This window comes from Sphaerisporangium album, assembly GCF_003323745.1.
GTDB classification, from domain to species: domain Bacteria; phylum Actinomycetota; class Actinomycetes; order Streptosporangiales; family Streptosporangiaceae; genus Sphaerisporangium; species Sphaerisporangium album.
The window spans coordinates 225,594-283,264 of sequence record NZ_QOIL01000006.1; the positions used below are offsets into that span (position 1 = coordinate 225,594).

General features: G+C 71.8%; 42 protein-coding genes (2 of these 42 cut by a window edge). 14 read left to right on the forward strand and 28 right to left on the reverse strand.

Features of this window, described 5'->3' with window-relative positions:
* From rho to thrC, 3 genes are all read right to left on the reverse strand, one after another.
* A protein-coding gene (rho, locus tag DQ384_RS13125) for a transcription termination factor Rho (protein WP_114029036.1) crosses the window boundary here: on the reverse strand, positions 1-606 show its 5' portion. The gene continues 1,422 nt to the left of window position 1, outside the view; the window shows 606 of its 2,028 coding nt (coding positions 1-606); its start codon is at positions 604-606; its stop codon lies beyond the left edge, outside the window.
* A 451-nt stretch (positions 607-1,057) separates the two neighbouring features.
* A complete protein-coding gene (gene thrB / locus DQ384_RS13130) occupies positions 1,058-1,993 on the reverse strand; it encodes a homoserine kinase (RefSeq protein WP_114029037.1) in 936 nt (311 codons plus the stop codon).
* A gap of 642 nt (positions 1,994-2,635) precedes the next feature.
* Entirely contained in the window at positions 2,636-3,694 is a 1,059-nt protein-coding gene (gene thrC, locus DQ384_RS13135) for a threonine synthase (protein ID WP_114029038.1), read from the reverse strand.
* Between the two features lie 313 nt (positions 3,695-4,007).
* Here thrC and DQ384_RS42155 point away from each other — a divergent pair, with 313 nt between their 5' ends.
* Both DQ384_RS42155 and DQ384_RS13145 read left to right on the forward strand, forming a co-directional pair.
* Entirely contained in the window at positions 4,008-5,219 is a 1,212-nt protein-coding gene (locus DQ384_RS42155; protein WP_220182913.1) for a class I SAM-dependent methyltransferase, read from the forward strand.
* A 351-nt stretch (positions 5,220-5,570) separates the two neighbouring features.
* The gene (locus DQ384_RS13145) at positions 5,571-7,187 is read left to right on the forward strand and encodes a glycosyltransferase family 2 protein (RefSeq protein WP_245966437.1); all 1,617 of its coding nucleotides are present in this window, start codon (positions 5,571-5,573) and stop codon (positions 7,185-7,187) included.
* A gap of 33 nt (positions 7,188-7,220) precedes the next feature.
* On the opposite strand, the gene DQ384_RS13150 is transcribed toward DQ384_RS13145, so the two are convergent.
* From DQ384_RS13150 to DQ384_RS13175, 7 genes are all read right to left on the reverse strand, one after another.
* The gene (locus DQ384_RS13150) at positions 7,221-8,885 is read right to left on the reverse strand and encodes a glycosyltransferase family 2 protein (RefSeq protein WP_114029040.1); all 1,665 of its coding nucleotides are present in this window, start codon (positions 8,883-8,885) and stop codon (positions 7,221-7,223) included.
* Complete coding sequence (locus DQ384_RS13155) at positions 8,882-9,991, reverse strand: glycosyltransferase family 2 protein (protein WP_181871178.1); 1,110 nt, start codon at positions 9,989-9,991, stop codon at positions 8,882-8,884. Before DQ384_RS13155 ends, DQ384_RS13150 begins: the two co-directional genes overlap by 4 nt.
* Positions 9,992-10,218: 227 nt before the next feature.
* Complete coding sequence (locus tag DQ384_RS13160; RefSeq protein WP_114029215.1) at positions 10,219-11,505, reverse strand: homoserine dehydrogenase; 1,287 nt, start codon at positions 11,503-11,505, stop codon at positions 10,219-10,221.
* 92 nt (positions 11,506-11,597) lie between these two features.
* Complete coding sequence (gene lysA, locus DQ384_RS13165; protein ID WP_114029042.1) at positions 11,598-12,980, reverse strand: diaminopimelate decarboxylase; 1,383 nt, start codon at positions 12,978-12,980, stop codon at positions 11,598-11,600.
* A 127-nt stretch (positions 12,981-13,107) separates the two neighbouring features.
* Positions 13,108-14,061 (reverse strand): hypothetical protein, encoded by a 954-nt coding sequence (locus tag DQ384_RS13170; RefSeq protein WP_245966438.1) that lies wholly within the window; start codon positions 14,059-14,061, stop codon positions 13,108-13,110.
* A 10-nt stretch (positions 14,062-14,071) separates the two neighbouring features.
* Positions 14,072-14,194 (reverse strand): hypothetical protein, encoded by a 123-nt coding sequence (locus DQ384_RS43620; RefSeq protein WP_281274047.1) that lies wholly within the window; start codon positions 14,192-14,194, stop codon positions 14,072-14,074.
* A gap of 72 nt (positions 14,195-14,266) precedes the next feature.
* Positions 14,267-15,169, reverse strand: a complete 903-nt coding sequence (locus DQ384_RS13175; protein ID WP_245966439.1) for a helix-turn-helix domain-containing protein — start codon at positions 15,167-15,169, stop codon at positions 14,267-14,269.
* Positions 15,170-15,460: 291 nt separating this feature from the next.
* Between DQ384_RS13175 and DQ384_RS13180 the strand changes: the two genes are divergently transcribed.
* A complete protein-coding gene (locus DQ384_RS13180) occupies positions 15,461-15,832 on the forward strand; it encodes a glutaredoxin domain-containing protein (RefSeq protein ID WP_245966440.1) in 372 nt (123 codons plus the stop codon).
* A 4-nt stretch (positions 15,833-15,836) separates the two neighbouring features.
* Here DQ384_RS13180 and DQ384_RS13185 read toward each other — a convergent pair whose 3' ends face one another.
* The 4 genes from DQ384_RS13185 to DQ384_RS13200 form a co-directional block, all read right to left on the reverse strand.
* On the reverse strand, positions 15,837-16,481 hold the full coding sequence (locus DQ384_RS13185) for a phosphotransferase (protein WP_245966441.1): 645 nt from the start codon (positions 16,479-16,481) through the stop codon (positions 15,837-15,839).
* A 192-nt stretch (positions 16,482-16,673) separates the two neighbouring features.
* A complete protein-coding gene (locus DQ384_RS13190; protein WP_114029219.1) occupies positions 16,674-17,210 on the reverse strand; it encodes an AAA family ATPase in 537 nt (178 codons plus the stop codon).
* Positions 17,211-17,335: 125 nt separating this feature from the next.
* Positions 17,336-18,475, reverse strand: a complete 1,140-nt coding sequence (locus DQ384_RS13195) for an AAA family ATPase (RefSeq protein WP_114029044.1) — start codon at positions 18,473-18,475, stop codon at positions 17,336-17,338.
* A gap of 81 nt (positions 18,476-18,556) precedes the next feature.
* The gene (locus tag DQ384_RS13200) at positions 18,557-21,079 is read right to left on the reverse strand and encodes a glycosyltransferase (RefSeq protein WP_147268760.1); all 2,523 of its coding nucleotides are present in this window, start codon (positions 21,077-21,079) and stop codon (positions 18,557-18,559) included.
* A gap of 242 nt (positions 21,080-21,321) precedes the next feature.
* Between DQ384_RS13200 and DQ384_RS13205 the strand changes: the two genes are divergently transcribed.
* Both DQ384_RS13205 and treS read left to right on the forward strand, forming a co-directional pair.
* A complete protein-coding gene (locus DQ384_RS13205) occupies positions 21,322-23,052 on the forward strand; it encodes an asparagine synthetase B family protein (protein ID WP_114029046.1) in 1,731 nt (576 codons plus the stop codon).
* A 284-nt stretch (positions 23,053-23,336) separates the two neighbouring features.
* Positions 23,337-25,025, forward strand: a complete 1,689-nt coding sequence (treS, locus tag DQ384_RS13210; RefSeq protein WP_114029047.1) for a maltose alpha-D-glucosyltransferase — start codon at positions 23,337-23,339, stop codon at positions 25,023-25,025.
* A 51-nt stretch (positions 25,026-25,076) separates the two neighbouring features.
* Here the strand turns inward: treS and DQ384_RS13215 are convergent, their stop codons facing one another.
* The 3 genes from DQ384_RS13215 to DQ384_RS13225 form a co-directional block, all read right to left on the reverse strand.
* Entirely contained in the window at positions 25,077-27,350 is a 2,274-nt protein-coding gene (locus DQ384_RS13215; protein WP_245966442.1) for an ABC transporter permease, read from the reverse strand.
* Between the two features lie 66 nt (positions 27,351-27,416).
* The gene (locus DQ384_RS13220; protein WP_114029048.1) at positions 27,417-28,184 is read right to left on the reverse strand and encodes an ABC transporter ATP-binding protein; all 768 of its coding nucleotides are present in this window, start codon (positions 28,182-28,184) and stop codon (positions 27,417-27,419) included.
* Between the two features lie 38 nt (positions 28,185-28,222).
* Positions 28,223-28,729 (reverse strand): PadR family transcriptional regulator, encoded by a 507-nt coding sequence (locus DQ384_RS13225; protein WP_114029049.1) that lies wholly within the window; start codon positions 28,727-28,729, stop codon positions 28,223-28,225.
* Positions 28,730-28,860: 131 nt separating this feature from the next.
* On the opposite strand from DQ384_RS13225, the gene DQ384_RS13230 reads away from it, so the two are divergent.
* The 5 genes from DQ384_RS13230 to DQ384_RS13250 all read left to right on the forward strand — a co-directional run bounded on the left by DQ384_RS13230 (position 28,861) and on the right by DQ384_RS13250 (position 34,926).
* Positions 28,861-30,120, forward strand: coding sequence for an ABC transporter substrate-binding protein (locus DQ384_RS13230; RefSeq protein WP_245966443.1), 1,260 nt, complete (start codon positions 28,861-28,863; stop codon positions 30,118-30,120).
* A gap of 99 nt (positions 30,121-30,219) precedes the next feature.
* Positions 30,220-31,551: an ABC transporter substrate-binding protein gene (locus DQ384_RS13235; RefSeq protein WP_114029051.1), complete on the forward strand. Its 1,332-nt coding sequence runs from the start codon at positions 30,220-30,222 to the stop codon at positions 31,549-31,551.
* A gap of 11 nt (positions 31,552-31,562) precedes the next feature.
* Positions 31,563-33,086, forward strand: coding sequence for a carbohydrate ABC transporter permease (locus DQ384_RS13240; RefSeq protein WP_245966444.1), 1,524 nt, complete (start codon positions 31,563-31,565; stop codon positions 33,084-33,086).
* Positions 33,083-33,979 (forward strand): carbohydrate ABC transporter permease, encoded by an 897-nt coding sequence (locus DQ384_RS13245; protein ID WP_114029052.1) that lies wholly within the window; start codon positions 33,083-33,085, stop codon positions 33,977-33,979. The genes DQ384_RS13240 and DQ384_RS13245 overlap by 4 nt, the downstream gene beginning before the upstream one ends.
* 269 nt (positions 33,980-34,248) lie before the next feature.
* The gene (locus DQ384_RS13250) at positions 34,249-34,926 is read left to right on the forward strand and encodes a uracil-DNA glycosylase (protein WP_114029053.1); all 678 of its coding nucleotides are present in this window, start codon (positions 34,249-34,251) and stop codon (positions 34,924-34,926) included.
* Positions 34,927-35,062: 136 nt separating this feature from the next.
* Here the strand turns inward: DQ384_RS13250 and pgm are convergent, their stop codons facing one another.
* Positions 35,063-36,712 carry a phosphoglucomutase (alpha-D-glucose-1,6-bisphosphate-dependent) gene (pgm, locus tag DQ384_RS13255; RefSeq protein ID WP_114029054.1) on the reverse strand — a complete coding sequence of 550 codons (1,650 nt, stop codon included), beginning with the start codon at positions 36,710-36,712 and terminating at the stop codon, positions 35,063-35,065.
* A 227-nt stretch (positions 36,713-36,939) separates the two neighbouring features.
* Between pgm and DQ384_RS13260 the strand changes: the two genes are divergently transcribed.
* The gene (locus tag DQ384_RS13260) at positions 36,940-37,704 is read left to right on the forward strand and encodes an SAM-dependent methyltransferase (RefSeq protein WP_181871179.1); all 765 of its coding nucleotides are present in this window, start codon (positions 36,940-36,942) and stop codon (positions 37,702-37,704) included.
* 47 nt (positions 37,705-37,751) lie between these two features.
* Here DQ384_RS13260 and DQ384_RS13265 read toward each other — a convergent pair whose 3' ends face one another.
* The 3 genes from DQ384_RS13265 to DQ384_RS13275 all read right to left on the reverse strand — a co-directional run bounded on the left by DQ384_RS13265 (position 37,752) and on the right by DQ384_RS13275 (position 41,001).
* Positions 37,752-39,014, reverse strand: coding sequence for an MFS transporter (locus tag DQ384_RS13265; protein WP_114029056.1), 1,263 nt, complete (start codon positions 39,012-39,014; stop codon positions 37,752-37,754).
* 361 nt (positions 39,015-39,375) lie between these two features.
* Positions 39,376-39,711, reverse strand: coding sequence for an MTH1187 family thiamine-binding protein (locus DQ384_RS13270; RefSeq protein WP_114029057.1), 336 nt, complete (start codon positions 39,709-39,711; stop codon positions 39,376-39,378).
* Entirely contained in the window at positions 39,712-41,001 is a 1,290-nt protein-coding gene (locus DQ384_RS13275) for a cryptochrome/photolyase family protein (RefSeq protein ID WP_114029222.1), read from the reverse strand. It lies immediately after the preceding gene.
* A 164-nt stretch (positions 41,002-41,165) separates the two neighbouring features.
* Between DQ384_RS13275 and DQ384_RS13280 the strand changes: the two genes are divergently transcribed.
* Complete coding sequence (locus DQ384_RS13280) at positions 41,166-42,284, forward strand: MerR family transcriptional regulator (RefSeq protein ID WP_114029223.1); 1,119 nt, start codon at positions 41,166-41,168, stop codon at positions 42,282-42,284.
* 203 nt (positions 42,285-42,487) lie between these two features.
* On the forward strand, positions 42,488-43,012 hold the full coding sequence (locus DQ384_RS13285) for an RNA polymerase sigma factor (protein ID WP_114029058.1): 525 nt from the start codon (positions 42,488-42,490) through the stop codon (positions 43,010-43,012).
* A 104-nt stretch (positions 43,013-43,116) separates the two neighbouring features.
* Here DQ384_RS13285 and treZ read toward each other — a convergent pair whose 3' ends face one another.
* From treZ to DQ384_RS13320, 7 genes are all read right to left on the reverse strand, one after another.
* Positions 43,117-44,841, reverse strand: a complete 1,725-nt coding sequence (treZ, locus tag DQ384_RS13290; protein WP_114029059.1) for a malto-oligosyltrehalose trehalohydrolase — start codon at positions 44,839-44,841, stop codon at positions 43,117-43,119.
* A 34-nt stretch (positions 44,842-44,875) separates the two neighbouring features.
* The gene (gene treY / locus DQ384_RS13295; protein ID WP_245966446.1) at positions 44,876-47,128 is read right to left on the reverse strand and encodes a malto-oligosyltrehalose synthase; all 2,253 of its coding nucleotides are present in this window, start codon (positions 47,126-47,128) and stop codon (positions 44,876-44,878) included.
* A 37-nt stretch (positions 47,129-47,165) separates the two neighbouring features.
* Positions 47,166-49,271 carry a glycogen debranching protein GlgX gene (glgX, locus tag DQ384_RS13300; RefSeq protein ID WP_181871180.1) on the reverse strand — a complete coding sequence of 702 codons (2,106 nt, stop codon included), beginning with the start codon at positions 49,269-49,271 and terminating at the stop codon, positions 47,166-47,168.
* 250 nt (positions 49,272-49,521) lie between these two features.
* Entirely contained in the window at positions 49,522-52,824 is a 3,303-nt protein-coding gene (locus DQ384_RS13305; RefSeq protein WP_114029060.1) for an ATP-binding protein, read from the reverse strand.
* A 163-nt stretch (positions 52,825-52,987) separates the two neighbouring features.
* A complete protein-coding gene (locus tag DQ384_RS13310) occupies positions 52,988-54,652 on the reverse strand; it encodes a glycosyl hydrolase family 8 (RefSeq protein ID WP_181871181.1) in 1,665 nt (554 codons plus the stop codon).
* Positions 54,653-55,003: 351 nt separating this feature from the next.
* Positions 55,004-56,227 carry an acyltransferase family protein gene (locus DQ384_RS13315; RefSeq protein ID WP_181871182.1) on the reverse strand — a complete coding sequence of 408 codons (1,224 nt, stop codon included), beginning with the start codon at positions 56,225-56,227 and terminating at the stop codon, positions 55,004-55,006.
* 303 nt (positions 56,228-56,530) lie between these two features.
* On the reverse strand, positions 56,531-56,839 hold the full coding sequence (locus DQ384_RS13320) for a hypothetical protein (RefSeq protein ID WP_114029062.1): 309 nt from the start codon (positions 56,837-56,839) through the stop codon (positions 56,531-56,533).
* 485 nt (positions 56,840-57,324) lie between these two features.
* On the opposite strand from DQ384_RS13320, the gene DQ384_RS13325 reads away from it, so the two are divergent.
* Positions 57,325-57,671, forward strand: partial view of a helix-turn-helix domain-containing protein gene (locus tag DQ384_RS13325; RefSeq protein WP_114029063.1) — the 5' end (the start) only. It continues 502 nt past the right edge of the window; the window shows 347 of its 849 coding nt (coding positions 1-347); it begins with the start codon at positions 57,325-57,327; its stop codon lies beyond the right edge, outside the window.

Sequence of the window (57,671 nt, forward strand, 5' to 3'; positions counted from 1 at the left end):
CTCGGGACGGCTGTTGTCGTTGCGGTTGTCGGGACGGTTGTCCCCGCGCTCGCGCCGGTCGCCGCGGTCACCGCGGCCACGGCGCTCGCCCCGCTCGCGGCGGGACTCGGTGCGCTCGGGACGCGCCTCGGACTGCGCGACCGGGCCGGCGTCGGCGGACGCGGCGACGGGAGCGATCGGCTCGGCGGGCTGCGGCGCCTCGGCGGCCGGGGCGCGCTCCTCGCGAACCTCGGCTACGGCCTCGGCGGGAGCCGGACGGGAACGTTCCCGGCGGGTACGGGCGGGGCGCTCGGCCGGTGGCTCGGCGGCGGCCGCGGGCGCGGCGGCGGGAGCCGGGGCAGCGGCGGCGGTCTCGGCGGTGGCAGAGGCACCGTCGGCGGTGACGCCCTGCTTCTCCTGGATGGCGGCGATGAGCTGGCTCTTGCGCATCCGCCCGGTCCCGCTGATGCCCAGGCTCGACGCGAGAGCCTGCAACTCGGGCAGCACCATGGCCGCGAGGCCGGTGCCGGAGCGACGGCGCGGCCTGGCCGCGGCGCGGGTGGGGGTGTCGCCGGCGACCGGCGCTGCGCCGGGGGCGTCGGAGAGGAGTTCGGTGGTGTCGCTCAACTAAAAGGTCCTTCCCAGGGGTCGGGCGTCGGCCACGATCAGCCAGGCGTCCCGGTGGTGCGACCCGGCGGGACAGACCGGGTCGGGCTGGACGAACTTCCAAGGTGTCGGAATGCCGGTGCGTCGAACCGGCACGAGGCCGTCACCGCAGAGATTCGCGAGCCGTTGGGGGCCCGGGGGTCGCCCCCCGGCTGGTTACCGCCGACCAGATGTCGATGCCAGTCGAACGCGCATGTCCCCGATTACGCCGCTTCTCGACACGCCAACCGGATGTGGACCAACCGGAGGCGATGAATTCGGGAAGCCCGCTGTGCGGCCTGCGTCTTGCGACGCGAGGCGCGATCCAGCGATGTATGGCTGACAAGCACGCACCCGCAACGGGGGCATCTGGTGCGGCTATCAGCCTAACATCACCAGCGCACACTGCTATTCCCTGAAGGTCGAAGATGCATCAGCGTGTCTCGGGAATTTGAACGGTCGCGCCAGAGCGGTCGACGTCCAATGGCTGGATGTGCCAGTCATTACCCACTTCCGACGCGATCAAATCATGCGTATCCGTCGTTCCGAACGCGAGAACCGTCGGACCGGCCCCCGATACGACCGCGGGTACCCCGGCCGCGCGCAGACGTTTTACCAGATCGGCCGTGCCCGGCATCGCAGGCGCGCGGTAGGCCTGGTGCAAACGATCTTCTGTGGCGGCCAGCAGAACCTCGCTCTCGGGTCGCTGGGTGAGCGCCGCGATGAGCAGGGCGGCGCGTCCGGCGTTCGCCGCGGCGTCGGCGTGCGGAACATCCTTCGGCAGGAGCCCGCGCGCCGTCTCCGTGGAGAGCCGGGTTCTCGGCACTAACACCACAGGTCGGACGCCCCCGTGCGGGCTCAGTTTCAGCTTACGCGGCGTTCCGGACAACTCCGTCCACGCGATGGTGAGACCTCCGGACAGGCAGGGCGCCACGTTGTCGGGATGCCCCTCCATCTCCGTGGCCAGCGCGAACACCTCGTCGTCCGTCATCTCGGGGGCGGCGAGCGCGCGGGCGGCGAGGATGCCCGCGCAGATGGCGGCCGAGGACGAGCCCAGGCCGCGCGCGTGCGGAATGCGGTTCAGGCATCGCAGCCGTATGCCCCTGGGCTGGGGCACGCCGGCGCGGGCGAACGTCGCGCGCATCGCGCGGACGATCAGATGGCCGTCGCCGAGGTCGAGTTCCCCCTCCCCCTCGCCTTGGACCTCCACCTCGACCCCGTGCGCGGCCGGCGACCCCTGCACGTCGTCGTGCAGGGCGGCCTCGATCTCGTCGTACAGGGTGAGCGCGAGCCCGAGCGAGTCGAAACCCGGCCCGAGATTGGCGCTGGTGGCGGGCACCCGGACGACGACGGGGCTGCTCGTTGCCATGCATTCCTCGGATTCGTTCTGCGTTGTGCTCGAAAGGCGATCTCGGTGGCGCCGAGTGCCGTCTGGAAAGATTCACGAACGCCGGTCCCCGGCCGTTCCCGGGCGCGCCCAGTAGTTTCGCGGGCGCACCTGGTGGTGTACCCGCTCATCGGGCGGGCTCAGGGGGGCCGCGACCGACTTGTGGGGCTTGCCCCGTGAGCCGCCGGGGTGACGGAGGCCGATCTCCCGGTGAGTTCCGGCGTGTCCCGGGGTGCGCGGACCCGCCACCGGGGCACGGCCGGCGCCCGAGTCCCGGGTGACGCCCTTGAGGATTACGGGTGGCCGGGTGAAGGCTCTGGGGTGATCGCGACGGTTTCTCCGGCCGGTCCGGGCCGCGCTCCCCGCGTCCCCCGCGACCGTCTCCGCCGCCCCGTGAACCTTACCGGTCCGCCCCGAACCCTTCCGGGTGTCGACCGACATAATGCCGGGTCACGACGGGTTCGTCCAGGGGGTGCGGGGCGGGGGGAACCATCCGGAATCGCCCGCCGCGACGGGCGGGGCCATCCCGGAGGGCGGCGCCGCCCTCGGCCGCCTCGCCGGGACCCTCCGGACGGCGGCTTCACACGCGGCCGCCGTCCCCTCGGCCACGCCGGGCCGGACGTCTCAGGCCAGTTCGAGCGCGCCGGCGGCGGCGAACGCGTCGACCGGGATGGTCAGCGGGGTGGGCGCGCCGGAGATCGCCCAGTCCGGGTCCTTGAGCCCGTTGCCGGTTACCGTGCAGACCACGCGCTCGCCGTGCCGCAGCAGGCCCTGCTCGTGCGCCTGCAGCAGGCCCGCCACGCTCGCGGCCGAGGCCAGCTCGACGAACACGCCTTCCTCCTGCGCGAGGAGCTTGTACGCGGCGGCGATCTGCCGGTCGGTGACGGCCTGGATGTCGCCCCCGGAGTCGTCGCGGGCCGCCTCGGCGAGCTTCCACGACGCGGGGTTGCCGATGCGGATCGCCGTCGCGATCGTGTGCGGGTGGGTGACTGGGGCGCCCTGGACGATGGGCGCGGCGCCGCTGGCCTGGAAGCCGAGCATGCGGGGCGTGCGCGTCGCCACGCCGTCCGCGGCGTACTCGCGGTAGCCCATCCAGTAGGCCGAGATGTTGCCGGCGTTGCCGACGGGGATGCAGTGGACGTCCGGCGCGTCGCCGAGGGCGTCGACGATCTCGAACGCGGCGGTCTTCTGGCCCTGGAGGCGGTGAGGGTTCACCGAGTTGACCAGCGCGATGGGATAGTTCTCCGCGAGCTTCCTGGTCATCTCCAGGCAGTCGTCGAACGAGCCGTCGACCTGCAGGAGCTTGGCGCCGTGCACGAGGGCCTGCGCCAGCTTGCCCATGGCGATCTTGCCCCGGGGCACCAGGACGGCGCACGTCAGCCCGGCGCGCACGGCGTAGGCCGCGGCGGAGGCGCTGGTGTTGCCGGTGGAGGCGCAGATCACCGCCTTGGCGCCCTCCTCCACCGCCTTGCTGATGGCCACGGTCATGCCGCGGTCCTTGAAGCTGCCGGTGGGGTTCAGGCCCTCGACCTTGAGGTAGACCTCGCAGCCGGTCAGGTCGGAGACACGCCGGGCGGGAACCAGCGGCGTGCCTCCCTCGTGCAGCGTGACCACGGGCGTCGTCGCGGTCACGGGAAGCCTGTCACGGTATTCCTCGATAAGGCCACGCCATGCCCTGAACATCGTCGCTCCTCCCGCGCCCGGCCCGGCCTTTCGCCGGGGCCGCGGCGGCGCGTAACCATGGGGCCGCTACCAGCGGTATCAGGCCTTGAGTCTACGGGGACGGCCGGCCCGGCCGCTCCGTTGTCCACAGGCTGGACCGGCCTTTTCGGCCCGTCCACAGCGTGCCGGACGATTCGCCGGGCGCCCTTGTGTGAAGGGCCGCCGCGAAATCCTCACCACATCATCGTGGAAGGAATGAGAACCTCACTGTCTCTTTATCATCTCTTACCCCACAATTGGGGAAACGTCTGCAAGCTCCGAGGAGATCCGTCGCGTGCCCGACGAACACGACACCGCCGGCACGTACACGCGAGCCACCCAACCCCCGGACGACGTCCACCGTGCCCCCGCGCGACCCCAGCAGACCCCGGGCACCGGGCACCACCACCGCCCACGAGCCTTGGCGATACCGGACGACGGCCACCACGACCGCCCACGAGCCCCCGAGATACCGAACGACGGCCACCACGACCGTCTCCACTGGATGCTGGAGCACCTGCCCTCCGGCCGTCCCGGACGCCCGATCGCCGTCCTCGACCTCGGCTGCGGGCCCGGCGACCTCTCCCTGCTGCTGGCCGAGCGCGGCGACCAGGTCACCGGGCTCGACACCGACCCCTCCGCCATCGCGGACGCGGACGGGATGCGCGGCCGGGCCGCGGCCGACGTGACGTCCCGCATGACCTTCGCCGTCGCCGACGGGCACGACCTCGCCGACGTGCCGGACCACGCGTTCGACGCCGGGGTCGCGGGCGGCCTGCTCCACGAGGCCGCCGACCCGGTGCGCGTGCTGACCGAACTGCACCGGACGCTCCGCCCCGGCGCGACCCTCGTCCTCACCGTCCCCTACGGCGTCCACCACCCCGCCTCAGCGCCCCCCGCCCGGACCGCCGGCCCGGGCTCCGGCCGGGTGTTCTACCACGGAAGCCTCCGCCACCTGGTGGAACCGCTCTTCGAGATCCGCGAGCTGACCATCCTGCGGCGTCACCTCGCCGGCGTCGCGGTGCGCCGGGACGAACCACGCGGCACGCCCGGATACGCCATGAGCCGCGCGGAGAGCGCCTTCCTCCACAGGGAACGCCTCCTGCACGACGAGATCGCCGAACTGCGGGTCCACTGCGCGGACCTGGCCGGCCGGGAAGCGGAACTGACCGCTCGGGAAGCCGAGCTGGCCGGCTCCCGCGAGGAGCTTGTACGCGTCAACGCCGAGCTGCGCGCGGAGGCCGTCCGGCTCAGGCGCCGGGTCAAGCTGCTCGAAGACCGCCTCAAGGAGTACCGCGAGGCCATCGCCCGCGTCCGCCGCTCCCGGGCCTGGCGCGTGATCACCGCCTACCGCCGCGTCCGCCACCCCGGCCGCCGCCCCACCGGAGACCCCTCCCCCACCCCGGCCCCCCTTCCGGGCGGGACCGTCCCCGCTGCGATCCCCGGCACGGTGGCGGGCTCATCCCCAGGCGGCGGTCCCGGACGCCTTCCAGCCGGGCCGGCATAGGCCCGCCACGTCCGCGCCCACCGCACCGGGCCCGACACGGGTGCGACCGGGCCGGCCCACGCCCTGCCGGCGGACACGCCGCCGATCGTGCTGCTTGGAGGGGCCTGCCGGTGAACCTGCCGATCAGCAGCAGGACGGAGGCGCTCCGCCTCGCGGGAGTCCGCCTCCGGTTCCATACCGTCGACGTACCGTGTGATCCAGGAAGCAGGGCCGGTCCTTCCCGCGCGCATCCTCGCGGGCGTTCGGGGTTTCGCAGGCCTCCGCCCGCATACGGGCTCTCACCATGCTCACAGGTTTCGGGGGTAGGGTCGTCAGGCGGTGGCGAAGCGTAGCGACGAAGGAGCGATCATCGTGTCCGTCTCCCCGCGGACGAGCCCGGTGCGGCCCGGTCACGCCCAGGGAAACCCCACGACGCCCAGTCCCGGCGACCGGCCCAGGATCCGCCACAACGACTACTCCCCGCTGGTCCCGCCCCCGCTCGGCCGGTGGAGTCCCGAGCTCCGCGTGAGCGTGGTGGTCCCGGCCCACGGCGGGCAGCACCGGCTCGACCTGACGCTCGCCGCGCTGGCGGCGCAGACGTACCCGGCCGGCCTCATGGAGGTCATCGTCGTCGACGACGGCAGCGACCCGCCGCTGCGCCTGCCGGAGAAGCGTCCGGAGAACACGCGCCTGGTGACCGCCGCGCCCGGCGGCTGGGGCATCGCGCACGCGCTCAACACCGGGGCACACCTCGCCGAAGGCGAGATCATCCAACGCCTGGACGCCGACATGGTGATCTCCCGCGAGCACATCGAGGCGCTGATGCGCTGGCACCACCTCACCGACTACGTGGTCACGATCGGCGCCAAGGTCTTCGTCGAGGAGCCCGCCCTTACGGCGGCGCAGGTCAACACGGCCGTCGGCCAGGGGGGGCTGGACTCGCTGTTCGACATGGCGGCGGCGGTCCCGAGCAGCACGGAGGCGACGATCCGGCGGCTGGACGGGCTGCGGGCCAGCAAGAACCCTTACCACGTCTGCACCGGGCCCACGGTCTCGCTGCGCCGCGCCCTGTTCCACGAGGTCGGCGGCCTGGACCCCTCGGTGCCCAGGGGCGAGGACACCGAGTTCGCCTACCGGCTGGCGATGACCGGGGCGGTGTTCGTCCCGGACATGGAGGCGCGGGCCGTCCACCTCGGCATCCCGGCGCAGCGGGTCGACACCGAGGCGACCGTGCGCGTGGTCGCCCCCTACCTCGCCCACCGTGTTCCCCTGCGCCGTGACCTGCGCAAGGAGCGCGGCAGGCGCTGGCTGGTCCCGTACGCCGAGGTCGTGCTGGACGTGCGGGGACGCGCCGAACCCGAGGTACGGGCGGCCGTCGGCGCGGCGCTCGGCGGCAGCCTGCCCGACGTCGCGGTCACGCTGCTCGGCCCGTGGTCCGCGCTGCCCGAGGGCCGTCGCCGCGTGCTGGACGATCCGGACTTCGAGGCGCGGCTGATTCACGAGCAGTTCCGGCACGACGACGCCGTCCGGCTCGCCGACGAGCCGACGCCCGACCCCGCGCCCGTCCCGTTCCGGTACACCGGGTCCGTGGACGTGCCGCTGGGGCGCCGCTCGCTGGAGCTCATGATCAAGTCGCTGAACGACACCCGCGCCGGGCTTCTCGTGGTCGAGTTCCCCGGCGGCGGCACGGCCCGCCTGGAACGCACGGAGGCGACCAACCGCGCCCGCCTCCTCGCCGCCCCCGGCGAGGACCTCACCGACGTGATCGCCCAAACCCACGGCGTCCGCCGGGCCCCGTCATCCGACTTCTGGCCCCCGGACAAGCCGAAGGCCAAGCCCGCCCCCGCCACTCCCGAGCCGGCCGCCCCCGCCCACGACCGTCCCTCGGCCACCCGCAACCCCGCCGAGCGCCCAACCCCCCGCCCCACCCCCCAAGGCACACCGGAAAAGCTGGTAAAACGCCTACGAACGGCCCTCCGCGGCCGCTGAGGGGTTTCGCCGTCGGACGGTCTCGCTCGCGCGTCAGAGGTCGGTTTGCTGGTCGTTCGCCGGCTTGGGAGGGGTGGTTCGCTTGGGTGAGATGCGCTTCATGACCGTGCGGAGGCGGCTGGTTTTCAGGGTCGCGACCTCCTTGCGCAAACCGCCGACCTCGCGGCGGAGGTCGACGGCGGACTTGCGCCAGCGGCCGGCCTCCTCGCGCCACTTGGTCACCTGGCCGCGCAGCCGTTCGGCCTCCTTGGTGAGCTTGGCGATCTCGGCCTCGGCGTCCAGGCGGGCGCGGTAGGTCATCCGGCGGCCCTTGACGGGGGTGGCCTCCGAAGCGGGAAGGAACCCGAGGGTCTCGCCGTCGATCCACAAGGTGCCGTACACCTCGTCGACCAGGTCATCGACCGCCCCTTCCGAGTCGGCCCCGCCGACCAGGGCGGCGCGGGCGAAGGCCGAGCGGCGTTCCAGGCGGGCCGTGGTCACGCCGTCCGGGGCCTCGTCCAGCAGCACGCTGACCAGCCCGTGGTCGCCGTCGACCGCCAGGTCGAGCAGCCGGGCGAGCGTGTCCTCCCCCGGAACCCAGCCCGCCGGGAGCCGCAGCCGGTACGGTGCGAGACGTTCGGCCTCGCCGGATGTGAGCCGGACCCGTGTGTCATGGGCGTAGTGCCCGCGCAGGAGGGTGAGGTCGAGACGCGGGTCGGTGAGCGGAGCCCTGCGCTCGGGCGTAAGCGCGTCCCAGGGGCCGTCGAGCAGCACCGACACGTCCGGGACGGTGCCGGCGAGCACGGCGTCCACGGTGGCGCGCGTCTCGTCGTACCCCCCGGCCTCCACCACGACGTCGAGGTACGGGACCTTCCACTGACGAGTGGGATGCCCGCGCAGCCAGCGGTAGTGCGGGACGCGGTCCCCGATCAAGGCCTGGCTGACCCGGTCGATGCGCTCTTTGTCCCGCATGCGCATGGACGGCCCGAGGTGGTACCCCACGGCGAGCGGCTCGGGGACGAACACCGCCCCCGCCTGGGCGAGGCGGTACCCCATCTCGGTGTCCTGGCCGAGGACCAGATCGACGTCCATGGGCCCGGCGGCGTCGATCAGCCGCCGGTTGACCGAGGTGGCGCCGCCGACGTGCAGGCTGAAGGCCCGGCTCGGCGCCCGGGTGAGGCCATCGGTGCGTTGGACCAGGTCGACCAGCCATTCGTGCGGCTCCGCGGGCTCGAAGAGCTCGGCGAGGTCCTTGCCCCCGGCGACGGCCTCGGGCGCGGGCGGCGCGGCCGTGGTGAAGCGCAGGTAGCTCGTGACGACGAGGTAGGGCGCGAGGTGGTGCCAGCGCATGTGGGCCTCGACCTCGTGCCGGTCGGCGACCACGTCCGAGTCGAGCCAGTGGACGACGTCGCCGGTCGCGACGGCGAGCCCGGCGTTGCGCGCGTCGGCCCGGCCGGGCGTGTCGCAGACGATCAGGCGCGTGGCGGCCGGGCGGATCGGCGGCAGGCGCAGGGCCGGGCTGCTGCCGTTGTCCACGACGACGACCTCGAGAAGCTCCTCGGGGTAGGTCTGCCCGGCGAGGGCGGCGAGGGCCAGGTCGAGCTTGTGCTGCCCGTTGTGGGCGGGGACGACCACGCTGACCCGCAGGGACGGTGTCCAGGCGCCGAGGGCGGGCGGGTCGAGCACGGTGTAGTCGTTGCCGCGGACGCGCGCGATCATGATGCTTCCAGGATGTGGCTGGGCCGGAAGCCGCGCCACTGGTTGGCCGAGACGCGCAGGAAGTGGGCGAGAGGGAGCTGCCAAGTGTGCCCGGCGGCGAGCGAGCGGCGCAGGACGTAGCCGAGGCCCTGCGTGCGGTAGATGCGGGCGCCGGCGGCGTGGGCGGTTTTGAGGAATTGCGCGTCCACGCCCCGCGCCACCCCCTCGAACCCGCCTATCTCCTGAAATCTCGCCCGAGCGAGGAAGATCGTACCGCCGGCCACATGGTCCGACCACACCTCACTGGTGTAGTCCGTACGGCGGACCGTGACCTCCAGCGGCTCCAGGTAGAAGAACTCCGCCGTCGTGCCCACGATGTCTGCCTGGCTGTAGGCGCGCGCCATGAGCAGGTCGGACAGGTGCTCCGGCGAGTACCAGTCGTCATCGTCCCACTTGGCGATCTCGTCGCCGCCCGCCCGCGCCGCCGCCCGGTTGAGCACCTCGCCGAACGGCGTGGCGACGTCCGCCTCGACGACGGTCACCGGCAGCGGGAACGACTCCAGGGCGCCCCGCACGCCCGGATGCGAGGCCGGGACGCCGTGCAGGCCGAGGAGGACCTCGACCTCGACGTGCCGCTGGCGGGCGATCTGCGCGAGCGCCGTCCCGAGCAGCTCCGGGCGCTTGCTGGACATCACCACGCTGACCTTCGGCGCCGTACGGCCGACCGGCGCCCGCAGCGCATGGCGGCGCAGGCGCAGGCTGTGCTCCTCACGGCGAAGATCGCTCACCGACCGCACCGACGGGTCGCGCGGGCCCGGCGCCCACGCGGAAAGGAGCGCCGCCAGCTCCGGCTCGGCCTCCTTGTACCAGGCCGGCACCTCGTCCGCGTACACCGGCACCCCCGCCGCCGCCAGGCCCGAGATCGTCTCCCGCACCCCAGCGCGGCCCTCCGGCCAGCGCACGCGCAGCCCGTCGAGCGGCCGCAGGCCCACGACGGCCGCCGCCGTCACCGGAAGATCGGCCGGCTCCCCGTCGAACACCGGACGCCCGTCGCGGAAGGCCAGCTCACCGGGGCCGCCGGTCGGCGTGCGCGTGAACCCGAGCGGTGTCGGGTCGCCCTCTGCCACTGCGCTCCCTTCGACGATCGCCCTCCGCCGGGGGGCGGGGGTGGACGACGCGAGGCCCCGGCCCCGACGGGCAGGCGGTCTCGTCCGGAGAAAATGCTCTCATCAGCGAGGGACACCGCGAGCCGTACAGCCGGCCGTACGGGCACGCTCTGGGCGAACCCACGGCCGGACGGCGAACCGCCGGCCCGACGGGCACGCGCGGCGCACCCCCGGCCGGGCGGCCGAGGTCAGGAGGACTCCTCGCCCTCGACGCGCATCACGCTCGTCACGTCCCGGACGATGTCCAGCTCGCGCAGCCCGGCGATCGTCGCCGACAGCGCCGCGTCGCTGGCCCGGTGGGTGACCAGAACGAGCTGCGCGTCGTCGCCGCGGCCCTCCTGGCGGACGATCTGGATGGAGACGTCGTGCTTGGCGAACATCTCGGCGACCGTTGCCAGCACGCCGGGCTTGTCCGCGACGTCCAGCGAGACGTGGTAGCGGGTCACCGTCTCGCCCATCGGGTGGACCACCAGGTCGGCGTACGTCGACTCCTGGGGCCCGTGGGTGCCCGCGATGCGGTTGCGCGCCACGGCGACGATGTCGCCCAGCACGGCCGACGCCGTGGGCGCGCCGCCGGCTCCCTTGCCGTAGAACATGAGCTGGCCCGCCGACTCGGCCTCCACGAACACGGCGTTGTACGCCTCGCGGACACCGGCCAGCGGGTGCGTCCTCGGGATCATCGCCGGGTGGACCCGGACGCCGACCGAGCGGCCGTCGTCGGACCGGGCGCAGATGGCGAGCAGCTTGATGACGTACCCCATGGCCTTGGCGCTGGAGACGTCGGTCGCGGTGATCTCGGTGATGCCCTCGCGGTGGACGTCGGCGGCGGTCACGCGCGTGTGGAAGGCGAGCCCGGCCAGGATGGCGGCCTTGGCCGCGGCGTCGAAGCCCTCCACGTCGGCCGTCGGGTCGGCCTCGGCGTACCCCAGGGCCTGGGCCTCCTCCAGGGCGTCGCTGAACGACGCCCCCGTGGAGTCCATCTTGTCCAGGATGTAGTTGGTGGTGCCGTTCACGATGCCGAGCACGCGGTGCACCCGATCGCCCGCCATGGACTCGCGCAGGGGGCGCAGCAGGGGGATCGCCCCCGCCACGCTGGCCTCGTAGTACAGGTCGCCGCCGTGCTTCTTGGCCGAGCCGTGGACGGTGGCGCCGTCCTCGGCCAGCAGCGCCTTGTTGGCCGTGACGATCGACTTGCCCGCGGAGATCGCCGACAGGATGAGCGAACGCGCCGGTTCGATGCCGCCGATCACCTCCACCACGATGTCGACGTCCTCACGCGTGACCAGGGACTCGGCGTCGGTGGTCAGCAGGGCCGGGTCCACGTCGCTGTCGCGCTTACGGCCGAGGCGCCTGACGGCCACCCCGGCGAGTTCCAGCGGCGCGCCGACGCGGGCGGCCAGGTCGTCGGCCTGCTCCTGCAACAGCCGCACCACCTGCGACCCGACGACGCCACAGCCGAGCAGCGCGACCTTCAGCGGTTTTCCCGGCTCGCCCGGCCTCTCGTGCCGTCCGCGCTGCGGCGCCAGATCGTCCCGCGCGCCGACCTCCCGCACCCCTTCGACCGTTTTCACGCTTGCCCCCTCAGCAGGTCGTCCTCGGTTTCGCGGCGCACGATCACGCGGGACACGCCGTCCCGTACGGCGACCACGGCGGGCTTGGGCAGGTAGTTGTAGTTGTGCGCCAGCGACCGGCAGTAGGCGCCCGTCGCCGGGACCGCCAGCAGGTCGCCCGCGGCGAGGTCGTCCGGCAGCCAGGTGTCGCGGACGACGATGTCGCCGCTCTCGCAGTGCTTGCCGACCACGCGGGACAGGACCGGCCGGGCGTCGCTGGAGCGGGACGCCAGTACGCAGGTGTACTCGGCGCCGTACAGCGCGGTGCGGAGGTTGTCGCTCATGCCGCCGTCCACGCTGACGTAGGAACGGATGCCCTCGACGTCCTTGATCGTGCCGACCTCGTAGACGGTCACGCCGCCGGGCCCGGCGATGGCCCGCCCCGGCTCGACGGTGAGCCTCGGAACGGGGAGGCCGGCGTCCTCGCACACGCGCCTGATGATCTCGCGCAGGCTGTCGGCGACCACCTTGATGTCCGGCGCGTCGTCGCCGTCGACGTAGGCGATGCCGTACCCGCCGCCCAGGTCCAGCTCGGGCAGGACGACGCCGTGCTCGTCCTTGATCTGCGTCAGCAGCACCGCCAGACGCCGCGCGGCGACCTCGAAGCCCGCCGTGTCGAAGATCTGCGAGCCGATGTGGGAGTGCAGGCCGACGAGGTCGAGCCCGGGCAGGGCCAGCACCCGGCGCACGGCCTCGGCGGCGGCGCCGCTGTTCAGCGACAGGCCGAACTTCTGGTCGTCGTGGGCCGTGGCGATGAACTCGTGGGTGTGCGCCTCGACGCCGGTGGTGACCCGGATCTGCACCTGGGCGCGGACGCCGAGCTTCTCGGCCAGGAAGCCCACGCGTGCGATCTCGTCGAAGGAGTCGACGACGATGCGGCCGACGCCGGCGGTCATGGCCTGCTCCAGCTCGGCGTACGACTTGTTGTTGCCGTGCAGGGCGATGCGCGCGGGCGGGAAGCCTACGCTGAGCGCCACGGCCAGCTCGCCGCTGGTGCAGACGTCCAGGCCGAGGCCCTCCTGGTCGACCCAGCGGGCGACCTCCCTGCACAGGAACGCCTTGCCGGCGTAGTAGACGTCGCCGCCGTCGAACGCGGCCTTGTAGTCGCGGCAGCGCGAGCGGAAATCGTCCTCGTCCACGACGTAGAGGGGCGTGCCGTACTCGCGGGCGAGATCGCGGACGTCCACGCCGGCGATCGTGACCGCTCCGTCCACGCGGCCGGACGTTCGCGGCCAGATGGTGGGGTCGAGCGTATTGAGGTCGGCCGGGGCCTGCGGAGGCCGCTCCTCGGGCAGCACCTCGGCGTGCCGGTCACCGGCGGGATGGGCGAATCGACTCACCCGAACGAGGCTATCCGACCCCGTGATCCTCCCGCGCCCAATGCTCACCTGACGAGACGGTACCGAGGAAGATGTTCACGGCGGCAGGCCAGTCGGCGCACCACTTCCTGCTATTTACCGGTTTTTGTCATATTTTCACAGGAGGGGCTTGCCCGAGTGCTGTCAACCCCTCCCCCAGCACCCTGCGGACCGCCCGCGCCATCCACAGGCGCGCGACATGAGTGCCGGTCGGCGGTTCGTCGCCCTTCGGACTCGCCGGGGCGTGCTCGAAGGCGTCGTGGTAGGACTCGGCCAGCCGCTCCAGGTACGCGGGCCATCCGGGCTCCCGCCCAGGCGCGCCACCGCCGGAGGCGCGCGACCCGCCGCCACAAGACAGATACCTCCCCGATCGACCGGCATCCCGTCCCGCCCGCCGGCTCGGCAGCTCGGCCAGCACGCGCAGCACCGCCCGATCACGCGGATCGTCGAGCGACTCGGGCCGGAACCCCGCACCCGCCTCCGGCTCACCCCTGCGTTCCTCCGGCCCCCCCTTACCCTGACCGGACACCCCCTGAGGACCGGCCTCGATCCCGAGGTCGCGGGCCCAGCGCTGGACGGCCCCCGCCCGCACGTAGGCGTACCTCACGACGAAACCGGGGTTGCTCCACGTGAGCGGCGCCTCTGGCCACGGCGCCGCGCCCGCCGGAACCGGCACCTCGGCCGGCGTGACCGGCTCGGCCAGGATCTCGCGGACGACCTCCCCCGGCACGGCCACCTCGATGACCAGGAACCCGTTCGGCCGCACCTGGACCGCCCTCACCCCGGGCACGGCCCGAAGCCGCACGGCCAGCCCTTCCGCGATCTCCCGCGCAGACCCGCCCGCCGGCCGTTCCGCGATCTTCCTCGCCGGCCCGCCCGCCGGCGCTTCCGCCACCTGCCGCGCGGGGCCCGCCCGCCGAAGCGCCGCCGCCGAGACGTACACCGCCTCACGCTCCCATGATCCTTCGGGCACCGGAGGCGAGCCGAGGATGGCGCGCAGCGCGTCCACCGTCACCTCCAGAACCTTCCCGCCGGACGTCCCGGCCTCGCCGATGAGCGGCACAAGGCTCAGGCTACGGCGCGTCCGTCGGCGCTTCCCCGGCGGCGGGCCGCGCGCCGAGGGCGGGCGTCCGGGCGCTGAGCAGCGCGCCGCGGATCTCCGCGGCCGGATCACCGAGATGAGATGTGGTGGTCATTCGATCGGCGTTCGCGTTGCGACATCGGGCCATGGAAGCGGCGTGCTCAGAGGCGGCGTGCTCAGAGGCGGCTCATTCGTGGGCGCGCAGGGCGGCGACCAGCCATTTGAAGGCCGGTATCGCCGAGGGGAACGACGTCCTGCCGTTGAGCACTTCCAGCAGTTGCCAGTAGCGCTCCACCCGTGGGTCGGCGAGCAGTTCCAGCCGCTCGCGCAGTTCCGCGCGCCCGGAGGCCGGAAGGCTTGGGCTGACGATCTCGTCCAGGACGGCCTTGCCCCGCGGCGAGTCGGGGGCGATCCCGTCGGCCAGCGCGCCGCCCGCGAGCTTGACGACGGCCGGGTACAGGCCGGGCCGCCACTCGGGCGCCCACCCGTCCCCCGTCCCCGCGATCACCATCTGCCGGATCTTCCGCTGGAAGCCCTCGTCCGCGACCAGTCCGGCCAGCTCGATCCAGGCGTCCACCCGGTCCGGCGCGGGGTCGTCGGGCAGCTCGCGCATCCAGTCCGCGATGATCACGGCATCCGGGCTCAGCCCCACGCCGGCGGTCACCCGCGCGACGAAGTCGTCGATGATCTGCTTACGCTCGCGTACGGACAGCCGGGCCAGTTCGTGCATCAGAAGCATCTCCTTCGGGGTCCCGCCACGCTTGGCGACCGTGCTCAGCACGGCGCGGCGCAGCCGGAGGGTGCGGATCTCCGCGTCCAGGGCCTTGACGTGGGCCTCGGCCACCTCGGCGACCGTCGCCCTCCGCTCCAGCACCTCGCGGACGGCCTCCAGCCCGAGGCCGAGATCGCGCAGCGTCTTCACCAGGTCGAAGCGGGCGACCGCCTCGGCGTCGTAGAGCCGGTAACCACCGGCCGACCGCCCGCTCGGCGGCACCAGCCCGGCGTCCGACCAGAACCGCACCGTCCGCGCCGGCACGCCCGCCCGCCGCGCGAGATCACCGATCGTGTACAGCCGCTCGTGTTCGCCCACACCGCCCACCGTGCACCTTCCACCCACTGGAACCTCAACCCGTGTCCGCGAGAAGCCGCGGCTGTGAGGGGCCGTCATGACGGCGATGGCCGCCCGCATCCCCGGCGCGACCTACCGCGAACTCCCCGGCACCCCTCACACGCAGATCACCTTGCAGGCACTGGGACAGCCGAACCTCGTGGCCGGCGCCCTGGACGCCTTCCCGCCGAGCGAAGCCCGTCCTTGTATCGCCGCCGGAAAATCACCGGCCGCGGATCCGTCAACCGACGTCCGGCTTGAGATACTCGCCCTATGTCTCCCGGGCTCCTCGTCCTCATCATCGCGATCGTGCTGATGATCACCACGAACCTCCCTCGCCGAGGCCGGTCGACCTCGTACAAGGACGCCGACCACAAGGGCGTGGTCATCTACTGGCGACCCGGTTGCACGTTCTGCATGAGGCTGCGCACGCGCCTGCGTTTCACGCGTCTGCGCTACAACGAGGTCAACATCTGGCGGGACCCCGAGGCGGCGGCGTTCGTCCGCTCGGTCGCGAACGGGAACGAGACCGTACCGACCGTCACCGTGGCCGGAAAGGCGATGGTGAACCCGTCGAAGCAGCAGTTGCTCGAAGCGGTCAAAACGCACGCGCCACACCTGACATCCGGTGACCGAGACGGGTGACCCGCTACCGCAGACGGTCCTCCAACTCCCGCCGATGCCGGCCGACCCACTGGGCGGCGTTCCTGATGGAGACCACCACGCCCGCCTCGGCGAGCCGGATCATCGCCGGGTCGCCGTCTGCGGCGCCGGCCTCGATGCCGCGCCTGCAGCGGTCCTGCCACCACAGGATCGTCTCGACGAGCCCGTCGCGATCCGCGAGGCCGTAGGCGTCGGAGATCAGACGCACCCGCCGACCGGCCTCCGCGACGTCCGTCACCGACGGGCCGAGGTCGAGATACTGCCAGCAGACATGCGCGACGTCGTGAACGCGGGCGCCGGGCGCGGCGATGTCCCAGTCGATGAACGCCACCGGGCGCGTCTCGTCCCCGAGCCCGTCGTAGACCGTGTTCTTCGGCGACAGGTCGTTGTGACAGACCACCTCTTCGTCCCTGGCGAGTTCCGTCCCCGCCGTCAGATCGTGGAACTCCCGGACTAGCTCGGCGACCCGGACGAGGCTCTTGTCCGAGGTCGCCCAAGGAGCCCTCTCCTGCTGCCAGGGAACGTCGCCGGGCAGATATGACAGCACTTCCCGCCCCTGCTTATCCACCCCGAGAAACCTCGGCGCCCCGCCCCACTCCCGCCGCTCGAAATGCTCCAACAGCGCGTGCACGAAACCACTACGCCCCGTCAACGACCGCCGAACCGTCCCACCGACCCGCACGACGTCACTGACGAACCCCCCGGCCAAACGAATCTCTTCCACCCCTGGACCCTGTCAAAGCAACACCCGGAACACAACGGAATTCGGCATGCCACTGCGCCCTCGCAACAACTTGCCGGTCACACCATTTCTGGCCCGTGATCACTGAAGAGGAGCGGGCCGCAGGGCATGTAACCAATTGTCGGCCTCGCGCGGCGAGGCGAGGCGGATGACGTGCAGAGGCACGAATCGGGGGTCGTGGACGCGTCGCGTGATCTCGGAGCGGCGGGCGGCGTGCTGGGTCCATGCCCACCAGGCCGGATGTTCGCGGCTGAGCCATCCGGTCCAGGTTTCCACGTTTCCGCCGAAGATTCGCTCGCGACGCAGCGTCCTGCGCAATGATCGGCGCAGCACGCGGGGCATGATGACGGCCCTGGAATAGTCGAGCCAGATCACGGTGTCGGCATGCGCCCACAACAGGTCGCGTACTTCGGGATATCCGAGCGAGTCGAATATCCAGGCGGGGGTGGAGGCGATCTCGGTTACCCGGTGACGGAACTCCGGGTCCGTCACCCAATCGGGGCCGACGTAGTGCAGAGAATCCATCTCGTGAAAAGGCAGGCGAAGGCGTTCGGCCACGGCCCTGGCCATAGTGGTCTTCCCGGCTCCACTAATGCCGACGACGAGGATGCGATTCATCTGCGCAGACCACTGATCCATTCGCTGCCACCGATGTCGATGGAGATCATGAGATCACGACACGGCGCCGAGGGCGGTGAACTCGGTCTGCCCCTCACAGAGAATGTGAACGCGGCGCACCCGCGTCACCCTGACTCGGCCTGGGGCCTGCCGCCGAGCAGGTTCTTTTCCCACAGTTCGCCCAGCGAGTAGTCGGCCAGCCATTCCTGCAGGTGAGCGGAGTCCGGACGGTCGAAGCCGGAGGAACCGCCGGCGCGTTCGACGACTATGAGGTCGTCCAACTGGAACTGGTTCATGAGCGTCACGGACTGTGTGGCGATGAGGACCTGACTCTCACGGCTCGCCGCGCGCAGCATCTCGGCGAGCTGAACTATCGCGTACGGGTGAAGGCCGAGCTCGGGCTCGTCGAGCACAACGAGATGAGGAAGATCGGGCAGGCTCAGCAACGTGGTGAGACAGATGAAGCGCAGGGTTCCATCGGACAACGCGTCAGCGGGGAAGACGACGTCCGATCCCTCCTGGAGCCACCGCAATCGCAGCCGTCCGCCTTCTTCTGTCAGCACGAACTCGCGGAAGAACGGTGCCACCTGCCGGATGGTCCGTACGATCCGGCGGTACGAGGGCGGATCCGAATCTCGGAGACGCAACAGAACGGCCGCCAGGTTTCCGGCGTCCGGATGGAGCGTGATGTTGTCCGAGGCGTAGCCGAGCTGCTTGACGGGCGCGTTTCTGCTCGTGTCGTGAAAATGGAAGACTCGGCAGCCGCGCAATATTTCCACCACCTCGCCGGCGACGGACTTTCGTGCCCGCTCGTGCGTCTGGTCGTGTGGGTGCGTCTTGCGATGCTCGCGCTGGTGCATCTCGTAGTGGAGGCGCGTTTCGCGATGCCCTCGCCCGAGAGACGACTCGAACGAGGCTCCGTCGCCCTGAGACGATATGCGCTCGTCGCCGAAGATCAGCTCGTCACCCGCCGACGGCACCAGCGTGGCCTCGTAGCCGTTGGCATCGAAACCAAGCCGAAGAGTGACGCGCGCGTCTCCTTTGGGACCACCGTGGAGAAGGGCGGACCCCCCGCCCGCCTGTCCGACGAAAAGATTGAGCTCGCCGTCGACGATGCGGCCGAGAAGCGCCAGCGCGGAGATGAAATTGCTCTTGCTCGCCCCGTTGGCTCCGACGAGGACGTTGAGGTCACGCAGGTCGACTTCGGCCGATCCAATGGAGGTGTAACCCTCGATCTTGATCGTGTGGAGCCGCCGGCGCGTCATGGAGTCAGCTTAGATCGATAGCGGCACTGCTATCAGCAGGTACGGCGGCCGGGACAGAGGTTCCTCCGGGCAGAGCCCGCGTCAGATCATGGCAAGGGGTTCGGCCGGGGTGTAGCCCTGGAGGTGGGATGAGGACAGGAGGCGTTCGTTCGCTGCCGGGGGGACGCGGACGTAGGAGTAGCGGTCGGCGGAGTAGACGCGGATGCCGTCGGTGCGGCATTGGCGCATCAGGGTTTCGTCCCACTCGTCCGAGACGTCGGGGATACCGAGGTCGGTGAGGGTGGGGCGACGGGCCAGGAGGGTGGCGCCGGCGAGTTCGGGCAGGAAGCGGTGCTCGGTGCCGGGGCCGCGGAGCAGGGTGGCGCCGGTCCCGGGGATGTGGGCGTAGTAGGACGACTTGCCGATGATCTCGGCGTCCACGGCGGCGAAGTAGCGGACGAGGTCGGCCAGGTAGTACTCACCGTAGAGGTCACGGGGGTCCAGGACGGCCACCAGGTCGCCGTCCGCGAGCCTCAGGGCGCGGTCGAGGGCCGCTCCCCTGGTGGCGGGTGCGCCGGTCTCCCGGACGATCACGTCGCCCCTGTGGACGGCTCGCGCGGACTTCTCGACGGTGGCGGCGTCCATGCCTTCGGCCACGATGACGAGCTGGCCGGGGGCGTGGGCCTGGCGGTGGAGCTGGGCGAGTACACGGTCGAGCTCGGTGGGGTCCGAGACGGCCGTGATGGCGGCGATCGAGGCGGCGTTGCGTATCGAAGGCAGGCCCGCGGTGGCGATGATCGGGTCGAGCAGCGGGGTCACCGAGATCGTGGCGCGCCAGGCGAGGTGGGCTTCTGCGGCGGACTGGTCCTCGGCCACGAGGTACTCCTGGACGGAGGCCAGGGCGCGGCGCAGGGACTCCTCGTCCGTCGCGATGGGAGCGGCGAGCTGCATGATCGGGGTGCCGCAGGCGGACAGCTCTTCTATGGTCCGCGCGTCGGCGTCCGGCCCGGCGAGCACGAGTGCGGCCGACCTGTAGGCCGTCAGCAGATCGTCGTACGTGGCCTTGGAAGTGATCAACGGCCCCCACGGCGCGACGACGGGCACGTCTCCTCCGTACGCCGAAAGGGGTCGCGGACCGCCCTCATCGGCAGTCTTCCGCACCCCGGGACGAGCAGCACCCGCGCCGGGCACGGCCGAGGAACCCGTACGGCCGGCTCCACCGGCCGTACCAGAAGAGATTCCTCCGTACGCCGCACCGGGCTGGTGGCCGCCCTCATCGCTGGTCTTGTTCGGACCGGGGTGCGGAACCTGGCCTTCTCTGAGCGGCGCGGGGGCGGTCTGCCCAGTGACGGCGGTGGGACCGCCGGGGCTCGGGGTGGCTCCCACGGCCGGCACAGCGACTCCCACGCTTGGGACGGCCCCCACGCTCGGGGCGGCTCCCGCGCTCGGAGTGACGGCTCCCGCGCTCGGGCTGACGGCTCCCGCAGTCGGGGCAGCTCCAGTGGTCGGCACAACAGCCCCCACGCTCGGGGGGGCTCCCGCAGTCTGGTTGGCTCCCGGCGCAGTGGCTCCCGCGCTCGGGGTGGCGGCTGCCGTGGTGGGGGTGGGGAGGTAGGACTTGGGGAAGTCGGCGGGGAGAGTGCCTTGGACGGCGGTGCCCAGGAGGGCTATTGCCTTGCGGCCTTCAGCCGCGGGGATCTGGTTGTGGACGCGGGGTTGGGTGGCCACGGGAAGGACGGCGACGCGGTCGTGGCGGAGGGCGGCGCGCCATTCGCGGGCGCGGGCCTCGGACGTCGCGAGGACGTGGTCGAAGTACGACGCCATGGGGACGCTGGCCGAGACCGGGCCGCCGGAGTGCCAGAAGACCGTGCGGATACCGCGCCGTCCGCATTCCTCGACCAGATCGCGGAGGCCGCGCGTACGCCCGGCGAGTTCCTCAAGCCAGCGGCCGCCGTTGCCCTGGAGGGGACCCGGCTTGACGGACTCCACGAACAGCAGGTGCGGGCGGTGCTGGTCGAGCATCGCCTCCCAGTTGTCCGGGCCGAAGTTGGTCACCTGGCGCCACTCGTAGCGGAACAGCGCCTCGGAGCGCCGGTCGACGATGGCGGCCACCGTGAGGTACGGCCTGGTGAGCGGGCCCTTGGGGACGACGAAGCCCTCAGCCAACGGGGCCGAGACGGCGGGGCCGGCAGTGGTGGGGACGACGGACTCGACGGGCGGGGGCGCGGCGAGGGGGGTGGGGGCGAAATCGGAGCGCTTGGGCGCCGGGCGCTTGTTGATCGGGCTCCGCAGGGTGCGGGCGACCTCGCCGGGCTTCTTGGTGTGGATGGCGTCGCCGAGCTTGGACCAGCGGCTCTCCTGCACCGACTCCAGGCGCCACAGGGCCACCTCGGTCTGGTACTTCTGCTCGGCGAGGTTCTTGGCGAGCTGGGTCGCCTGCCGCTCGACCGACTTGAGCCGGGCCTCGGTCTCCTTCAGCCGGGTGAGGGCCTCGGCCTCCGAAGCGGCCGCCGCCGCCAGCCGTTCCTGGTAGTCGGCCAGCAGCCTGGTGAGCTCGGCGGCACCGGACGCGGCCGCCACGGCGGCCTCAAGGGCCCGCCGGGTGCTCTCCAACTCTTCGCTCATGCCATCACCGTGTCCCCGAAAGCCGTCGAGGCAGAATACTCCCAGATCTCCACCGACCATCTCGAACTTGGCGATGTGCCCGACCATCTCTCAGGCAGACCAGCCGAGTACGGGAACTCGCCGGCCGGGCTCGTCAGTGAAGGTGTCCAGCATGTGCAACGTCGCGTGGTTCCTGCCGTTACGGGCCTGCGTGACTCCGTACACTCGGCAGGTACTCGCTGGGTGCTGAGGGGAGAGAGCCGGTGCGCAAGGGGAAGTGGCCTGAGTACGGGGCGCGGCCGTATGTGTGCGGCGCGATCGGGGCCTACGACCCGGCGAGGCTGGAGGTGCTGGCGAAGGCGGGTCCGGCGGTTCGTGAGGTTCACCGGTCCTCGGGGGCGGCTCTGTTCGGCTCCGCGCCGCTCGTCCCGTACGTGCGGTCTGTGATCGCCACGCCTGACGGGGCCGCGGGCGCGCCGCCTTCCGCCACAGGCACGGCGGGGGCGGATGTCCGGTTCACCTGGGCGGAGCGGGGGCCGGATCGGGCCATGCCGTGGCTCGCGGTGGCCGAGACGTTCGAGGCGCCGGGGCTGATCGACGAGCCGGGGGCCGTCACCCTGCACACCGGGGCGTTCGGGCTGGTCGATGTGTACTACCTGGCCGAGGGGGACGCGGTCTACTTCGCGGGGAACATCGAGCCGCTCCTGGCGCTGGCGCGCAGGCCGTACGAGGTGGACTGGGACGCGTGGGCGGCGATCCTCAAGCTGACCTATCCCTTGCTGGAGGCCACACCGTACAAGCAGGTCAGGCGGCTGCCGGGCTCGGCGGCACTGGTCTGGTCGAGGACGAACGAGAAGATCACCGTGGAGAAGCGGGCGCCGCGCTGGGTCCGCGAGGAGCCGTTCGACCGCGGGGTCACGGCCGGGGACATCGTGGCGCTGCTGCACGAGGCGCTGAAGCCGTACGACGACCGGCCGCTGCTGGTGCCGGTCAGCGGCGGGTACGACTCGCGGCTGCTGGCGTCCGTCGTGAAGTCCCGCGGGATCGACGTCGAGTCGTGGACGACCAGCCCGGACGACGGCCTGGACAACGACCTGGACTTCGCCCGCATGGTCACCCGCGTGCTGGAGATCCCGCACCGGATCGTCGCGCAGGACGCCGCGGCGTACCCCGACGAGGCGCGGTGGGCGGCGCGCAGGCTGGAGTACCTGACCAGCCACCACGCCTGGTACTCGCCGTTCGCCCGCGAGGTGCACGCCGCGGGCCGTCCTGTCGTGGACGGCCTGGCGGGCGGGCCGCTGATGAAGAACTTCCTGATCACCGCGGACGCCGTGGGCGCGGGGACCTCCGCCGGCCGCCAGACGGCGCTGCTGGCCGCGCTGTCCACCGGCGAGCCGCACATGCCGATGCTGTCCGACCGGGCCCTCGCCTTCGTCGAGGATCGGGTGGGGACGGCGTTCGCGCAGGCCACCTCGATGCTGCGCGGCCACAGGTCCGAGCTGCCGCTGAGCGTGCTGCACACCCGGACGGCCCGGGGCATCGCCCGCTCCCCCGTGAACCTGGTCGGCCCCGAGGTGACGCCGGTCTTCCCGTTCCTGCACCCGGAGTTCTTCGACGCGGCGCTGTCGGTGCCGGTGGAGCGCAAGGAGGGGGGCCGGTTCTACCGGGAGATCCTGTGGGCGGCCAACCCGCGCGTGGCGTCACTGCCGTCCACGAACGGAGCGCTGCCGCACCGCCGGGTGCCGCTGCGCTCGGCGGGGCCTGCGGCCCGGGAGTGGAACCACCGGATGCTGCTCAAGGTCGCCGGCGCCGTGCCGAGCCTGATGTCGGCCCCGATGCTGGAGGCGATCTCCCGGGGGCCGGACGGGCTGACGGCGTTCGGGTCGTGGAACTCGCGATTCTGGCTGCGCAGCCTGGTGCTTTTCGGTTCCTGGCTGACCGACTACGAGGACCTTCTCGGGGACCTCACGCCCCCGTGGGAGACCGCGTCGTGAAACGTTCCCCCCACCAGGGATCGGCACGGTGCGTGTGCGCGCCTTTACGTGAGCAAACCCCGGACTGTGACCGATTACGCGGTTGCCCTCCGGGAGACGAACGCTGATCGTCTCCGGACGGCCCTTATGGCCTGCTAGTCTTCCGCGAAACAGCGCTGAAACACGATGCCGCGCACCGCGATACCCCCTCGGTGACGGCGTCGGGCGGTAGCCGCAGGGATGACGGCTCCATAGGCGCGTTCCCCCCCGTTTGCATGCCCTACTCTCCCAATGCGAGCGAACCAATGAGCGCTTCACCATGCCCGGAATCGGTTTCCGAGGACTTCATCTCGTCCGACCCCCAGTGGTACAAGCGAGCCGTCTTCTACGAGGTGCTGGTCCGGGGTTTCCGTGACTCCAACGGCGATGGAACCGGTGACCTGCGCGGTCTGATCGAGAAGCTCGACTACCTGCAGTGGCTCGGCGTCGACTGCCTGTGGCTGCTGCCCCTGTACGAGTCGCCGCTGCGCGATGGCGGGTACGACATCGCCGACTATATGAAGATCCTCCAGGAGTTCGGCGACCTGGGCGACTTCGTGGAACTGATCGAGCAGGCGCACAAGCGGGGCCTGCGCATCATCACCGACCTGGTGATGAACCACACCAGCGACCGGCACCCGTGGTTCCAGGCGTCCCGCCACGACCCGACGGGCCCGTACGGCGACTTCTACGTGTGGTCCGACGACCCGTCCGGGTACCCCGACGCGCCGATCATCTTCGTCGGCGCCGAGGAGTCGAACTGGACCTACGACCCGGTGCGGGGTCAGTACTACTGGCACAGGTTCTTCCACCACCAGCCGGACCTCAACTACGAGAACCCGGCCGTGCAGGACGCCATGCTGGAGGTGCTGAGGTTCTGGCTCGACCTCGGCATCGACGGCTTCCGCCTGGACGCGGTGCCGTACCTGTTCGAGCGCGAGGGCACGAGCTGCTCCGGCCTGCCCGAGACCCACGCCTACCTGAAGCGGGTCAGGGCCGAGGTCGACCGCCTGTACCCCGACCGGGTGCTGCTCGCCGAGGCGAACGGCTGGCCCGAGGACGTGGTCGAGTACTTCGGCGACCCGACGACCGGCGGCGACGAGTGCCACATGGCGTTCCACTTCCCGCTGATGCCGCGCATCTTCATGGCCGTGCGCCGGCAGTCGCGCGAGCCGATCTCCGAGATCATGTCGCTCACCCCCAAGATCCCGGAAAGGGCGCAGTGGGGCATCTTCCTCCGCAACCATGACGAGCTGACGCTGGAGACGGTCACCGAGGAAGAGCGGGACTACATGCACGCCGAGTACGCCAAGGACCCGCGCATGCGGGCGTACCTGGGCATCCGGCGCAGGCTGGCCCCGCTGCTGGAGAACGACCGCGACCAGATCGAGCTGTTCACGGCGCTGCTGCTGTCCATGCCGGGCTCGCCGGTCATGTACTACGGCGACGAGATCGGCATGGGCGACAACATCTGGCTGGAGGACCGCGACTCGGTCCGCACGCCGATGCAGTGGAGCCCGGACCGCAACGCGGGCTTCTCGAACGGCGACCCCGGCCGCCTCTACCTGCCGGCCGTCATGGACCCGATCTACGGCTACCAGGCCGTCAACGTCGAGGCGCAGCAGAAGAACAGCTCGTCGCTGCTGCACTTCACCCGCACGATGCTGGAGGTGCGGCGCAGCCACCCGGTGTTCGGCACCGGCGCGTACACCGAGCTGTGGTCGCCGAACTACGCCGTGCTGGCGTTCGTCCGGGAGGAGGGGGACGACCGCATGCTGTGCGTCAACAACCTTTCCCGGCACCCGCAGCCGGTGGAGCTGGACCTGCGGCGGTTCGCCGGCCTGACGCCGGTGGAGTGCCGGGGCGAGGTGGCCTTCCCGGTGATCGGCGAGCTGCCGTACCTGCTGACCCTGCCGGGGCACGGCTTCTACTGGTTCTCGCTCACCGAGCACTGACCGAGCGCTGACGACAGCGCCTGGCGACGTCCCCGTGAGCCCGGTGACCCCTCAGCGGGGGGTCACCGGGATGCGGGCGCGGGCGGCCCTGCGCGCGGGGATGAGCGCCACCAGCAGCGCCGCCCCGACCGCCGTGAGGACCGCGACGAGCAGCGTCGCCGCCCCGGGCGAGCGCCCGATGCCCGCCCCGATGCCGCTGGCGGCGCCCTGGAGGTCGATCAGCCCGGACGAGACGGCCGCCCCGGCGAGCGCCCCCGCGCCGACGCCGAGCACCACGAGCAGCCCGGTGCCGGTGACCAGGGTGGCCATGACCTGGCGCGGGGTGAGCCCCATGGCCTTGAGCACGGCGAGGTCGAGGGCGTGGTCGCGCAGCCCGAGCGCGCTGGCCGTGAGCATGGTGGCCAGCCCGAGCAACGCCAGCACGACCACCAGCAGCACGATGATCACGCGGATCACCGACAGCCTGTCGGCGAGGTTGACGGCCTGCGTGACCTCCAGCCCCTGGGACTGCAGGCGGGCGCGGACGATCGCCGGGTCGGCCCCCTGCCGGAGCACCACGCCGTAGTACTGCGGCGGCAGCGCGTCCTTGGGGGCGAGGCTGTCGAGCGCGACGGACAGCACCTCCCCGTCCTGCTCGGGCTCCAGCACGCGCCCGACGATGCGGACGATGAGCGGCGTGCCGCCGATGGTCAGGCGCGTGCGGTCGCCGATGCGCACGTTCAGCAGGTCGAGCAGGCCCTGCCCCGCGACGGCCTCCCCGCGCTCGCGGAACATGCGGCCCTCGACGACCGAGAACGGGTAGGGGTCGGCGACGGTGCCGAGCGCCCGGGTGCGCACGGTGCGCGTCTGCCCGGGGACGACGGTGTCGACCTCGGTGCCCGGGTAGGACGCGACCACGTCGGGGTTGCCGAGCACGAGCCGGTTGGCCGCGTCGGAGGTGAGGTTGCCGGGACGGACGGTCAGCGCGGCCGCCTGGCCGACCTGCTCGGGATGGCTCCGGAACGCGTCCAGCGTGGCCCAGCAGCCCAGGCCGATGGTGATCATCATCATGGGGATCGCCACGCCGAACGTCGTCAGCAGGGCCGGCAGCCTGCGCGTGAAGGCGTCACGGGCGCCGAGCACCAGCGCGGGCGGCAGCCGTACGAGCAGCGCGACGCGCGCCATGCGCGACAGGTGGCCGCGCGGGGGCGCGGACGGAGCGGCGGGGATCGGCGGGGTGCGGCCACCGCGCCAGGCGGGCAGCCAGACGGCCACCAGCACCATCAGCACCGCGCCGCAGGTAATGGCGACCAGCGGGGCCGAGGACAGCGGGACGACCACCGTCTCGGCGAGCGTGTACGCCGTGATCAGCCGGCCGCACAGCACGCCGAGCGCGATGCCCAGCAGGCCCAGCGAGCCGTGCTCGATGACGAGCATGCGCACGACCTGGCGGCGGGTGAAGCCGAGCGACTTCAGCGTCGCGAGGTCGCGCTGCTGAGCCAGGACGCGGCCGCCCACGGCGTTGGCGATGGCCAGCGCCGCCGCCACCAGCCCGGCCACGCCGAACAGGGCGAGCATCACGCCGAGCAGCCGGTTGTCCAGCTCCATCGACGCCTGGACCTCCCGCCAGGTGGTGGCCCGCTGCACCTGCCCCGCGAGCGTGGTGATCGTGCGCTGGACGATGAGCGAGGTGGCGTCCGGGTCGGCCAGCCGCAGTCCGGTGACCGCCTCGCTGCGGCCGAGTGCGGGCTCCACCTGCCGGAGCGTGGCCGACAGCGTCCACGCCAGGCCGGGGGTCCAGTCGGGGTAGAAGCCCTGGTCGCCGCTCTCGGCGAGGCCCACGACGGTCAGGGCGTGGTCGGCGCCGTTCAGGCCGATGACGGAGAACGAGGCGCCGGGGCGCAGGCCCGTGGCCTTGGCGAACGAGCGCTCCACGACGACGCCCGCCGGGACGTCCGGGTCGAGCCAGGCGCCCTCGCGGACGATCGGACGCCCGACCGCGGGGAGCACCGCGGGCATCTCCTGGAGCGCCACCGGGGTCTTCTTGCCGGACTGCACCAGCGTGGCGGGGGCGCTGCGGTACGGGCCCGCGACGTCGGTCACGCCGTCCAGGGCCTTCAGCGTCGCCGGGTCGGGGGCGTCCTTGGTGTGGATCCAGACGTGGGCGCCGTTTCCCCGGGTGAACAGGCCGCGCCAGGGATTGGTGCCGTCCTCCAGGAGGGTGGCGGCGGTGATCAGCGCGCCCAGGATGCCCGCCACCGCCAGCACGGTCAGCACGGCCTGCCCTCGGCGTGCCAGAAGGTCGGCCCGGATCCACCGCCGCTCCGCCGTGTTAATGGCGCTCACTCCGTTCGCGCGGCTTCAGCCGGTGCCGGGCCGCGTGCATCCCCGCCGTGTTCATCCCCGCCGTGCTCATCCCCGGAGCTCCACGACGTCGCCCGCGCCGGGTTTGGTGCGGCGGCGGGGCGGGGCTATGGCGCCGTCGTCGACGATCATGCCGTCCAGGAGGGTGACCAGGCGGTCGGCGAGGCCCGCGACGCGGGCGTCGTGGGTGACCATGACGATCGTCTGGCCCTGGCGGTGGACCTCGCCGAGCAGGCGGAGCACGTCCCGGGTGTTGCGGCTGTCGAGGTTGCCCGTGGGCTCGTCGGCGAGCAGGACCTGCGGCTGGTTGGCGAGCGCGCGGGCCAGCGCGACCCGCTGCTGCTCGCCGCCGGAGAGCTGGGCCGGCGAGGCGTCGGCCTTGTCGGCGAGGCCGAGCTCGCCCAGGAGGTACTCGCGGCGCTCGCGGGCGTGCCGGGGCGTCGAGCCGCCGAGCAGGGCGGGCAGTTCGACGTTGTCCGCGACCGTCATGTTGGCGACGAGGTTGAAGAACTGGAAGACGAAGCCGATCTTCTGGCGGCGCAGGATGGCCCAGCCGCTCTCGTTGAGGGTGTCGGCGCGCTTGCCGTCCACCCAGATCTCACCGCTGGTGCGGCCGTCGAGCCCGCCGAGCATGTGGACGAGCGTGGACTTTCCGGACCCGGACGGCCCCATGATGGCGACGAACTCGCCGCGGTCCACCCGCAGGTCGACGCCGCGCACGGCGTGCACCGGCAGCCCTCCGGTCTGGTAGACCTTCACCAGGTTGACGGCCTGGACAGCCGCGGTCGTCGGGCCGGGCTCGTTGGCGGGGCTCACGGGGCTCGATCACCACTTCTCGTACTTTTTCTACCGCATCAGGCCAGCTCTTCCTGGCAGCGTTCCAGCCAGTCGAGGTCCGCCTGAAGATGGAGCATGGCACCTTCGATCAGCAGGTGCGCCGCGCGGTTGTCCTGGTCGGTCTGCTCGGCGACTTCTACCAGATCGCGCATGATAGCGAGGTAATGACGGCGCTGCCTGTTGATCAGTGCCATGCGGTCGGCGATGCCGGTCATGGGGGCCAGCACGAGCTTCATGAAGAACTCGTCCCTGACCCGCGGGCCCTCGGACGGCGACTCGGCCCATTCGTCCAGGGCCTCGCGTCCGGCGGCCGTGCAGTAGTAGACCTTCTTGTTCGGGCGGTTGGACTGCTCGACGTCGACGCCGCGCACCAGGCCGTCCTTCTCCAGGCGGCCGAGCGTGACGTAGATCTGCCCGATGTTGGGAGAGGGGTAGGCACTGCCGAATATCTGCTCAAGTGCCTGTTTCAGTTCGTACCCGTGGGCAGGTTCCTTCGCCAGGAGCGCCAGCAGCGGGAGCCGCACGCCCCACCTCCCTCGGGCCTCACGTTACCTGAGTGTTACGGGGTTTTCCGTTGACGGTCACCTTACCGCTATGCATAACATGCATGCATCTACATAACACGCATGTAACCCAAGCAAAACCCGGAGGACACGTGCGGCCCCTCGCTCCCCTGCTGCTGGCGGCTCTGCTGCTCGGCGGCTGCGCGGGGCTCGGGGAGCGCGAGGGAGGCCAGGCCGGAAGCGCGGACGGCACGGGCCCCATGACCTTCGCCACCGGGCGGGACACCACCGCCTACCTGCAGCCCCTGATCGACAAGTGGAACCGCGCCCACCCCAAGGAACCGGTCACGCTGCTGGAGCTCCCGGAGGCCGCCGACGAGCAGCGCGCGCAGATGGTCGCCAACCTCCAGGCCAGGAGCGACCGCTACGACGTGCTCGGCCTCGACGTCGTCTTGACCGCCGAGTTCGCCGACGCCGGCTGGATCGTCCCGCTCGACGGCGGGCTGTTCAAGCTGGACCGGTTCCTACCCCCGGTCGTCGACACGGCCATGTACAACGGCAAGCTCTACGCGGTGCCCTACACGAGCAACGCGGGGCTGCTCTACTACCGCAAGGACATCCTGGACCGCGAGCACCTCAAGCCGCCCAAGACCTGGGCCGAGCTTCGCGACCAGGCCACGCGGCTCGGCAGGAAGTACAAGCTCGACGGGTACGCCGGCCAGTTCCTGCCCTACGAGGGCCTGACCGTCAACTTCGCCGAGGCCGTGCAGTCGGCGGGCGGGCAGATCCTCAGCCCGGACGGCGCCCGGGTGACCATGGACCTCGGCACGGCCACGACCGGGCTGAACTTCCTGGTGGACGGCCTGCGCGAGGGGTGGATCCCTCAGGAGGCCCTGACCTACAAGGAAGAGGAGTCCCGCCTGGCGTTCCAGGAGGGCAAGCTCCTGTTCGCCCGCAACTGGCCGCACGCCTACGGCCCGGCCACGCGGTCGACGCTGGCGGGGAAGTTCGCGGTCACGCGGCTGCCCGGCCTGAACGGGCCCGGGTCCAGCTCGCTCGGCGGCAACAACCTCGCCATCAGCGCGTACTCCAAGCACCAGAAGTCGGCGCTGGAGTTCATCCGGTACTTCACGGGGCTGGAGAACGAGCGCAGCGTGCTCACCGACGGCTCCTTCCCCCCGGTGTGGTCGGAGTTGTACGACGACCCCGCCCTGATCAAGCGTTATCCATATCTGCCCGTGCTCAAAGAGAGCATCATGTCAGCGCGGCCGAGACCGGCCAGCTCCAACTACGACCAGGTCAGCCTGGCGATATCGAGTGCCGTCTCCGACGCGCTCGACCTCAGGAAACCGGGCGACGAGACCGTCGCCGCCCTGAAGCAGGAACTCGGCGAGATCATTCGCACCCCATAGGCGGGGGCGAACCCCCCGCGCCTTTCATCCCGCATCCCTTTCATCCCCTTCTTGATATTTCATTCGCACATTTCGGGGGCTTCACCAGGAGGTAGCACCATGCGTGTCAAGACGACTGCGGTGGTGGCCGGGCTCATGCTCGCGGCCGCCGCGTGTGGCGGCCAGTCGAACGACACCGGTTCGTCACCGTCGGCCTCCGCCGGCGGCAGCAGCGCGCCGGCGGCGAAACCGCTCGAGGGCACGACCCTCGAGGTCGCGGCCAAGTGGACCGGCGACGAGCAGAAGAACTTCCAGAAGGTGCTCGACGCCTTCCAGGAGAAGACCGGCGCCAAGGTCACCTACGCCTCGACCGGCGAGGACACCGGCGCGTACCTCGGCCCGCGCATCCAGGGCGGCAACCCGCCGGACGTCGCGATCCTGCCGCAGCCGGGCCTCGTCCAGCAGTACGCGGACCAGAACGCGCTCAAGCCGCTGTCGACCGAGGTCCAGGCGCAGATCGACCAGAACTACACCCCGTACTGGAAGGAGCTCGGCTCGGCCGGCGGCCAGGTGTACGGCGTGCTGGTGAAGGCGGCCCACAAGTCGCTGATCTGGTACCGCCAGCCCGCGTTCGACGACGCCGGCGCCCAGCCCGCGACCACGTGGGACGACCTGATCGGCAAGACGGCCCAGTCGCTCGCCGACTCCGGGACCGCCCCGTTCGCCCTCTGCGCCGCCTCGGGCTGGACGCTGACGGACCTGTTCGAGAACGTCTACCTGTCCAGCGCGGGCCCGGAGAACTACGACAAGCTCTCCAAGCACGAGATCCCGTGGACCGACCCGTCGGTGACCACGGCGCTGGAGAAGATCGCCCAGATCTTCGGCAAGAAGGAGTTCATGGTCGGCGGGCCCTCGGGCGCCCTGCAGACCGACTTCCCGACGTGCGTCACCCAGGTGTACGGCGACAAGAAGGCCGCCATGGTGATCGAGGCCGACTTCGTCGCCGTCTCGGCCGTCCAGTCCGGCGCCAAGGTCGGCGAGGACGCCAAGATCATGCCGTTCCCCCCGGCCGGTGACACGCCGCCGGTCGTGCTCGGCGGCGACGTCGCGGTGGCGATGAAGGACTCCAAGGGCGCGATGGCCCTGCTGGAGTACCTGGCCTCCGCCGAGGGCGGCTCGGTCTGGGCCAAGAGCCCCGGCTACCTCTCCCCCAACCGCAACGTCTCGCCCGACAACTACCCGGACGCGCTGACCAAGCAGCTCGCGCAGACGATCATCTCCGCGGGTGAGGCGGTCCGGTACGACATGTCGGACCTGGCGCCCAGCGCCTTCGGCGGCACCGACGGCAAGGGCGAGTGGAAGCACCTCCAGGACTTCCTGCGCGACCCCAAGGACGTCAAGGGCATCCAGGAGAAGCTCGAGGCCGACGCCGCGAAGGCCTGGAAGAAGTAGGGACGGCGGCCGTGACCGAACGGTTGGACGGCCCGCAGACCCCGCGCGGCGACGGCGACGTCGCCCGCGGGGCCTCCCCCGGACCAGACGAGACCCCCCAGCCCCCCACGGCGACGCATCCGGCACTGGAGGACGTCGCCACCGGCCAGGACGGCACGACCGACAGCACGACGGCCGCCGCGACGAGCGCCGGACCTCCGGCCCTCGCCACCGGCCCCGCCGCTCCCAAGGCCGGGTACTCCGGGTCGGGCAACCTCGGCCCCTCCCCCAAGGTGGCCGTGTTCTTCCTGCTCCCGGCGTTCGTCCTGCTCGGCGCGTGGATGGTCTACCCGATCATCTTCTCGCTCGTCCGCAGCCTGTACGACGCCGGCGGCGGCACGTTCGTCGGCGTCGACAACTACGCCGCCATCTTCACCGACTCCGCCACGCTCACGACGATCAGGAACAACCTGATCTGGGTCGTGGTGGCGCCGAGCCTGGTCACCGTGCTCGGCCTGCTGTTCGCGGTGCTCACCGAGCGCGTCCGCTGGGCGACCGCCTTCAAGCTGGTCGTCTTCATGCCCATGGCGGTGTCGCTGCTCGCCTCGGGCGTCATCTTCCGGCTCGTCTACGAGCAGGACCCGGACCGCGGCGTGGCCAACGCCATCATCACCTCGGTGCACGACGTGTTCGCGTCCAGCAGCGGGTACCCGGGCGCGCGGCCCCGCGAGAACGACCAGGCGCCCGCCGTCGCGGACAAGGGCACGGTCGTCACCCGGCAGCCCGTCCAGGCGGGGGGCCAGGTGCTGATCCCGCTGGTCGGCCTGAAGACCGAGGCGCTGCCCTCGGGCGCCGCCGCGGCCAAGGAGGCGTCCGCGGCCCCCGGAGAGCTGTCGGGCACGGTGTGGCTCGACTTCACCCCGGGCGGCGGCACGGTCAACAAGATCGACGGCACCGAGAAGGGCATGCCGGACGTCACCGTCGAGGCGGTCGCCGGAGGCGCGGTCAAGGCCACCACGACGACCGCCGCCGACGGCACCTTCCACTTCACCGGTCTGCCCGCCGGGTCGTACCAGGTGCGGCTGCCGCAGGAGAACTTCGCCCAGCCGTTCTCCGGCGCCACCTGGCTCGGGCCCACCCTGATCACTCCGGCCATCATCGGCGCGTTCATCTGGGTGTGGGCCGGGTTCGCGATGGTGCTGATCGCGGCCGGGCTGTCGGCGATCCCGCGCGACGCCCTGGAGGCGGCGCGCATCGACGGCGCGACCGAATGGCAGGTGTTCCGCCGCATCACCATCCCGCTGCTGTCGCCGGTGCTGCTGGTCGTCCTCGTCACGATGATCATCAACACGCTCAAGGTCTTCGACCTGGTCTTCATCATCGCTCCCGGATCCGTGCAGCCGCAGGCCAACGTGATCGCGCTGGAGATGTGGCGCGTCTCGTTCGGCGGCGGCGGCAACCAGGGGCTGGGCAGCGCGCTCGCGATCTTCCTGCTCGTGCTCGTGCTGCCGTTCATGGCCATCAACATCCGGCGGTTCCGGAGGGAGCAGGCATGACGACGATCACCGCGCCCAGCGCGAGCCCCGGCGCGGGCACGCTCCGCCGGGGAGTCCTCTCACGGGTGGCCGACCGGGCCGGGGGCGGGCTGGTCCAGGTCGTCCTGATCGTGCTGGCCCTGTTCTGGCTGATCCCCACGCTCGGACTGCTGGTCGTCTCCCTGCGCCGCGACGCCGACAACAACTCCAGCGGATGGTGGACGTTCTTCACCAAGCCGGCGCAGCTCACCTTCGAGAACTACAGCAACCTGCTGGCGACCGGGTTCACCTCGTCGTTCTGGAACACCGTGGCGATCACGGTGCCCGCGACGATCCTGGTCATCGGCTTCGCGGCCATGGCGGGGTACGCCTTCGCCTGGATGGAGTTCCCCGGCCGCGACGCGCTGTTCCTGGTGGTCATCGCGCTGCTGGTGGTGCCCGTCCAGATCGCGCTGATCCCCATCGCCAAGATGTACGGGACGCTCGGGATCTTCGGCACGATCCCGGGGGTGGTGCTGTTCCACACGGCCTTCGGGCTGCCGTTCGCCATCTTCCTGTTGCGCAACTTCTTCGTCGGCATCCCCAAGGAGCTGCTGGAGGCCGCGCGCATGGACGGCGCGGCGGAGTGGAAGATCTTCGCCACCGTCGTGTTCCCCCTGGCCAAGCCCGCGGTCGCCTCGCTCGGCATCTTCCAGTTCCTGTGGGTGTGGAACGACCTGCTCATCGCGCTGGTGTTCGCCGACACCGGCTCCCAGCCGATGACCAAGGCGTTGCAGTCCCAGATGCGCCAGTTCGGCACCAACGTGGACATCCTCGCGCCGGGAGCCTTCCTGTCGCTCATCATCCCGCTGGTCCTCTTCTTCTCCTTCCAGCGCTACTTCGTCCAGGGCCTGCTCGCGGGCTCGGTCAAGTAGCCGCCACGGGTGCCCGTCTCGCGGGGGCAGGCGGGCACCCTTCCTTCACGCCGGAGGAGCCCGTTGACCACTCCCTGTGACTGCATGATCACGCCCATGGTCGATGAATTTCCTCGCGCTCGGGAGCACGATGGTCACCAAAGCCGGGCTGGACGAGGCCAAGGCCCAAGTGGCCTGGCTGGATGGGAAGATGGATTTGCCGCGCGCGCACTTCCAAGCTCAACTGAGTTCGCGTCCGGCTGTCGGTCGTCACGGCTAGGATCCCGGGCATGACCGGACGTCCATTAAACGAAGTCGTCGAATCCGGGTGGGCAACCGCCCTGGAGCCCGTCGCCGAGCGCATCTCCGCGCTCGGCGACTTCCTCAGGCAGGAGATCGCCGAGGGCAGGCAATATCTTCCCGCGGGCGCGAACGTCCTGCGGGCTTTCCAGCAGCCGTTCGACCAGGTGCGCGTGCTCATCGTCGGGCAGGATCCCTACCCCACTCCCGGTCACGCCGTCGGCCTCAGCTTCTCCGTCGCGCCGGACGTCCGTCCGCTGCCGGGCAGCCTGGTGAACATCTTCAAGGAGTACACCGCCGACCTCGGCTACCCCCAGCCGTCCAACGGCGACCTCACCCCGTGGACCGAACAGGGCGTGCTGCTGCTCAACAGGGCGCTCACCGTCGCCCCGGGCAAGCCGGCCTCGCACCGCGGCAAGGGGTGGGAGGAGGTCACCGAGCAGGCGATCCACGCGCTGGTGGCCCGGGGCGGCCCGCTGGTCGCCATCCTGTGGGGCCGCGACGCCCGCTCGCTCAAGCCCATGCTCGGCCAGGTGCCAGCGATCGAGTCGGCCCACCCGAGCCCGCTGTCCGCGCGCAGCGGCTTCTTCGGCAGCCGCCCGTTCAGCCGGGCCAACGAGCTGCTGCAGAAGCAGGGCGCGGCCCCGGTCGAGTGGAAGCTCCCCTGACGCGAACGAACCCGGCCGCGCGCCCGGGCCCCTGAGACCCGGGCCGTTCCGACCGGCCCGGCGCGCCCGCCGGAACGGGCGGGCGCGTCACCACGCGCGGGTCACCCACCCGCCCTCGTGAGCATCGAGTTCCCGGCTACTCCCCGGCCCGCTCCAGCACCGAGCCGACCAGCGTGCGGGCCTGGTCCTGCACCAGGGCGAGGTGGTCCGGGCCCTTGAACGACTCGGCGTAGATCTTGTAGACGTCCTCGGTGCCGGAGGGGCGGGCGGCGAACCAGGCGCTCTCGGTCGAGACCTTGAGCCCGCCGAGCGCGGCGCCGTTGCCCGGCGCGGTCGTCTGGACGTTGGTGATCGGCTCCCCGGCCAGCGACCCGGCCGGGACGTCCTCGGCGGACAGCCGCGCCAGCGCCGACTTCTGCTCCCGGGTGGCGGGCGCGTCGACGCGGGCGTACGCGGGGTCGCCGAACCGGGCGACGAGCCCGGCGTAGTGCTCGCTGGGCGACTTTCCGGTCACCGCGACGATCTCCGAGGCGAGCAGGGCGAGGATGATGCCGTCCTTGTCGGTGGTCCAGATCGAGCCGTCCCGCCGCAGGAAGGACGCGCCGGCGCTCTCCTCGCCGCCGAAGCCGAGCGTGCCGTCGAGCAGGCCGCCGACGAACCACTTGAACCCGACGGGCACCTCGTACAGCTCGCGGCCGAGGTCGGCGGCCACGCGGTCGATCATGCCGCTGCTGACCATCGTCTTGCCGACGCGCGCGGCGTCCGGCCAGCCGGGCCGGTGGCCCCAGAGGTAGGAGATGGCGACGGCGAGGTAGTGGTTGGGGTTCATCAGCCCGCCGTCGGGGGTGACGATGCCGTGCCGGTCGGCGTCGGCGTCGTTGCCCGTCGAGATCTGGTAGGCCGACCGGTTCGCGATGAGGGACGCCATCGCGTACGGCGACGAGCAGTCCATGCGGATCTTGCCGTCCCAGTCGAGCGTCATGAACCGCCAGGTGGGGTCGACCTCGGGGTTCACCACGGTGAGGTCGAGCCGGTGCCGGTCGGCGATCTCGCCCCAGTAGGCGACGCTGGCCCCGCCCAGCGGGTCGGCGCCGATGCGCACGGACGCGCCGCGGATGGCGTCCACGTCGATGACGGCGGGCAGGTCGTCGACGTAGGAGCCGAGGAAGTCGTACCGCCCGGTGGTCTCGGCGGTCAGCGCCCGCGCGTACGGGACGCGCCGGACCTCCTTCAGTCCCTCGGCGATCAGCGTGTTGGCGCGGTCCTGGATCCAGGAGGTGGCGTCGGTGTCGGCGGGGCCGCCGTTCGGCGGGTTGTACTTGTAGCCGCCGTCGGCCGGCGGGTTGTGCGACGGCGTCACCACCACGCCGTCGGCCAGTCCCGAGGAGCGGCCCCGGTTGTAGGTGAGGATCGCGTGGGACACCGCGGGCGTCGGCGTGTAGCCGTCGCGGGAGTCGACCAGCACGGTGACGCCGTTGGCGGCGAAGACCTCCAGCGCGGTGACCCGGGCGGGCTCGGACAGCGCGTGGGTGTCGATGCCGAGGAACAGCGGCCCGTCGACGCCCTGCCGGGCGCGGTACTCGCAGATGGCCTGACTGGTGGCCGCGATGTGGTCCTCGTTGAAGGCCGTGTTGAGCGACGACCCGCGATGGCCGGAGGTGCCGAAGGTCACCCGCTGCTCCTGCCGGCCGGGATCGGGGTGCAGGGCGTAGTACGCCGTCACGAGACGGGGCACATCGACCAGGTCGGACGCCTGCGCCGGTTTGCCGGCGCGCTCGTGCACCATGAGAACTCCCTCGTCCCACGCTCGTTTTCCGCTGCGATGGCATACCCTCGGCCGATCCGGTTGATACGGATATCGGACCGCAGGCCAGATGGTACTCAGGCCCCGAGGCCGCCCCGAAGCCGCACCTAACGCACGCCGAAAATTCGGACTGGTCCGTTCTTCCTAGTCCTCCTAAATAGTAAGCATTCCTTCCTGTACGATCGGCGAAAGGCGAGGAGGAGATGCGCGTGACGACCGCCCTGGACGCCATCGACGTCCGAACGCCGAACTCGGCCCGCGTCTACGACTACATGCTCGGCGGCAAGGACAACTTCGCCGCCGACCGTGAGGCGGCCGAGCAGGTCCTCCGGGTGTTCCCGGAGACCCGCGACGCCGTCCGCCGCAACCGGGAGTTCCTCGGCAACGCCGTCCGGCGCCTCGCGGAGTACGGGATCCGCCAGTTCGTGGACATCGGAGCCGGGCTGCCGACCCGGGACAACGTCCACGAGGTCGCCCACGCGGCCGCCCCCGGCGCGCGCACGGTGTACGTCGACAACGACCCCCTCGTGTGCGTGCACGGCCGCGCGCTGCTCGCCAACACCTCCACCGTCGCCATGATCGACGGGGACGTCCGCAAGCCCGAGGACATCCGCGACCAGGTCTCCCAGACCGGCCTGGTCGACTGGAACCGGCCGGTCGGGCTGCTCATGGTCGCGATGCTGCAGCTCGTGGAGGACCCGTACGAGCACGTGGCCATGCTGCGCGACCTCCTCGCGCCCGGCAGCCACCTCGTCATCAGTCACCTCAGCAGAACCCAGAAGCGCGCCGGCGACACCGGACGTCTCCAGGACATCTACGCCCAGGGCGGCGTCCCCCTGTTCCCGCGCGGCCCCGAGACGATCGACCGCTTCTTCGGCGACTTCGAGCGCGTCGACCTCGACCGCTTCATCCCGCCCCACATCGCCTGCCGCTTCGCCCAGCTCGGCTGGGCCGCCGTCGGCCTCAAGCGCTGACCGGCCCGCCCTCCGGCGAGAGGACGGGCCGGCCAGGGCATTCCTGATTACGACGTTTCCGGCTGTGCCGGGTCGCGCCGATCCTCCCGGCCCGACTCGGCGGGGGCCGAGGCATGGCGTAACGGCATCCACACCAGCGCCGTCAGGGCGGCCACCACGGCGGCGGCGATCCAGAACGGGCCGGTGACCCCGAGGACCTCGGCGAACGCGGCGCCCAGCAGGGAGCCGAGCGCCGCGCCGCCGGTGTCGACGAGGGTGTAGGCGCTGCTCACCCGCCCCTGCAGGCCGTCGGGGACGGCCCGCTGGCGGACCGTCGCGACGATCACTCCCCAGACCATCGTGTGCACGCCGAACACCACCAGGATCGCGCCGGCCGCCCACGGGCTGGTGGTCAGCGCGAGCGTGAGGTGGGTGAGCGCCTCCACGACCAGGCCCGCCCGCAGCAGCGCGGCCGCGCCGAAACGGGCCTGGAGACGGCCGGCCACCGCGGTGCCGAGCAGGCCGCCGATGGCGAAGGTCGTGAGCGGCACCCCGTACCCCACCTCCGACAGACCCAGGCGCTCGCGGACATACAGGACGAACACCGCGAACGCCGCGCAGAACACCACGTTCGCCAGCCCCATGGTCACGGCCAGCGTCCGCAGCAGGCGGTGGTTCCACAGCCACCGCACGCCGTCCGCGATGTCGGCGCGCAGGCGGGCCGCCGGTTGACGGGGCTCCCGCAGCGGGGCCGACGGACGCATGGCGGCGACCAGTGCCGCCGCCACCAGGAACGACAGCGCGTCGAAGCCGAACGGCAGCGCGGCGGCGACCACGAACAGCCACGCGCCGAGCGGCTTGGCGACGAACTGGTTGCCGACGGTGAACGTGGCCATGAGGCGCGCGTTCGCCGACGCGAGCCTTTCCGGCGGGACGATGCCGGGCAGCCGGGCGGCCGACGCGGTGTCCGCGAGAGTCTCGCCGGTGCCGAGCAGGAAGAACGCCACGTAGATGACCGGGATCGTCGCCGTTTCCGTGGCGACGGCCGCCGCGAGGGCGGCGAGGACGACGCCGCGCAGGACGTTGACGACGACGATCAGCCGCCGCCGGTCGAGCCGGTCGGCGTAGGCGCCGCTGACCAGGGCGAACAGCAGCCAGGGCAACTGCTGCGCGAACGCGGCGCCCGCGACCGGCGCGGGGTCGTCGGTGAGCGAGGCCACCAGGAGCGGCCCGGCGGCCAAGGTGACCCCGTCGCCGACGTTGGAGATGGCCGAAGCGGTCCAGAGTTTCGCGAAGTCCGCGCCCAGGCGCGCGGATGTACGGGCACGCAAAAGAACTCCTCGGAGGAGGGAAACGGTCGTCGTGGGAAGCGACCGCTTCGACGCGAGGAGCTCCGGCCCCCGTGAGGGCATCCAGCACCGCTCCGGATCCTGTCACGGGGACGGACATCCGGCTCCCTGACCGGAATCAGAAGACCGGCTCCGGCCCTGGCAGGAGCGGAGAAGGAAAGATGGCCGAGGAGGCCGCGCTCAGCGCGCGGAGGGCTCCCGCGTCGAAGCGTTGACCGTGGTCCTGCAAACGCGCATCGGAACTCCCTCGCTCAGGGCCGTACGGCGCCGGTGCGGGTGCCGATGTCGGCCGGTGCCGGTGTCACCCGCAACCCTAACGTCCGGCGGATCACCGGCAAACGGGTTATCCCCGCGCGGCGGAGGCGCCCTCGCCGCCGGTGTCGCCCGTGTCGCCGAGGTACTGTTCCAGGGCCTCGATCTTGGACGTCAGCGCGTCGGTCACGCCGGGGCGGATGTCGGCCTTGAGGACGAGGCTCACGCGGGGGGCGACCTCGGCGACGGCCTCGACGGCGCGCTTGACGACGTCCATCACCTCGTCCCACTCGCCCTCGACGGTGGTGAACATGGCATCGGTGCGGTTCGGCAGGCCGCTGTCGCGGACCACGCGCACGGCGCGGGCGACGGGCTCGGCCACGGCCTCGCCGACGCCGAGCGGGGTCACGGAGAACGCGATGATCATTTATCCATTGTCGGGGGTCGTCAGCGGCGCCGGGTACCCGGGGACCCGCGGAGCGGCCTTCCAGGGCTCGTGGATCAGCGACGCGGGCAGGGAGGCCAGCTCGGGGACGTACCGGCGCACGTACGCGCCGTCCGGGTCGAACCTCGCCGCCTGGCGCAGCGGGTTGAGCACGCGGTTCGGCCGGGTGTCGTTGCCCGTGCCCGCGACCCACTGCCAGTTGCCCCAGTTGTTGGGGACGTCCCCGTCCAGCAGCAATTCGGCGAAGTGTTCGCCGCCCACCCGCCAGTGGATCTTCAGCCGCTTGGTGAGGTAGGAGCCGACGATCATCCGGGCGCGGTTGTGCATCCAGCCCTCGGCCTGGAGCTGGCGCATCCCCGCGTCCACGATGGGCACCCCGGTCATGCCCGCCCGCCACGCGTCGGCGGCGTGCGCGTCCTCGTTCCAGTCGACCTCGCGCGGCCGGTAGTCGCGGCGCGGCAGGTCGGGGAAGGCAAGGGCCACCTGGTAGTAGAAGTCGCGCCAGCAGAGCTGCCGCACGAACTCCTCCGCCCCCGGGTAGCCGGCCGCCCGTGCCGCGACCTCGGCGGGCGACACGCAGCCGAACCGCAGGTAGGGGCTCAGCATCGAGGTCTGGTCCTCGGCCAGCTCGTCGTGTCCCCTGGCGTAGTCGGCCAGGCAGAGCTTCAGCCACAGGTCCAGGCGCCGGCGTCCCGGGGTCTCGCCGCCGCGCAGGTGCCCGTACGGGGCGCGCGGCCCGGCGGGAAGCTCGCCGGGCTCGGCGCCGGGCGGCAGCGTCACCACCCGCGGCGGGCCGGTCACGGACCGGTGGACCGTCTTCGACCAGGCCCGCCAGTACGGCGTGAACACCCGGTAGTGGTCGCCTCCGGCGGGGCGCAGCCGGTCGGGAGGCACGATCGTCACCCCGGGGAAGAGCCGGAACTGGAGTCGCCGCTCGGCGCACGCGCGGGACAGCCGCTCCTGGCGGCGCCGCGCGTAGGCGCTGACGTCGGCCGAGGTCCAGATGGCCGACGCACCCACATCGCCGGCCAGCCGGACGGCCTCGGCCACCGGATCGCCCCGTCGCAGGACGAGGTCGCCTCCGAGGTCGCGCAGAGAGGACCGCAGGTCGCTCAGCGCCTCGATCAGGAAGCCGTGGCGGTGGCGGGCCCGGATCGCGGGATCCATGACGAACAGGGGCACGACGTGGCGGGCCCGCGCGCACGCCTCGGCTAGGGCCGGGTGGTCGCGGGTCCGCAGGTCCCGGTTGAACAGGACGATCACCGTCTCCAGGCTGTCCACGATGATGTATTCGCGCGGCCGGCCCCGGGCGGTTGCGTCCGGCCGGGGTCTCTTCCCGAAGTATCCGATGAGGGGTCCGGGCAGTGGCCGCCGCCTGGCAGGCTGGTAGAGGCGAAGATCCGCTCTCGGGCGGGCGAGGTCGGAGTGCGCGTGTGGTGAACGGCGAGCCGCAGGAGGACGGGCCGAGCTACGGCATCGGAGCCGTGGCCCGGCGTCTCGGCGTGCCCGCGCCCACCCTGCGCACCTGGAACCTGCGCTACGGCATCGGCCCGAGCCGGCGCAGCGCGGGCGGTCACCGGCGCTACGACGCGGCCGACCTGCTACGGCTGGAGGAGATGAACCGCCTGATCAAGGCGGGACTGCCGCCGGCCGAGGCCGCCCACGCGGCCCTCAGCACGCCGGCGGCGCTCCTGGAGCCCCCACCGGCACGCGAGCAGGACGCCCCGGCCGCGCCGGGGCCCGCGGACAACCGGGCCGGGCCGGCCGTACCGGGCGCCGGGGTCGTGCCGGACGCCGGGGTCGTGCCGGACGCCAGGGTCGTGCCGGACGCCAGGGTCGTGCCGGACGCCAGGGTCGTGCCGGACGCCAGGGTCGTGCCGGACGCCAGGGTCGTGCCGGACGCCGGAGTGGTACCGGGCGCCGGGATCATGCCGGGGGCCGCGGTGGTGCCGAGCGCCGCCGTGCTGGCCCGGGCCGCGTTCCACCTCGACGCCGAGGCGGTGGCCGAGGGGCTGGAGGCGGCGATCGGCGCGCACGGCGTGGCCTGGATGTGGGAGCGGCTGGCGCTGCCCGTCTTCGACGCGATCACCCGGCGGCAGGACACCACGGGCGCGGGCGTCGAGATCGAGCATCTCTTCTCCGAGCGGCTGCTGAGCGCGCTGAGCCGGCGGGTCGGACGGCCCTCGCGCCCGGGGCATCCCCGCGTCGTCCTGCTGGCCTGCGCGCAGGAGGAGCAGCACAGCCTGCCGGTGTACGCGCTGGCCGCGACGCTGACCACCACGCTCGGCCTGGAGACCCGGGTCCTCGGCCCGCGCACGCCCTACGCCGCGCTGGCCGACGCGATGCGCCGCCTCGGCCCGGTCGCGGTCTTCGTCTGGTCGCAGATCCCGCAGACGGGCGACCCCGCGCCGCTGGGCGCGCTCCCCGCCCTCCGCCCGGCGAGCCGGACGCTCGTGGGCGGTCCCGGCTGGCACGCCGAGCGGCTTCCCGCCTCCGTCACGCGCGTGTCGTCCCTGCACGACGCCGTGGCCGAGGTCCGCGCGTCCCTCGGCTGAATCCACCGGCCCCGACCGGCCCGCCTTGGCCGCGGCCCCCTGTGACGGCTGTTCTTCGGACGGCGGGACGGTGTGGCCGCCCTCCGCGATGACTCTTGGCGAAGGCTTGCCTCCCCTTTGGCCACTCCGGCTTGCGCCACGCCCGCCCACCCGGCTATGAATAGGTTTTGAGTAGGTTTTCGCCCGCATCCGAGGAGGATCCCATGGCCGGCACGCTGGGCTCGCGGTTGGCGAGCGGCGACGACGACGCCCTTGAGGAGTGCTACAGGTCCCACTCCTCGCTGGTCACCAGCTACCTGCGCAGGCTCGTGCCCGCGCAGGAGGTTGAGGATCTGCGGCAGGTGGTCTTCTCGGAGGTGTGGCGCTCGCGGCACCGCTACGACCCCGGCCGCAGCCTGGAGGCGTGGATCCTCGGCATCACGCGCAAACGCGCCATCGACCACCTGCGAATGCGCGCGCTCACGACCGTCCCCCTGGACAGCGTGGGCGAGCCCAGCGGCGGCGACGGCCGCGACACGGCGGACGCGATCGGGCGGCGCGACCAGGTCCAGCGGGCGCTCGCGGTGCTGCCGGGACCGCAGCGCGAGGCGATCGAGCTCGCGTACTACGGCGATCTCACCCAGCGGGAGATCGCCGAGCGGCTGGACGTCCCCCTGGGCACGGTGAAGGCGCGCACGGCGCGCGGCCTCCACCGACTCTCCACGGTGCTCTCGGCGCTCGCCGCCTGAGCGACCGCCCGTGCGGGACCCCCGCCATCAGACCGGCGTTCAGACCGGCATCAGACCGGCATCAGACCGGGCGGACGCCCGCCGTCAGACCGTGGGCCCCGCCGTCAGGCCGGGCGGACCACGGCCAGGGAGCGCGGCGGCAGCGTCAGCGAGGCGTCGTGCACGGTGACCTTCTCGTCCGAGGCGAGCAGCACCTCCGCCACGGCGATCGGCAGCGTGACGGGCGCGCCGCCGAGGTTGGCGGCCACGCGCAGGGAGCCCCGGGTGACGACGATCCAGCGGTCGTCCTCGCTGTACTCGGCCGAGACCCGGTCCAGCCGGGGATCGGCGAGGTCGGGGTGTGCCTTACGCAGCGTGATCAGCGCGCGGTACCAGTCGAGCACCTCGCGGTGGCCCGGCGCGGCGGGTTCGGTCCAGTCGAGCTTCGAGCGGTGGAAGGTGACCTCGTCCTGCGGGTCGGGGGCCGTTCCGGCCCAGTCGTCGTAGCCGAAGCCGACGAACTCCCGCTCCCGGCGCTCGCCCTCGCCCTGCGCCAGGTGCGGCTCGACGTGGTCGGTGAAGAACAGGAACGGCGTGCTCGCCGCCCATTCCTCGCCCATGAACAGCATCGGCGTGAACGGCGAGGTCAGCAGCAGGCCCGCGCCGAGCTTGAGCGCCTCGGCCGGCAGCCGGTCGCCCGCCGCCCGGTTGCCGATCTGGTCGTGGTTCTGCACGAAGGCCACGAAGCGGTGGCCCGGGACGCGCAGCCGGTCCACCGGACGCCCGTGCGTGCGCCCCCGGAACGTCGAGAAGGTGCCGTCGTGGAAGTACGCGCGGGTCAGCACCTTGGCCAGGGCGCTCATCGACCCGAAGTCGCCGTAGTAGCCGTGGCGCTCGCCACTGATCGCCGAGTGCAGGGCGTGGTGCACGTCGTCGTCCCAGGCGGCGGCCAGGCCGTAGCCGCCGGCCTCGCGCGGGGTGACCAGCCGGGGGTCGTTCATGTCGGCCTCGGCGATCAGCGTGAGGGGACGGCCGAGCGCGGCCGACAGCGTGTCCACCTCGACGGCGAGCTCCTCCAGGAAGTGCACGGCCCGCTTGTCGTGGAAGGCGTGCACGGCGTCCAGCCGCAGGCCGTCGATGTGGAAGTCGCGCAGCCACTGCAGGGCGTTGCCGGCGAAGTAGCGGCGCACCTCGTCCGACTCCTTGCCGTCGAGGTTGACCGCCTGCCCCCAGAAGGACGACGCCGAGTCGTGGAAGTAGGGCCCGAACTGGGCGAGGAAGTTCCCCGAGGGGCCGAGGTGGTTGTAGACGACGTCCAGCAGCACGCCGATGCCCGCGCGGTGGCAGGCGTCCACGAACCGCTTCAGCCCGTCCGGGCCGCCGTACTCCTCGTGCACCGCGTACAGGTCGACCCCGTCGTACCCCCAGTTGTGGCGGCCGGGGACGGGCGGGACCGGCATCAGCTCGACGAAGCCGACGCCGAGCTCCACCAGGTGCTCCAGCTTGCCCGCGGCCGCGTCGAACGTGCCCTCCTGGGTGAACGTGCCGACGTGCAGTTCGTAGATCACCGAGCCGGGCAGGGCGCGCCCGCGCCAGTCCTGGTCGTTCCAGACGTACCGGTCGTGGTCGTAGACGCGGCTCGGGCCGAACACGCCGTACGGCTGCCGCCGCGTCCTCGGGTCGGGGAACGCCTCGCCGCCGTCGACGCTGAACGCGTAGTCGGTGTCGTGCGCGGCGCCGGGCACCTCCGCCGTCCACCAGCCGCCGGGGCCGCGGACCATCTCGTGCCGCTCGGCCTTGTCGATCTCCACCTCGACACGGCCGGCCGTCGGTGCCCAGACCTCGAACATGTTCCTCCCGCCGTCAAAAGGGAAAGCGCGCGATCTACTCTCTTTCCAGCAGGGCCACGGGATAACGCGCCAGCAGGTGAGCGTACGGGATGCGTCCGGTGTGCGGGACGCCGGTGAGGACGTCGCGCCAGCGCCCCCGCGGCAGGCCGATCGGCTCGCAGCCCCAGCCGCCGCGCCGCTCCAGCCCCGCGGGCAAGCGGGTGGCCACCACCACGGCGCGGTCTCCCCGGGCGAACGCGACGGCGTGCTCGGAGCCGGGCCCGTCCTCGCCGGTGTCCAGCGGGACGTACGGCAGGTCGGGGCCGAGCCTGGCGCGCAACCGAAGCGCCGACCGGGTGACCAGCAGCTTGGCGGCGTCCCAGCTGTCGCCCCCCTGGGAGGCGAGCAGCGAGCGCCGGTAGGCGTAGTCGACCGGGCGCCGGTTGTCCGGATCGACGAGCGAGAAGTCGGTGGTCTCGCAGCCCTGGTAGACGTCGGGGACGCCCGGCATCATGAGCTGGACGAGCTTCTGGCCGAGGGAGTTGCACCGCGCGTACCGGTCGAGCCGCTCGGTGAACGCCGCGACCGAGGGCCCGCACACCTCGATCGCCCGAGCCGCGAAGTCGCGGACGCCCTGCTCGTAGGCCGGGTCGGGGTTCATCCACGAGATCGAGGTCTTGGCCTCGCGCGCGGCCTTGGCCAGGTAGTCGGCGAAGCGCTCCGTGCTGATCGGCCAGGCGGCCATGAGGTTCTGCCAGGCGAGGTAGTCGAGCTTGGGGTCGAAGGACACCTGGGACGACCACTCGGCGACCGCGTCCGCCCACTCGGCGGGCAGCTCCGACAGGACGGCCAGGCGCGCCCGCACGTCCTCGGACCGCTTGGTGTCGTGCGTCGAGAGCGTGGTCATGGTGTACGGCGCCATGCCCTCGCAGTAGCGGTGGAACCGCTCGGGGGTCACGCCGAACCGGTCGGGCTCGCCGCCGACCTCGTTGAGGCAGGCCAGCGGGTACCAGCGGTACAGGGCGGTGTCCTCGACGCCCTTGGCCATGACCGGCCCGCAGGTCTGCTGGAAGCGGGTGACCGTCTCGGGCGGGCCGTACAGGACCAGGTCGGCGGCCTTGGCGACGGCCTCAGGCTCGGCGCGCGGCGAGGCGGCCTCGACGGCCGCGCGGATCAGCCGCAGCGTCTCCTCCGGGGGCTCCTCCCCGGGCACGGCGTACGCGCGGTAGACGGGCATCGCGGCGAGCAGCTCGACCATCGCCTCGCGCAGCTCGGGCACGTCCCGAGTGAGGCGGTCGACCTCGCCGGTGAAGAACTCGGCCAGGACCTGCTTCTTCGCCTCGTAGCGGACGGTCTCGTAGTCGGCGGGGAAGCCGGTGTGCCGGACGAAGGCGTCCAGCAGCGGCCCCTCCCCCGCGGGGTCCACGAACAGCCGGGTCACCATGTTCAGCGCGTCGTAGCCGGTGGTGCCGTCGCACGCCCAGTCGTCCGGCAGCCGCTCGTCCTCGATGAGGATCTTCTCGGCGACCGTCCACACCGGGGCGCGCTCGCGCAGGCGGGCGAGGTAGCCGCGCGGGTCGGCCAGCCCGTCGGGGTGGTCGACCCGCAGGCCGGTGACCAGGCCCTCGGCCACCAGCCGCAGGATCACCTCGTGCGTGGCCTCGAACACCTCCGGGTCCTCGGCGCGCAGCCCGATCAGCGAGCACACGTCGAAGAACCGGCGGTACCCCGGGGCCTCCCGCCAGGACGCCAGCCGGTAGTACTGGTCGGCGAGCCGCCCGTCCCCGCCGGGGCGCAGCGGGAACGCGTGGTCGTGGTAGCGCAGCACGCCGCCGTCCGCGACCACCTCGGTCTCGGGGTCGGCGTCGGAGGCGAGGACGGGCATCGCCATCTTGCCGTCGGCCCAGTCGATGTCGAACCACCGCGCCGAGGCGGCCCCCGGCCCGTCGCGCAGCACGTCCCACAACTGCGCGTTCCCCGACTCGGGGACCGGGATGGTCATGTGGTTCGGCACGATGTCGGCCACGATCGGCAGGCCCCGGGAGGCCAGCTCGCGCAGCCCCGCGAGGCCCCCGAACTCCTCCCGGACGCGCGAGTGGTCGGTGACGTCGTACCCGTGCTGCGACGACGGCACCGCCTGCAGGATCGGCGACAGGTACAGGTGGCTCACGCCGAGCTCGGCGAGGTACCCCGCGAGCTCGGCGGCCTCCGCGAACCCGAACGCCGGGGTGAGCTGCAGTCGGTACGTCGCCGTGGGCGCCCCCTTGGCCGACCCTGCGCGCTGGGGGGGCTTCACGGATTCGGTCACGTCATTCCTTCCGGGGTCTCTGGCGGACGCGGGCCGGTCAGGCGCGGCGCAGCACGCGGACCGAACGGCCCGCCACCGGCACCTCGTCCCCCGCGCGGTACAGCCGCGAATCGACGGAGATCGGCACCGCGGTGTCGATCTCGGGCACCCACACCTCGCCGAAGTCCTTGGGGATCGAGAACTTGATGGTCTCGTGGTGGGCGTTGAACATCAGCAGGAACGAGTCGTCGACGATACGGCGCCCCCGCCGGTCGGGCTCGGTGATGGCCTCGCCGTTGAGGAAGACGGCCAGCGACTTGGCGTACCCGTTGTGCCAGTCGGCGTCGGTCATCTCGAAGCCCGCGGGGGTGAGCCAGGCGATGTCGGTCAGGTCGTCGCCGGACCCGCGCACCGCGCGCCCGAAGAAGAACCTGCGGCGCCGGAACACCGGGTGGTCGCGCCGGAGCCGGGCGAGCCGCTGGGTGAACTCCAGCAGCAGCCAGTTCTCGCGGACGTCGGACCAGTCGACCCAGCTGATCGCGTTGTCCTGGCAGTAGGCGTTGTTGTTGCCGCCCTGCGTGCGCCCGAGCTCGTCGCCGTGCGAGAGCATCGGCACGCCCTGCGACAGGAACAGCGTGGCCAGGAAGTTGCGCTTCTGCTGCTCGCGCAACGCCTCGATGGCGACGCCGGCCGGGCCCTCCTCACCGCAGTTCCAGGACCGGTTGTCGTCCGTGCCGTCGCGGTTGCCCTCGCCGTTGGCCTCGTTGTGCTTGTCGTTGTAGGAGACCAGGTCGCGGAGCGTGAAGCCGTCGTGACAGGTCACGAAGTTGATGGACGCGGCGGGACGGCGGCTGTCGTCCTGGTAGAGGTCGCTGGAGCCGGTGAGCCGCGAGGCGAACTCCGGCAGCGCGGCCGGCTCGCCGCGCCACATGTCGCGGATCGTGTCCCGGTAGCGGCCGTTCCACTCGGTCCAGCGGGGCGGGAAGTTGCCGACCTGGTAGCCGCCGGGGCCGACGTCCCAGGGCTCGGCGATGAGCTTGACCTGGCTGAGCACCGGGTCCTGCTGGACGAGGTCGAAGAACGCCGACAGGCGGTCGACCTCGTGCAGCTCGCGGGCGAGCGTGGCCGCGAGGTCGAACCGGAAGCCGTCCACGTGCATCTCGATGACCCAGTAGCGGAGCGAGTCCATGATCAACTGAAGCGTGTGCGGCGAGCGCATCAGCAGGCTGTTGCCGGTGCCGGTCGTGTCCATGTAGTAGCGCTGGTCGTCGTCCACGAGCCGGTAGTACGCCTCGTTGTCGATGCCGCGCATGCTCAGCGTCGGCCCGAGGTGGTTGCCCTCGGCCGTGTGGTTGTAGACGACGTCGAGGATGACCTCGATGTTCGCCTCGTGCAGCGCCTTCACCATCGCCTTGAACTCCAGCACCTGCCCGCCCAGCTCACCGGAGCTGGAGTAGGCGTTGTGCGGCGCGAAGAAGCCGATGGTGTTGTAGCCCCAGTAGTTGCTGAGGCCGCGCTGCTGGAGCGTGTCGTCGGTGACGAACTGGTGCACCGGCATCAGCTCGACCGCCGTGACCCCGAGCCCGGTCAGATGGTCGATGATCTCGGGGTGCCCGAGCGCGGCGTACGTGCCGCGGATGCGCTCGGGGATGCGGGGATGCTGGATGGTCAGCCCGCGGACGTGCGCCTCGTAGATGACCGTGTCGTGGTACGGCGTCGCGGGCGGCCGGTCGTGCCCCCAGCCGAAGAACGGGTTGACCACGACGGACTTCGGCACATAGGGCGCCGAGTCGGTGTCCTCACGGCTGTCGGGGTCGCCGAAGCGGTAGCCGTACACGGCCTGGTCCCACTTCACGCCGCCCTCGATGGCCTTGGCGTACGGATCCAGCAGCAGCTTGTTGGGGTTGCAGCGGTGCCCCCGCGCCGGGTCGTACGGGCCGTGGACGCGGTAGCCGTACCGCTGCCCGGGGCCTATGCCCGGGAGGTACCCGTGCCAGACGAACGCCTCGGTCTCGGTGAGCTCAACCCTTTCCTCCTTGCCGTTGTCGTCGAACAGGCAGAGCTCAACGCGCTCGCCCACCTCTGTGTACAGCGCGAAGTTCGTTCCCGCGCCGTCGTATGTAGCCCCGAGCGGATAGGGGTCGCCGGGCCAAGTTTCGATCATGTCACCACCCGGATAGGGATTTGCCCCCATGTTCCCCGACCATGCGCGGGCGCGCAGCCGTGTGCGCGGATCACTTGCCTGAGACCGACGTTGTGCACTTCTGCCCGAGCACCCTTCCGGAACGGAGCCCCACGGCGACGGCGCACCTCGGCGACGTCCGCGGCCCGTTCCCGCGACCGGGCCGCCCATGTCAGGCTACTCGACCGGCCCCTATCCGGCCTCCCCGGACACCCGCGCGGTAACAGAATGGTCACATAGGGCGATCGGCGCCGCTCCGCGCCCCGGCGGCCTCGTCCGGAGCGGCGTCGCCGGTGATCCCGGCGAGCAGGGCGCGCGCGGGCGCCTCGTACACCACCGCGCCCGTCCTTCGCGCGAAGTCCAGCGCCTCGCGCAGGTGCCGCCCGGCCGAGGCGTGGTCCCCGAGCGCGAGGGCGAGCCGCCCGAGGCACAGCTCGGCCAGCGACCAGCCGATGACGCCCTCCTTGCCCTCCAGGCGGTCGCGCAGCGCGCGGGAGGCGGCGGCGTCCCCCGTGGCCAGGCACAGCTCGCTCAGCGCGTCGAGGACGAAACGGTAGAACAGGTCATGGCGGACGGCGGCGAACCCGTCCGCGGCCAGTTCCGCGAGCGTCGCGCGCACCTCCCCTGTGTCGCGGGCCAGGTCGAGCGAACCCAGGTCGAGCAGGGCCAGGCAGCGCACGAGCCGCCAGCTCAGGTCGTCCGGCCGTTCGGCGAGAGTCCGTACGGCCAGGTCGAGCGCGTCCGCCGGCCGGCCGCGCAGCCGCAGCACCAGCGCCTCGAACAGCCGTGCCCGCGCGTCGGGGTCGCCCCGGCCGAGCGCGCCCTCGGGGTGGGCGAGCGCGGACTCCCCCGCCGCGGCCAGCGCCTCGTCGAAACGGCCGCGCAGGTAGGCGGTGACGGCCGTCTGCCAGGCGGCGAGGCCCAGCATGGCGGGCTGGCGCAGCCGCCGTGCGGTCTGCCGCAGCCAGGCCAGCACCGCCTCGGCGCCGTCGAAGTCGCCCCGCCAGAGCCGGGCGATGCAGTCGGCCTCGCGTCCGAGCCACTCGTACGGCAGGTCGCCGGTCCCGGCCCCCAGCTCGACGATCTCGTCGATGAGGGCCTGGCGCGCGGGCGGGTCGCCGTCGCCGCGCGACACGATCTCCTGGGCGACCAGCGCCCGCAGCAGCGCCCGCCCGTCTCCCGCCTCCCTGGCCTCGCGGACGGCCCGCGCGGCCAGGGCGCCGCTCTCTCCGTGGCCGCGCCCGTAGTACCCGGCCACGGCCAGCGCGGCCCGCAGCTGCGGCGCCCAGGAGGAGCCGGCGGGCGCGGCGTCCAGCACCCGTTCCAGGCGCGCGGTGAAGCCGCCGAGCCCGGACCACTCCTCGTAGGTCAGCCAGTAGATGAGGTCGGACAGGCCGAGGGCCGCGCGGGCGAGCCTGTCGGCGTCGCCCAGCCGTTCGGCGATCTCGGCGGCCTCGTCCAGCGTGACGCGCACGGCCGTGCTCATCCCCGCCACGGCCTGGGCCTCCGCCAGCTCCAGCAGCAGGTCGCAGCGCAGCCGTGGGTCGTCCACCGGGAGCCGCCGGGTCAGCCGGACGGCGTGCTCCAGGTGCTCGGCCGCGTCCTCGTAGGCGAACTGGCCCATGGCGTGCGCCGCCGCCCGGCGGGAGTACCGGACGGCCTCGGCGGCCATCCCCGCGAGCACCACCCCCTCCCGCGCGTGGTGGGCGATCTCGGCCGGGGTCGCGTCGCCGCGCCGCTCCAGCACCGCCGCCACCCTGGCGTGCAGCCGCCGCCTGCGCATGGGCGCCAGCCCGGCGCGCAACACGTCCCGGACGATGTCGTGCACGAAGCGGTACGCCACCGGCGGCCCGGGGCTCTCGGCGAGCAGACGCGCCTGGACGGCCGCGTCCAGCACGTCCAGCACGTGCTCGCGGGGCACGTCCACGCGGTCGGCGAGCACGTCGAGCAGCACCTCCAGACCGGCCTCGCGGCCGAGCAGCGCGGCGGCGGTCAGCACGACGCCGGTGTGCTCGGGCAGCGCGCCGATCCTGCCCATCACGACGTCGGAGACGGCCTCGGGGGCGGGGGCGCCGTCGTCCAGGCGCACGACCTCGCCGAGGAAGAACGGGTTGCCGTCGGTCAGCCTGGCCATCTCGCCGGCGAGGGCGGGGTCGGCCCCGGCGCGGCCGAGGTACTCGGCGATGGCGTCCTCGCGCAGGCCGCGCAGCGTGACGCGGCGGACGTGCGGCAGCCGCATGAGCTCGGCGAGCGGCCTCGCCAGCGCCTGAGCGGCCTCGGTGTCGCGGTAGGTCGCCACGACGGTGAGCCCCGGGCACGACCGGGTGGTGGCCAGGAAGGACAGCAGGCCGAGGGAGGAGGGGTCGGCCCACTGGAGGTCGTCCAGCACCACCAGTGGACGGTCGTGCTCGTTCAGCAGCCGCGCGACCGCCTCGTACAGCGTGACGCCCCGCGCCGCGCCCGCGAGCTGCGCCAGCTCGCCGTCACGGCCGGTCAGCTCGCGCACGGCCTGCGCCCACGGCCAGAACGGCGGGGCGCCGCTGCCGTCCCAGCACCGGCCGAACGCCACCGCGCGCCCGGCGGCCCCGGCCGTGCGCGCGGCCTGCTCGGCGAGGCTGGTCTTGCCGATGCCCGGCTCCCCCGCGACCAGAACGACCCGGTGGCCGGGGTCGGACACGGCCTCGGCCAGCAGCGCCGACTCGCGCTCCCGGCCGAGCAGCGGGGACGTCGCCGGTGCGGGCGAGGCGGCCCGCACGGTGGCGGTGGTCCTCGGGGTGAGGGCCGGGTCCTGGGCGAGAATGGCGCGTTCCATGGCCTGCGAGGGCGGGTCGGGGTCCAGGCCGAGCTCGTCCACCAGCAGCCGCCTGCCCTCGGCCAGCATCGCCAGCGCGTCGGCCTGCCGTCCCGCCTGGTACAGCGCGTGCGCGGCCAGGCGGCGGGTCCGCTCGCGCAGCGGCGCCGCCGCGACCAGCCGGGTCAGCTCGGGCGCCAGCGCGGCCCCGAGGCCCAGCCCGAGGTCCGCCTCGGCGGCGTCCTCGACCAGCGTCAGCCGCATCTCGCCGAGGTGGGCGATCTCGTCGCGCGCCCAGGGGTCGTCCTCGAAGCCGGAAAGAGGGTCGCCGCGCCACTCGGCGAGGGCGCCGCGCAGCTCGCGCCCGGCGGCGGGCAGGTCGCCGCGCGCGAGCAGCCGGGCTCCCTCGGCGGCGCGCGAGCGGGCCCGGCCGAGGTCCACGGTGTGCGCCGGCACCTCCAGGGCGTAGCCGCCGGGCCTGCTCACCAGGATGGTCGGCGGCACGGCCCGCGGGCGTCCGGGTTCGAAGACGCGGCGCAGCTTGGAGACGTACGCCTGCACGGTGTTGAGCGCGCCCGGCGGCGGGCCGTCCTCCCAGATGGCGTCGATGAGCCTGCCGGGGCTCACCGGCCGCGGCGCGGCGAGCAGGCACAGCGCGAGGACGGACCGCTGCTGGTGCGGCCCGAGCTCCAGGGGCTCGCCGCCGCCGATGACGCATACGGGACCGAGTAGGCGGAACTCCACGATGCCCCCACGGACGAGCCTGTACGAATGCGCTGATATTACGCGCGGGGGGCTGCCGCGACGCGGTTCCTGCCGTACGCGCGGAGAGCCGCCCGGACGCTGAGATCTCCGGGCGGCTCTCGCCGGGCCGGGGTGGGGACGTCCCCCGGCGCGCGGGTGAGGGTCAGGGCACCCAGTAGTTGCCGCTGGCGGTGATCATCACCTGCAGCTGGATGCTGGTCGAGTAGTAGTCGGAGGAGGTGAAGGGGGTGTTGAGCATCTTGGTCCAGAGCGCGTCGAGCCACGCCTGGCTGCCGGGGTCGGTCATCGCGGTGACCGCGAACGGCGCGAAGAACGCCGGCTCGCTGCCGCTGCCGATCTGCGTCCCGTTCAGCGCGTAACCGACCGCGATGTTGTTCGGGTCGCCGCCCGTCTTGGCCTTGATCCAGGTGTTCAGCTTGCGCGCCGAGGCGAGCGAGGCGGAGTCGCCGCTGGTCACGGCGTCGGCGCCGATCCGCCACGGGTCACGGCAGGCGTTCCAGAAGTACTTGCCGTCGTTGGGGTCCTCCAGCACCTGGCCGGGCGCGGGCTTCGGCGCGGTGTTGGTGTTGACCACGAAGTCGGCGAGCAGGCCGGTCGAGGAGGCGTAGGTGGCCTGCTGGGAGGTGATCAGGTTCTGGTGGTTGGTCCTGATCGTGTCCCACGTGCCGTCGCCGGTCGCCTTCTTGAAGGCGCGGAAGTGGTCGATCAGCCAGTCGGACGACCGGCTGATGTAGTAGTACTGGTCGCCGGAGCCGGTCCAGTCGCCGAGCAGCATCAGACGGGTGGACGCGTTCACCTCGCTGGCCTTGATGGCGTTGATGTGCTTGATCGCGAGGTCCTTGTAGTTGTAGGTCCCCGTGCTGCCCCACTGCCTGTCGGCCAGCAGCAGGCCGTAGGCCACGTCGAGGTCGCCGTCGGTGGCCGAGTCCGAGCCGTTGACGCTGCGGCAGGAGGTGTCCTGCTCGGCCGCCAGCAGGTTGGGGTTGTTGACCGACGGGTGCGCCAGCATGTACTTGACCATGCCGTCGAAGGCGGTCTTGGCGTTCGGGTCGGCCCCGGCCATCGTCGCCAGGATCACCATGCCATAGCCCTGGCCCTCGGCGACGTACGGGTGGTCGGCGTCGGGCGAGATGACCTCGTACCAGCCGTTTCCGCAGTTCTGCTTGAGGAAGGCGGCCTTCCACTTGTTGTAGTACGTGATCACGGCCTGGTCGAGCGTGGCCTGCGCCCCGGACGGCCTGAGGATGCCGGAGGCGTAGGGGATGAGATGGCTGCCGAAGGGGACGGCCGGGCCGCCACCGCCGCCGGTTCCGGTGGTCACGGTCAGGTAGTCGAGGTTGGGGTTGCCGTTCGCGGTGGTGGCGGTGGCACGGACCGTGTTGGTCCCGGCGTTGAGCGTGGCGGTCAGTGTGCCGTCGGCCCAGGTGTCCCAGGAGCCGGTGCCGTTGAACGCCTTGGCGGAGGCGACGACGGTCCCGTTCACGCTGATGTTCATCGGGCGGTTGGCGGTCGTGCCGTTGGCGTAGCGCAGGACCAGGGTCGCGACGCCGGCGTTCGGCGCGGGGACCGTCCACTCGGTGTAGCTGCCGGCGGCGTTGTCGCCGTTGACGAACCCGGTGCCGGAGTACCCGGCGTGGTTCGACTCGACCACGCCCTGTGAGATCGCGGCGTTCTCGGCCTCGTACTTGCTCGTGTCCGCGGAGGCGCCGGTCCTCGCCGAGGCGACGAGCGCCAAGGCGAGCGCGGCGACGAGGGTGGTGGCGACGCGGGCGGGGCGGGACATGCCCATGTATCCCTGTACCTTCATACGTCCTCTCCCTAGGGGGGTGTTCGGGCGAGAAATGAGGAGAACGGGAGAGTTAAGAAAGCTTCTTAACTATCTTTGACCATAGGAACACCGTCGTTTGGCCGGAGTCAAGCACCTGCGGCCCGGCAATCCGCGAGACTTGTCCGCGCAGTTCAAAGCAGCAACAAGCCCCCGGTACGGCCTGGCCGTACCGGGTCAGCCCTCTACCGGGACCGAAAGCCGCACGATCCCGGGCAGGCACGTCGGCCAGGCGGCCGAGGTCGCGGCTCGTCCCCTCCCTGGTGATGTGCGCGTGTGGCGATCCTGGCGGTGCCGCCCGCCGCGAGCGCGGCCCGGAGTTCGCAGGCCGGTTCAGGCGGCAGGTGAGCCGGTTGCGCCGGGGACGGCTGGACACGGCTCCCGCCTGGTCATCTCACCGGAGGATCCTCCTCCTGAGACAAGACGCTTGGCCAGCCTCTGCGCCGGCGCCTCCACGAAACGCCATGTCAGCGCACTAAGCCCGAACAACAACCCCACCACTGCCGCCAGGGCGAGCAGACGCAGCCCCAGCGGCACGGCCAAGGGCTTGGGCCAGAACCGCTCGACACTTTCCAACAGCAGCGGATGGAGCAGGTACAGCGAGTAGCTGACGAGCCCCAGCCAGGCCGGCCCCCGTGGCACGTTACGGTGCCGCAGGGCCATCCCGGCGACGAACGTGACCCAGGCCGCCGCTATCGCCGCCTGAAGGCCGAACTCCCCGGTCGCCAGCCATACCCCGGCCAGCGGCACCAGGGCCACCCACCCCGCCTGCCTCCAGGAGATCTCGCCCCGCTCAGCGCGATACAGCACCGTACCGGCGAACATGGTGGCAAGGATCAACAAGCCCCGCCCGGGACCGGGGAAATTCTGGTTGACCGCCAGCAGCGCGAGCACGGTGACCGCGATGACGATCGCGCCCGCCTGTCGCACTACACCCGAACCGGCCAGCACCGCCACCAGACCCGCCGCTATCAGGACGGCCACCCCCAGCACGACCGTCAGCATCCGCCAGGATCCGCCGGCCGAAAGTAAGGCGACCGGCAGCGTCCCCGCGCCCAGTACCGCCGCCACGGCGAAAGTGAGCGCGCTCGCGGTGCTCCTCCGCAGGATGCCAAGAGCGAACATCGCGGTGACCAACAGATAGAACGCCATCTCGTACGAGAGCGTCCACAGCACATTCACCAGGTTCGGCACGTACAGCAGGTTCTGCAGCATCGTCAGATGAGCCACCGCCATTACCATCGGCCGCGTACTCCACCAGATATGCAGACCGTCCCAGCCAGCCAGCATGAGCAGTACCACACCGACCACGCACACACCGCACAACGGATACAACCGGAGGAAACGAGAGATCCAGAAGTCACGCAGACTATCTCGCCGTTCCAGCGAAGCCGGTATGATATAGCCGCTGACCAAGAAGAACACCGTCACCCCGTACCAGCCCGGTTCGAAAACCGCCTTCACCGGCTGTCTTATCTCGGGTAACAGGAACTTGAACGAGTGCTCGAGGACGACCGCCATAGCGGCGATGCCGCGTAGAGCGTCCAGCCAGGCCATGCGCCGTCCCGACCGCTGCCCCCCCGTGGGGTTACCAAGCATCCGGCGATCTTAGCGATCACGGCCAGAAACTTCACCCTTACTAACAAAAAGGTCCACACCGCCTTTGACCGGTGGACTTAAGCGAGATTCCCACCGAATAGGGCAGAGCCCACGGACGCCACCGTCGATCACCGTGGTCCATCGCACGATGACACGCGAGGGCAAGTTGAGCCGCGAAAGCCGACGGGCACCGTCGTTCGCAGAATTCGGTTCCGGTTCACGTTGATCCGATACCGAGGACCCAAATCACTTGGGTCGCGCTCAAGCGGTCCTGCGGCGCTGTGGCGGCTCGCAGAAGTTGAGCAGGCCGTCCCCCTTGCAGGTGCGGCACGCGTGGCCGCCCTCCCCCTTGCCTTCGCCCCCGCAGGTGGAACAGGCGACCACCCGGTCGAACCGGGGGTCGCGGTAGCTGTGCCGGGTCCGCCGGCGGCTGATCGCCCAGCCCTGCACCAGCGCGAACCCGTCGATCTCGGCGAACAGCGCGTCACTGAGCTCCCAATGCCGGGCCAGTGCCTGGGCGCGGATGAGCGTCCACAGGTTGGCCCTGACCCCGGCGGGACCGACGTTCATGGAGGATCGTCCTCTCGCTCCCTGATGTTCGGGTGGCTTCCGAGGCCGGAACGGTGCCCCACCACCGGCCCGGCCGTGACACGGCGCCGTTGACGCGGCGCCCCGACCCCGCGCCCGCCCGGCGCGGTCTCCCCGTCCCGTAGGGAGGCGCCGCGCGCGAGGGTCCGGCTCACCGGGCGACGTCTGCTCCGTTAGGGGCTAACCTTCTGTTTACCCTGGTTCGTGCTAAAGGCAACCGCCGATGGCAATTGCCAGCAAAGACTCCCCTGTTCGATACCTTTGGCGTTCCGCGCGTGCCAATACGGTGGCCAATACGCTGGACTGGTACCACGTAGGACCGCTGTGGGCCGCTGTCGCCCGTGATGGGCGTCGCGGCCGTCGCCCGGCCCCGCCTGCCGCGTCCCCGCTTCGCCACGACCCGGGAAGCACGCGGCGGACGCCCGCGCCGGCGCGACGTCAGGAACAACAGGAAGAGGTGAGCGCCGGTGGCCGGAGCCAACCCGACCCTGCGGCGCCGCCAGCTCGCCACGCGCCTGCGCGAGCTCCGCAAGGCCGCCCGGCTGAGCATCGAGGACGTCGCCCACAGCCTGGAGTGCTCGCCCGCCAAGATCAGCCGCATCGAGACGGCGCGGCGCGGCGTAATCCCGCGCGACGTCCGCGACCTGTGCCAGATCTACGGCGCCGGCCAGGCCGAGACCGAAGCCCTCATGCGCATGGCCCGCGAGGCCCGCCAGCCGGGCTGGTGGCAGACCTACGACGACCCGGACTTCCGCCTGTACATAGGGCTGGAGGCGGAGGCGTCGTCGATAACCGTTTACGACACCTGCGCGGT

What these genes read in the sequence shown, in the direction of transcription:
- DQ384_RS13250 (WP_114029053.1), top strand. Translation starts at nt 34,249, where the DNA reads ATGACCGGACGTCCATTAAACGAAGTCGTCGAATCCGGGTGGGCAACC.
- DQ384_RS13180 (WP_245966440.1), top strand. Translation starts at nt 15,461, where the DNA reads ATGTCTCCCGGGCTCCTCGTCCTCATCATCGCGATCGTGCTGATGATC.
- DQ384_RS13195 (WP_114029044.1), bottom strand. Translation starts at nt 18,475, where the DNA reads ATGACGCGCCGGCGGCTCCACACGATCAAGATCGAGGGTTACACCTCC.
- DQ384_RS13285 (WP_114029058.1), top strand. Translation starts at nt 42,488, where the DNA reads ATGGCCGGCACGCTGGGCTCGCGGTTGGCGAGCGGCGACGACGACGCC.
- DQ384_RS43620 (WP_281274047.1), bottom strand. Translation starts at nt 14,194, where the DNA reads ATGACCACCACATCTCATCTCGGTGATCCGGCCGCGGAGATCCGCGGC.
- DQ384_RS13200 (WP_147268760.1), bottom strand. Translation starts at nt 21,079, where the DNA reads ATGAGCGAAGAGTTGGAGAGCACCCGGCGGGCCCTTGAGGCCGCCGTG.
- pgm (WP_114029054.1), bottom strand. Translation starts at nt 36,712, where the DNA reads ATGGTGCACGAGCGCGCCGGCAAACCGGCGCAGGCGTCCGACCTGGTC.
- treZ (WP_114029059.1), bottom strand. Translation starts at nt 44,841, where the DNA reads ATGTTCGAGGTCTGGGCACCGACGGCCGGCCGTGTCGAGGTGGAGATC.
- DQ384_RS13235 (WP_114029051.1), top strand. Translation starts at nt 30,220, where the DNA reads ATGCGTGTCAAGACGACTGCGGTGGTGGCCGGGCTCATGCTCGCGGCC.
- DQ384_RS13315 (WP_181871182.1), bottom strand. Translation starts at nt 56,227, where the DNA reads ATGGCCTGGCTGGACGCTCTACGCGGCATCGCCGCTATGGCGGTCGTC.
- glgX (WP_181871180.1), bottom strand. Translation starts at nt 49,271, where the DNA reads ATGATCGAAACTTGGCCCGGCGACCCCTATCCGCTCGGGGCTACATAC.
- DQ384_RS13310 (WP_181871181.1), bottom strand. Translation starts at nt 54,652, where the DNA reads ATGAAGGTACAGGGATACATGGGCATGTCCCGCCCCGCCCGCGTCGCC.
- DQ384_RS13245 (WP_114029052.1), top strand. Translation starts at nt 33,083, where the DNA reads ATGACGACGATCACCGCGCCCAGCGCGAGCCCCGGCGCGGGCACGCTC.
- thrB (WP_114029037.1), bottom strand. Translation starts at nt 1,993, where the DNA reads ATGGCAACGAGCAGCCCCGTCGTCGTCCGGGTGCCCGCCACCAGCGCC.
- DQ384_RS13150 (WP_114029040.1), bottom strand. Translation starts at nt 8,885, where the DNA reads ATGATCGCGCGCGTCCGCGGCAACGACTACACCGTGCTCGACCCGCCC.
- DQ384_RS13320 (WP_114029062.1), bottom strand. Translation starts at nt 56,839, where the DNA reads ATGAACGTCGGTCCCGCCGGGGTCAGGGCCAACCTGTGGACGCTCATC.
- DQ384_RS13190 (WP_114029219.1), bottom strand. Translation starts at nt 17,210, where the DNA reads ATGAATCGCATCCTCGTCGTCGGCATTAGTGGAGCCGGGAAGACCACT.
- thrC (WP_114029038.1), bottom strand. Translation starts at nt 3,694, where the DNA reads ATGTTCAGGGCATGGCGTGGCCTTATCGAGGAATACCGTGACAGGCTT.
- treS (WP_114029047.1), top strand. Translation starts at nt 23,337, where the DNA reads ATGAGCGCTTCACCATGCCCGGAATCGGTTTCCGAGGACTTCATCTCG.
- DQ384_RS13270 (WP_114029057.1), bottom strand. Translation starts at nt 39,711, where the DNA reads ATGATCATCGCGTTCTCCGTGACCCCGCTCGGCGTCGGCGAGGCCGTG.